The following is a 57,671-nucleotide window of genomic DNA, read 5'->3' on the forward strand; positions in this document are numbered from 1 at the left end:
GCTAAATCTTTCATAGTGATAATACTTATTAACAACACAAATATAGTAAATAAGCGTGTTTTCAAGACATAAGACAAAGTGGTTGTGAATAAAATTAGATAATACTATTTTGATTAATTATGCTTATTGGGTATGTTTGTAGTGAAATCACTACATAATATTTTTATCAACAATGAACATTGCCACATTTAAAAAGGAGTTGGATATTTTAGAAATAGGAAAAGAACTAGGATTGCAGATTAATAACAAAGGACAATGTTTATGTCCGTTCCACAAAGACAAAAAACCAAGCTTGATGTTCTCCAGAGAAAAACAAATAGCCACCTGTTTTAGTGGGAACTGTACCGCAGGCACGATGGATGTGATAGATTTAGTACAAAAGTTTTATAGTTGGGAATTACCCGAAACATTAAAATGGCTAGAGTCGGTAGCATCAACAAGCAAGTCGATAGCATCGACGGGCAATTTAAAACCATCCACCATCCACTATCAAGAACTTTTTAAAAAACTACAACCCAAGTTAAAACAAAGCAGCAATGCAAGAAATTATTTAGAAAGCAGACATTTAGATTATAAAAAGTTGGAAGCTGCTTTTAATAATGGTAAGGATTATGCTTCTTTAAAGCACTGTATTATTTTTCCATTAAAGGATAAAAACGGACAGATTGTGTCATTGTATGGAAGAAGCATTTATAAAGATGCAAAATACCCACATTTTTATACGAAGAACCGACAAGGTTTGTATCCAAAATACCCACCTGCAGCAACTAAAAAATTAATTATTATCGAAAGCATCATCGATGCTACCACCTTAGAACAACATTTTACATTGCCAAAAGATACAGCGATTCTAGCGGCTTATGGCACAAACGGCATCACACCACAACACACGGAAGCCGTGAGCTATTTAAAAAGTTTAGAAGAAATTATCCTGTGGTTAGATGCCGACCATGCGGGTAAAAAAGCTACAGAAAAATATGCGAAAGAACTTGCAGAAAAATACCCTGACGTACAAATTACCAAAGTTCCCACACTCGATGGCGAGGATATTAATTCTTTATTGGACAGCCATACTTCAGAAATATTTACCCAGTTTTTTGAAAATCGAACACAAGCAATACCTGCCAAACAACTTAAAAAAAAATACAGCATCCAAATAGAAACTCATAAAACCAATTACCAAGATGAACATTTACACATCCAAGTATTGGGCAAATTAGACATCAAAAATCTAGGTGCGCTTAGAGTTACATTAGTTGTAAAAAGCAAACACAATATGCATTACATTCCTGTTAGAAACACTTTAGACCTTTATCACGGAGACCGTATAGAAAAGTTTGTAAGAACCTGCGCAGAGAAATTAGAAACCGGTACAAGTTTTATACGAAAAGCATTAAACACGCTTACAGAAAATTTAGAACATCATCGATTGCAACAGATAGAAATCACCAAGCAACAACAACAGGCAATGCCTGTAAATAGACAACTCACTCAGATAGAAAAACAAGCTGCGCTTGTGCTTTTAAAGGACAAAGATTTTATAAAAAAGTTGACTCAAAAATTACAAGATACAGGCATTGTAGGCGAAGAGAAAAAAGCCCTTTTTTTATTTACGATTCTATTAAGTCATCAAATGAACCACACGCTACACGCCATGGTACAAGGCACTTCGGGAAGTGGGAAAAGTCATCTGATAAAAAAAGTGGCCGACTGTATGTTTAATCAAAACAAAATCAAAAGGTTTACTAGAGTTAGTGAGAAAAGTTTTTACAATTATGGGAGTTACGACCTACAGCATTGTGGAATCATCTTAGAAGATTACGACGGTTTAGGAGAAGAAGCCCAGTTGGCTTGGAGAGAATTGCAAAGTAACGGACAACTAAGCAGCAGCGTGAGTTTAAAAAACGAAATCACAGGCGAGATAAAAAGTGGAGAAAAACATGTCTATGGTCCGATTGCTTCTTTAGTGGCTACCACAAAATTTAGATTGTATGAAGATAACCAAAGTAGAGTGTTTACCATTGCCATTGATGAGAGTGAACAGCAAACAGAAAAGGTGCTAGCCTACATGGCACAAAAATCCTCAAAAGGCATCACGGATGCCCAAGAGCAGCAAGCTGTTTTAGAAATCCAAAACTTAGTGAGTTTATTAAAACCCTATTCTGTACAAAATAAGTACCGATTGCACTTGCCAAAAACCACACAACAGCGTAGAAGACTTACCCAAATGCTTCATGATTTTATAGAACAAATAACTTTATTACACCAGTACAATCGGCAGCGAATCGCTGCAGATACACAAGAACCACAAACGCTAATCACAAAACTGGAAGATCTGGAACTGGCAGTAGATCTGATGTTTGAAAGCATTGTATTAAAAACCGATGAACTCGATGGAATCCTACGACAGTTCTATGAAAACCTAAAAAAGTACATCACTCCCAAAGGAGAAAATACCGATTTTACACAACGAGAAATACGCCAAGAATTTAGGATTAGTAAAAGTCAGACCCAACGTTATTTTAATGAATTACTGGAATTAGAATACATCCAAAAAAGCAGTGTTGGTGGTAGAAATACCTTTGTTTATAAGATTGCCTATTGGGATAATTTAGAGAAATTGCGAACAGAAATAAGAGGCTATTTATACAAACAAATCCAAGCGTATAAAGACAAATCCTAAAAAGACAAGCATCCTTGGGTCGGTTATGGGTCAGTTATGGGTCGGTCGTGGGTCGGTCGTGGGTCGGTCAAAACATTGATAATCAACAAATAATCTAGTAGCAACCCAGTTACCCAGAACAAGAATAAATAAGGGAAATAAAAAATTGCCATAAAACCCCACCCTTTAAAAGCTGACATCTCCATCTTTTAACCTTCTAACTTTTTAACTTTCTAACACAACAACCATGAACACCCGTTACAAAAAACAGGCAGTAAAACGCTATGTAAAAATTGAAAAAATCAAATACAGAAAGTATCATATTAAAGATTTTAATTTGCTGATAAAATTGATTTATCCCAAACGAGTGGTACTCAATCCTTATCATAAATTACTAGAAAAAACAGGAAGTTTTAGCAAAGTACATTTAGAGCTGATTAAAGAAACAACGGCTAATTTTACCATTTTAAATGAGATGCACCGAGACCAAGATAAATATGGGAGATTGTATACTGTGAGAGAAGATTTAAACAATGCCATTTATTTTTTACAAAACGAGTTAAAACTCAAAGAACAAGATATTTTACTGGGTGCTTCTACACGTTGGTTTTACCATGAAATTCATTGGCAATTTTACGATAGCGTTTTTACAAGCAGAGAAGTCGCCTTACAACTTAGAAAAGCCAAAAGTACGGTGTATCATCATTTAACGGAATTGGTCGATAGAGAATTGGTAGAAATCGTAGGAAAACGAAACACAGCATATATTTATCAAATCAAAGCAAAATCCGAACACTAAAGAATCGGTTGTAAGGTGTTCGCTACGCCCCTCTGTGCAGCACTTTTTTTTGGCCAAAAAAAAATACATCGGCTTACAGCCGTTTTTGTCCAAAAAAAAGCTGCTGCCTCCCTGCTTCTGCTCCGCTCACTCGCAGCTCCTCTGTATTTTTGTTAGGCTCCTATGGGTCGCCTACAAAAATCCACCGCTGCTTATCGGGCGCAGCCGCTGGTGCCAAAGCCTACTGCGCATTTTTTTTTAATCGATTTATTATTTTTATAATAAGGAGAAAAAAAATGCTTGTGGCGCGTCCACGCTGCTCACTTAATCGTTCGCAGACAATGTGTCCACGTCGGCTTTGGCGCTGCGCTTTCGCTGCGCTGGTTTTGCGTACAACGCAGAACACTCAATCGGCGTTGGCCTCTATAAACAGTACGGTTAAATCAAAAAAAGGGAAATACATAGTGGGCTATTATCCTGAAATGAGTTGACCGTTTTTTTAGCTAAATCCTAAAATAGATTTACAACCCGGAATCAATCCTAAAATGAGTTTACAGTTTTTAAAATCAGTACGGAAAACACTTGAGATATCACAGAGGGAAGAACTTACCATAAACGATGTAGTTCCGATGCTGAACGCACTATCGCTTGTCGGTTTTAAAAAGCTGACGATTTATCTCCCTGCTATAACCCTTTCTATAAATCCTCATCTTTTTAAAACGGAGGTAAACCGTTTTAATAATTGGCGATTTTTTAGAGGTGGAAAAAAGCCAGGGGAAAAATCGACAAGTATTAAAATGAAGCAACCGAAGGGCGCTAGTCTTCACAAAGAGCATAAAAAAAGAAGCTACCTAATTAAAAGATAACTTCTTACTTAGCAAACGATTTTAGTCCTCTAAGACGTCGTAGCTAAAATACGACTTTTTTACTTAAAAATCAAAGCTATTATCATCAATCTTAGTTCCACTGTGCGCTCAGGTAGCTATGAGCCTGGAGTATTTTACATAATTTACATTATAACTTACAAGCGAAGAACCGATCAAATAGTAAACTCCTGAATTTGTATTATAATGCCAATTATGTACAAATATCGAGGGAAAGGAAACGGAAAAAACACAGGGGTTTTGAGGAACGAAAATACTGGGTTTTTGGAGTGCGGATTTAATCATAAAATCATATATTTACAATGGTCATGAAGTGAGGACGTTCTTAAAAAAATCTGTTTTTGTCAGGTATAAGCGATAAAAAATGGGCTTTTATTAAAAAAAACGCATAAACGTCTATCCCTTTGGACTCAAACATAAAGGGTATAATAACGTGGTTTCGAGTAATGGAAATTCTGTGGCGCAGAAATTTGGGTTCAATGGTCAAGAGTATGAAGAAGCTTTAGGGTTTGATATGTACGAAATGGATTTTCGTGGATATGACCCTGCTTTAGGTAGGTTTTTTGCTATTGACCCTCTGACAGAAGTTATTCCTGCAATTAACCCTTATCAGTTTTCATTTAATAATCCAATTTTCTTAGCTGACCCAACTGGTTTAATTCCACAGGGAATGTCTACTGAAGATTTTATTCAAGATTTATGGAACAGAACACCTGATGATGGTTATGCATATAGTTATGATAGTGGTGGTAATTTGACAGGAGTTACAGATCCAGATGAAATTGCAATAGCCGAAACTCAATATAACAATGGTATTACCAAAACCAATAATAAAAAGAAGCGTGCATATTTTGTTCAAATAGATAGGGAGTATAATTATCTTAGAGCAAGAGGAATGAGAGAGGAAGCAAATTTCTTACAAGATTTAATTCAAAATGGAAATTTAACACCTCAAGAGATAGCTGAAGTGGCTCAGCTTAGAAAAACTCTTGTGAGTAAGCTCAAAGCAACTTACATGATGGCTATCTTTTCTCCTGATATAGTATCAGAGGTCTTATTCATGGGAGCTATAGGTTCGGCTTCTAATCAGGTTAGAAACAAAACATTTAATTACATTGCAAGAGGTCAGCAATCTAGAGCAGGTATAACTGTGCTTGGAAAGTTTCCTGAATACTTACAATTAGCAGAAAAGTTAGGGGCTAATAAATTTAGTATTCCTATGAAAATATGGAATAAAATGACTCCAGTACAACAATGGGCTGCTAACACTAAGTTTTTAGATAGAGCTATTCAAAGAGGGGATAAAATTCTATTGGCACAACGAGTTACTAATTTGAAGAATGTAACAGGCTTCCTTAGAAAAGAATTAAATTATCTTATGGAGCGTGGATATAAACTTAACAAACATGGAACATCGTTAATAAAATCAGTAAAATGAAACAAATAAAAGAAGTATTAAATATTATTTCAATCCCATCAAGATTTTATCTTGATGGGAATAACCATTCTTTTCATGATCTTTTGAAAGAATCAGGTTACTTAGAAATTTATAAAGAACTTTCTGAAAACCTACTTTCCGAAGTTTTAAAAAGTAATCCAGAAAATTTTCAAGCCTGGCTTAATTGGTCAGAAGATAAAAGAACATCTGAAGGTTGGTTTTTGAGAACTGATGGAAAAACTTTTGAAGTAGGTCAGATTAATGGTGAAAATTATGAGAATTTGATTAACTTTGAAGACAAGTTTGAAGCTTGTTCATCTTTCATAATTAAGGAGTTAGATTTTATTAAAGATAAATTATAATGCTATGCAATCAAATTTTAGTAAAACTCACAGTAAAATAAAATCAAAGAGAAAATTTAATAACAATATTATCTTTCTCTTTGCTAAGGTCTTTTTAGTTATTCTTCTGATTTATTATTTTTGGTTGCAATAATTATTCAAAAAGATAAAAAACACTCTAAGGAATTAGAGTGTTTTTTAATTTTATTCCAAAGGATAACTTGCCACAAAAACTTCCAGAAATTAGAAATTTAACTAAAGTGTTAAAAACGAAATAAAATGAATAACAAGAATATCGATTGGTTTAAGGATAATTTATCTAAAAAATTTGATAACTATAAGTTGACCTATAAATACTTTGAAGAAGGAGATTTTGGAACTCTAAATCAAGTGGAGTTTAATTCTGAAAAAATTGATGGAGCCATAGACTTTTGGAGTCAAGGATGGATTGGAATTTATGCTTGGGATAACAAAGGAGAGAAAGAATTGATAAATGTTTTATCAGAACCTGATGAGAAAGATAAAGCTGAAAAAGCATTTAATGATCTTCTAAAAGTAATTTAAGAAATTCCCCTGTATTCTATGATAAAAACAAGTAAAAGTTGAGATATTATTTTTACTAATTTATGCAGCAAATTTAAAAGTATCTACATAGGGTGTTTGTCGTTTGACAACGGCAAACACTCTTGCTATTAATTTGTTTCTAATAATGTTAACGGTACTCATTTTACTTTTGCCTTGTTTTATTCTTTTATGATAGTATAATTTCATTTCTGGGTTATGTTGTATAGCAGAAATAGCGCACATATTAATAATTGCTTTCAATTTTTTATTAGCCAAATGAGAGACTTTTGTACGTCCTTTAATACTAGTTCCAGATTGGTAAGGAAAAGGAGCAACACCACAATAAGAGGCAAACTTTCTCCAGTTTTCAAATTTTGAAAAATTGTCAGTAAACACAATCATCATTATAGCAGTTTGCATTCCTATACCTTTAACACTAGTAACAAGTTTATAGGTTTCTTTTAACATTATATTTTGGTCAATAATAGCTTGCATTTGAGTATTAATCTTGTGTATTTGTTTGGTTAGTTCTGCAATCATTTTTTGTTGAACGTCAAAGATTATTTTATACTCTTTTGCTTTATAAATTCTTTTTTGTTCTTTCAAAGTAACTTTAAAACCAGCTCTTTGTTTGTTAAGTTTTGTCCTTAAAGATAAGAGACTTTTTAGTTGTAATATACTTCTTTTAGGTAGCTTACTGGGTTTAAGTTCTTCTTTTAATCGATACCCATATAGAGCAATGCGTTTGGCATCAATTTGGTCATCCTTTCCACGAGCAATACCAATAGATCTTTTAATTTCTAAACCAGAAGCTATGAAAAAAGATAATTTTTGTTCAGTTAAAGACACAGATAATAAATGAGAGTACATTCCTGTATGTTCAAATACAAACATGGTTTCTTCTTTAGAGAAAGACGAATTTTTAAAACTCCACTTTAGCATTAATTTAAATCCAGATTTACTGTTCTCAAACTGTTGAACAATTTGTTTAGAATAGATACAAACATCAATTAATAATTTACTGACATCGATTCCGATAATTTCATTTGTTTTCATAATTTTGTAATTAGATATTAATAATAGTTACTTAAACTAAGACCTTTAATAAGGGCAGAAACTGAAATTCTATATGGTTCTAAGTAACTTTTAAAAAGAACGGAGACTAATACGGGGGATGGCTCTAAAAAGCTAGCTGGCCGCTAAAGTTCACTCCGTTCTTTTGTGTTTTTGGTTATCAACAAAATAAGAGTTATTAACAAAGAAAAAAAGAAGCAAAAAAAGAAATTTCATCATAACTATTATGTTTTTATTTTAAGTAATTATTTCTATTTGCTAATCTAAAGGATGGTGCTAGAATGTCTACGTAATCGCTACCGCTAGTATTTACTAGTGGCGGTAAGAGTAAGCAACAAAAAACAATTTAATTTTCATTTTTAAAATTGTAAAAGCCACAGCGAAAGCTGTGGTTTTTTTGTTTTAAGAGAGTTGTTGTTGCAGATTGGCTTTTAGAATAAAAGCATCTATAAACTCTTTGACAAGTGTTTTTTTCTTATCCGATAATTTTTCAATTTTCTCAAACTGCAATAATAGTTCGGTATCTTGAATATTATTTTTTGCTTTGTCTTGTATCGTTCCATTTAAAAGGAAGTCTGGAGAAACTTCTAAGGCTTTAGCAACACGATTAAGCACATCTGCAGATGGCATTGCTTCTGCTCTTTCATACTTCCCTACATTGGTAAAATGTACTCCTGCAATATCTGCAACTTGCTGCTGTGATAATTTTCTTTGTTTGCGTGTCTCTAATAATCTTGTAGCTAAATCTTTCATAGTGATAATACTTATTAACAACACAAATATAGTAAATAAGCGTGTTTTCAAGACATAAGACAAAGTGGTTGTGAATAAAATTAGATAATACTATTTTGATTAATTATGCTTATTGGGTATGTTTGTAGTGAAATCACTACATAATATTTTTATCAACAATGAACATTGCCACATTTAAAAAGGAGTTGGATATTTTAGAAATAGGAAAAGAACTAGGATTGCAGATTAATAACAAAGGACAATGTTTATGTCCGTTCCACAAAGACAAAAAACCAAGCTTGATGTTCTCCAGAGAAAAACAAATAGCCACCTGTTTTAGTGGGAACTGTACCGCAGGCACGATGGATGTGATAGATTTAGTACAAAAGTTTTATAGTTGGGAATTACCCGAAACATTAAAATGGCTAGAGTCGGTAGCATCAACAAGCAAGTCGATAGCATCGACGGGCAATTTAAAACCATCCACCATCCACTATCAAGAACTTTTTAAAAAACTACAACCCAAGTTAAAACAAAGCAGCAATGCAAGAAATTATTTAGAAAGCAGACATTTAGATTATAAAAAGTTGGAAGCTGCTTTTAATAATGGTAAGGATTATGCTTCTTTAAAGCACTGTATTATTTTTCCATTAAAGGATAAAAACGGACAGATTGTGTCATTGTATGGAAGAAGCATTTATAAAGATGCAAAATACCCACATTTTTATACGAAGAACCGACAAGGTTTGTATCCAAAATACCCACCTGCAGCAACTAAAAAATTAATTATTATCGAAAGCATCATCGATGCTACCACCTTAGAACAACATTTTACATTGCCAAAAGATACAGCGATTCTAGCGGCTTATGGCACAAACGGCATCACACCACAACACACGGAAGCCGTGAGCTATTTAAAAAGTTTAGAAGAAATTATCCTGTGGTTAGATGCCGACCATGCCTTTAGATTAGCAAATAGAAATAATTACTTAAAATAAAAACATAATAGTTATGATGAAATTTCTTTTTTTGCTTCTTTTTTTCTTTGTTAATAACTCTTATTTTGTTGATAACCAAAAACACAAAAGAACGGAGTGAACTTTAGCGGCCAGCTAGCTTTTTAGAGCCATCCCCCGTATTAGTCTCCGTTCTTTTTAAAAGTTACTTAGAACCATATAGAATTTCAGTTTCTGCCCTTATTAAAGGTCTTAGTTTAAGTAACTATTATTAATATCTAATTACAAAATTATGAAAACAAATGAAATTATCGGAATCGATGTCAGTAAATTATTAATTGATGTTTGTATCTATTCTAAACAAATTGTTCAACAGTTTGAGAACAGTAAATCTGGATTTAAATTAATGCTAAAGTGGAGTTTTAAAAATTCGTCTTTCTCTAAAGAAGAAACCATGTTTGTATTTGAACATACAGGAATGTACTCTCATTTATTATCTGTGTCTTTAACTGAACAAAAATTATCTTTTTTCATAGCTTCTGGTTTAGAAATTAAAAGATCTATTGGTATTGCTCGTGGAAAGGATGACCAAATTGATGCCAAACGCATTGCTCTATATTGGTATCGATTAAAAGAAGAACTTAAACCCAGTAAGCTACCTAAAAGAAGTATATTACAACTAAAAAGTCTCTTATCTTTAAGGACAAAACTTAACAAACAAAGAGCTGGTTTTAAAGTTACTTTGAAAGAACAAAAAAGAATTTATAAAGCAAAAGAGTATAAAATAATCTTTGACGTTCAACAAAAAATGATTGCAGAACTAACCAAACAAATACACAAGATTAATACTCAAATGCAAGCTATTATTGACCAAAATATAATGTTAAAAGAAACCTATAAACTTGTTACTAGTGTTAAAGGTATAGGAATGCAAACTGCTATAATGATGATTGTGTTTACTGACAATTTTTCAAAATTTGAAAACTGGAGAAAGTTTGCCTCTTATTGTGGTGTTGCTCCTTTTCCTTACCAATCTGGAACTAGTATTAAAGGACGTACAAAAGTCTCTCATTTGGCTAATAAAAAATTGAAAGCAATTATTAATATGTGCGCTATTTCTGCTATACAACATAACCCAGAAATGAAATTATACTATCATAAAAGAATAAAACAAGGCAAAAGTAAAATGAGTACCGTTAACATTATTAGAAACAAATTAATAGCAAGAGTGTTTGCCGTTGTCAAACGACAAACACCCTATGTAGATACTTTTAAATTTGCTGCATAAATTAGTAAAAATAATATCTCAACTTTTACTTGTTTTTATCATAGAATACGGGTAAAAAAGCTACAGAAAAATATGCGAAAGAACTTGCAGAAAAATACCCTGACGTACAAATTACCAAAGTTCCCACACTCGATGGCGAGGATATTAATTCTTTATTGGACAGCCATACTTCAGAAATATTTACCCAGTTTTTTGAAAATCGAACACAAGCAATACCTGCCAAACAACTTAAAAAAAAATACAGCATCCAAATAGAAACTCATAAAACCAATTACCAAGATGAACATTTACACATCCAAGTATTGGGCAAATTAGACATCAAAAATCTAGGTGCGCTTAGAGTTACATTAGTTGTAAAAAGCAAACACAATATGCATTACATTCCTGTTAGAAACACTTTAGACCTTTATCACGGAGACCGTATAGAAAAGTTTGTAAGAACCTGCGCAGAGAAATTAGAAACCGGTACAAGTTTTATACGAAAAGCATTAAACACGCTTACAGAAAATTTAGAACATCATCGATTGCAACAGATAGAAATCACCAAGCAACAACAACAGGCAATGCCTGTAAATAGACAACTCACTCAGATAGAAAAACAAGCTGCGCTTGTGCTTTTAAAGGACAAAGATTTTATAAAAAAGTTGACTCAAAAATTACAAGATACAGGCATTGTAGGCGAAGAGAAAAAAGCCCTTTTTTTATTTACGATTCTATTAAGTCATCAAATGAACCACACGCTACACGCCATGGTACAAGGCACTTCGGGAAGTGGGAAAAGTCATCTGATAAAAAAAGTGGCCGACTGTATGTTTAATCAAAACAAAATCAAAAGGTTTACTAGAGTTAGTGAGAAAAGTTTTTACAATTATGGGAGTTACGACCTACAGCATTGTGGAATCATCTTAGAAGATTACGACGGTTTAGGAGAAGAAGCCCAGTTGGCTTGGAGAGAATTGCAAAGTAACGGACAACTAAGCAGCAGCGTGAGTTTAAAAAACGAAATCACAGGCGAGATAAAAAGTGGAGAAAAACATGTCTATGGTCCGATTGCTTCTTTAGTGGCTACCACAAAATTTAGATTGTATGAAGATAACCAAAGTAGAGTGTTTACCATTGCCATTGATGAGAGTGAACAGCAAACAGAAAAGGTGCTAGCCTACATGGCACAAAAATCCTCAAAAGGCATCACGGATGCCCAAGAGCAGCAAGCTGTTTTAGAAATCCAAAACTTAGTGAGTTTATTAAAACCCTATTCTGTACAAAATAAGTACCGATTGCACTTGCCAAAAACCACACAACAGCGTAGAAGACTTACCCAAATGCTTCATGATTTTATAGAACAAATAACTTTATTACACCAGTACAATCGGCAGCGAATCGCTGCAGATACACAAGAACCACAAACGCTAATCACAAAACTGGAAGATCTGGAACTGGCAGTAGATCTGATGTTTGAAAGCATTGTATTAAAAACCGATGAACTCGATGGAATCCTACGACAGTTCTATGAAAACCTAAAAAAGTACATCACTCCCAAAGGAGAAAATACCGATTTTACACAACGAGAAATACGCCAAGAATTTAGGATTAGTAAAAGTCAGACCCAACGTTATTTTAATGAATTACTGGAATTAGAATACATCCAAAAAAGCAGTGTTGGTGGTAGAAATACCTTTGTTTATAAGATTGCCTATTGGGATAATTTAGAGAAATTGCGAACAGAAATAAGAGGCTATTTATACAAACAAATCCAAGCGTATAAAGACAAATCCTAAAAAGACAAGCATCCTTGGGTCGGTTATGGGTCAGTTATGGGTCGGTCGTGGGTCGGTCGTGGGTCGGTCAAAACATTGATAATCAACAAATAATCTAGTAGCAACCCAGTTACCCAGAACAAGAATAAATAAGGGAAATAAAAAATTGCCATAAAACCCCACCCTTTAAAAGCTGACATCTCCATCTTTTAACCTTCTAACTTTTTAACTTTCTAACACAACAACCATGAACACCCGTTACAAAAAACAGGCAGTAAAACGCTATGTAAAAATTGAAAAAATCAAATACAGAAAGTATCATATTAAAGATTTTAATTTGCTGATAAAATTGATTTATCCCAAACGAGTGGTACTCAATCCTTATCATAAATTACTAGAAAAAACAGGAAGTTTTAGCAAAGTACATTTAGAGCTGATTAAAGAAACAACGGCTAATTTTACCATTTTAAATGAGATGCACCGAGACCAAGATAAATATGGGAGATTGTATACTGTGAGAGAAGATTTAAACAATGCCATTTATTTTTTACAAAACGAGTTAAAACTCAAAGAACAAGATATTTTACTGGGTGCTTCTACACGTTGGTTTTACCATGAAATTCATTGGCAATTTTACGATAGCGTTTTTACAAGCAGAGAAGTCGCCTTACAACTTAGAAAAGCCAAAAGTACGGTGTATCATCATTTAACGGAATTGGTCGATAGAGAATTGGTAGAAATCGTAGGAAAACGAAACACAGCATATATTTATCAAATCAAAGCAAAATCCGAACACTAAAGAATCGGTTGTAAGGTGTTCGCTACGCCCCTCTGTGCAGCACTTTTTTTTGGCCAAAAAAAAATACATCGGCTTACAGCCGTTTTTGTCCAAAAAAAAGCTGCTGCCTCCCTGCTTCTGCTCCGCTCACTCGCAGCTCCTCTGTATTTTTGTTAGGCTCCTATGGGTCGCCTACAAAAATCCACCGCTGCTTATCGGGCGCAGCCGCTGGTGCCAAAGCCTACTGCGCATTTTTTTTTAATCGATTTATTATTTTTATAATAAGGAGAAAAAAAATGCTTGTGGCGCGTCCACGCTGCTCACTTAATCGTTCGCAGACAATGTGTCCACGTCGGCTTTGGCGCTGCGCTTTCGCTGCGCTGGTTTTGCGTACAACGCAGAACACTCAATCGGCGTTGGCCTCTATAAACAGTACGGTTAAATCAAAAAAAGGGAAATACATAGTGGGCTATTATCCTGAAATGAGTTGACCGTTTTTTTAGCTAAATCCTAAAATAGATTTACAACCCGGAATCAATCCTAAAATGAGTTTACAGTTTTTAAAATCAGTACGGAAAACACTTGAGATATCACAGAGGGAAGAACTTACCATAAACGATGTAGTTCCGATGCTGAACGCACTATCGCTTGTCGGTTTTAAAAAGCTGACGATTTATCTCCCTGCTATAACCCTTTCTATAAATCCTCATCTTTTTAAAACGGAGGTAAACCGTTTTAATAATTGGCGATTTTTTAGAGGTGGAAAAAAGCCAGGGGAAAAATCGACAAGTATTAAAATGAAGCAACCGAAGGGCGCTAGTCTTCACAAAGAGCATAAAAAAAGAAGCTACCTAATTAAAAGATAACTTCTTACTTAGCAAACGATTTTAGTCCTCTAAGACGTCGTAGCTAAAATACGACTTTTTTACTTAAAAATCAAAGCTATTATCATCAATCTTAGTTCCACTGTGCGCTCAGGTAGCTATGAGCCTGGAGTATTTTACATAATTTACATTATAACTTACAAGCGAAGAACCGATCAAATAGTAAACTCCTGAATTTGTATTATAATGCCAATTATGTACAAATATCGAGGGAAAGGAAACGGAAAAAACACAGGGGTTTTGAGGAACGAAAATACTGGGTTTTTGGAGTGCGGATTTAATCATAAAATCATATATTTACAATGGTCATGAAGTGAGGACGTTCTTAAAAAAATCTGTTTTTGTCAGGTATAAGCGATAAAAAATGGGCTTTTATTAAAAAAAACGCATAAAGTTATATCCTTTTGGGTTGAAACACAAGGGTTACAATAACGTAATTAATGGAACGCATCATCCTTATGGGTACAATGGAAAGGAAGAAAATGAAGAACTTGGATTAAATACTTTGGATTATGGTGCTAGAAATTATCAAGCAGATTTAGGTAGATGGTTTGGGATAGATGGAATGGCAGAAAAGTACTTGTCAAATTCTCCATACCATTATGCTAATAATAATCCAATCTTAAATTTTGATGTTGACGGAAATTATTTTGTAAATTTTAGATCTTTGTTTACTGCAATGACCTTTCAACAAAATTCAAGACAACAAATGGAAAAGAATAATAAAAGCATTGAGCAATTGCAGGGATTAATTGACGGTGGAAATCTTTCAGAAAAAGCAGTTGCTAATTTAAATGGTTTGATAGGTGGTCTGGAAGGTGCTAATTCAGAATTACAATCCTCTATAGATGAAGTTTCTACTTTAATGGGGTCTAGTCAAGGTTATAATATTGAAGATGCTGGCGCTTTTGCATCAAGTGGACATACTACATATAATTTTAATACTGGAGTTGTTAATATAAAAGCTCCTTTAGGAAATGGTTTTGGTTTATTAGGACATGAAATACATCATGCATATCAGTTTGATCAAGGTATAACAAGTCTTTCAGATGGAAGTCCTATACAGAAAAGTAAATTAATAGGCGTCGATTTGGCTGATGAATGGAATGCTTATAAAAGACAAAATGCTATTGAACCAGGAACATCTTATGATACGTATAATGAATTGAATAATGATACTAGTTCTCCTTATGCTAACCATCCTAGAACACCAAAAAGTGTTAGTGAACATGCTTTAATACAGAAGATATTAAAGTCTAATGGAACTAAAGCACAAAAAGCTAAATGGTTAAATCAAGAATCTTCTAGAAAGAATCAGGCGTTTAGAATTAATGGAAAAACTTATGATGGGAAAAATTAGAAATTTTAGTTTAATATTTTTAAGTGTACTTGTCTCTTGTTGTAGCGTTAAGAAACATACAGAAGTTCAAAGTGATTTAAAAAATAAGAACATATTAGGAAGGTATGTTAAAGATGATACGCCATATAAAACTCCAAATAGCGAAGAAATTATTTTGCTAGCTAATAATGTTGTAAACTATAATTTAAGTGTCGAATTTTATGGTACTCATTCGTTTGAAGGTATGTGGAAGTTAGAGAAAGATACACTAAACCTATCTTTTGATATTCCTCCAGAAAAAAAACAAGGTAAAATCGATGTTTTTTATGAGAATGATAAACAAAAGACAGTTGATTTGACAATAGTTGATAATGAAAATAATAGTTTGGGAGGTTATTCTATCTTTCTTGATGATAAGGAACAGTTGATAACTTCAAAGACTTTACAGATTAAACCTCAGTTTATTAGAAAAATAAAAATAGATACAGCAGAAGAAGTTTATGAAAAACAGATTAATAAGTTTGTTGATACAGATATGAAAATAGTTTTAACCCCGAATCAATATAGATATGCTCTTTACGATTTTCTAAAAACAAAATGGCTTATTAAGTCAAATCGTTTGATTTATCTCGAAAATGGTATCCCTAATAAGAAATATTCACTCATTAAAATTAAGTGATTGAATTTCATTGTTTAAAAACCCAGGATGGTGCTAGTATGTCACGTACTGGCTACCGCTAGAATTTTTCTAGTGGCGGGTAAGAGTAAGAAATAATTATACAAAACTACAGACATTGTAAAAATGTTTGTGGTTTTCTTTTATACAAACTTTTTAATAATGGCTTTTAGCAGGGTTCTATCCTCTGTGGGTAAGTTCTGTGCTTTTTGTAAAAGCTCATTGAGTTCGGTATCATTTTGCTTGTAAAGTCCGCAAAGAATGTCTAGGCTTACCTCTAATTTTTGAGCCAATGCAATCGCTACATCAAGCTTTGGTACTACTTCTCCTCTTTCATAACGTGCAATATTACCTAGCCCTATCCTTAAATGAGTAGCCAATTGCTTTTGAGTGAGCTGTTTTTGAGTTCTATAATGCTTTAGATTTTGGATAAAATCAGTAAGATTTGAGTTCATAAAAAAGAAATTTAAAAAAAGTTTGTGTGTATTTCTGTATAAAAATAAGGGGTTTTAGTGTGGTATCCAGATATGGATATTGATTTATTATTCATTTATGGATACCTTAGATTTATAAACAATTTAAAAGAGTATCCAAATATGAACATTTTAGATACAGAAAACCCAAATAATTATCAGTACAAGACAAATCATTTAGAAATTCATATTCTAGGCGGATTAAGAACTAATAAATTAGAAAGTTTACGAGTAACGTTATCGGTTCAAAAGCTGAAATCAAATAACGCTTCGACAAGCTCAGCCCATAGCATTCTAAGACATAGTATTGATTTATACAACGATAACCAAGTAGAAAAGTTTGTCAGAAGAATAGCAGAACGTTTAGAGATTGGGACGAGTGTCGTCCGCAAAGTTTTACAAGAACTTACGCACGAGCTAGAGAACTATCGTTTTTTACTACTACAAAAAGAAACAGAATCAAACAAACCATTTATAAAAGAATTAACTGCTAGTGAAGAAAAAGAAGCCATTGCCTTTTTAGAAAGGGAGAATTTGCTAGAGAGAACTAATAAGTACATTGGAACAAGCGGCGTGATTGGAGAAGAAACAAATAGACTTCTGATGTACTTATTATTTACTTCTCGTAAAACAAACAATCCACTTCATTGTATAAGTTTGGGAAGTAGCGGAGTTGGAAAAACACATTTGCAATCTAAAGTTGGAGAACTCATACCACAAGAAGATATACTCGAAGTCACTACACTCTCTGCCAATGCCTTATACTACTTTGCAAAAACAGAACTCTCTCATAGAATTATTTTGATAGAAGATTTAGACGGCGTACAAAAAGTATTATACACCATTCGAGAATTTGCCAGTAAAAAGTGGATAAAAAAAAGAGTAGTCCATAAAGATAAAAACGGAGTAAGTAAAACCATTCCCTTAGAAGTACAAGGACCTGTTTGTATTGCAGGAGCTACCACACAAGAAAGTATTTATGAAGACAATGCCAATCGTAGTTTTTTACTCTATATAGATGAAAGCTCAGAACAAGACAAACGTATCATGGATTATCAACGACTGGTTATTGCAGGAAAAATAGATGAGACAGAACAAATAAAAGCTAGAGAAGTTTTACAAAACGTACAAAGAATATTAAAACCCATCAAAGTAATTAATCCCTATGCAGAACACTTATCTCTTCCATTGTCAGTGTTTAAACCTCGACGTACAAACAGTCACTATTTGCAATTTATAAATGCCATCACATTTTATCATCAGTATCAAAGAGAACAAAAAGTAAATAAGGAAACTGGAGAAGTTTATATCGAGACAGAAATCGAAGATATCAAAGAAGCCAATGAATTAATTATTGATGTTTTACTTAGAAAATCAGATACACTTACAGGAGCAGTTAGAAATCATTTAGAGAAGTTGAAATTGTATCTTAAAGAGAAGAATCAAATCAAGTTTACAAGTTCCGAAATCCGTAGAAACTTACGAGTAAAAGAAACCACATTAAGACGTTATCATAAACAATTACTCTTAGAGAATTACATCAAGAAAGTACAAGGTGAAAAAGGACAGTTATATCATTTTGAAATTGTTGACATGAAAGAATATAGTGAACTCAAAGACCTGGTAACAAAGTCACTAAATAACTGTATCGAACAGATAAACCTCGCCACTACGCCATAGGTTCGCCACAACAGAATGGCGAAGTTAAGTATTACATACACAATTTGTTATATCTACTTCGCAACCAAACTTCAAAAAAGGTCAAGCACATGAAAAAATTAAAGCTATACAATGAGAGTTATAAAATATTTGTTACCAATTATAAAGAGTGGTTAGATATCTTAGGCTATGCAGAAAGTACAGTCTATTACTTGCCAAATCATCTACAAGAATTTTTCTATTACCTAGAACAAAATCATATTAGAAATATTAGTTACATCACAACCCAAACTGTAAAAGATTATTACAATTATTTACAGCAAAGAGTTAATGAAAGAAGAAGCGGAGGATTGAGTAAAAGCTATCTAAACAAACACCAACAAGCCTTAAAGAAGTTTAGAGAATATCTACAAAATCACAATCATAAAGGAATTAATATACATCTAAAATCAGAGAGAAACCCCACAGAAGAAAAGACAAATATATTAACGCAATCAGAAATCAAGGCATTATTCAATGCTACTAAGTATAGCCACCAGTACGACCATTATCGGTTAAGAGATAAAGTAATTCTTGTGATATTTTACAGTTGTGGATTACGTCGAAATGAAGCTGTTCATTTAGATATTAGCGATATTTTTTTTGATAAAGAAAGAATACTAATAAGAAAAGGAAAGAATTATAAAGAACGTTTTGTACCCATCAATCGAAAGAATGCAGAAATACTGGAAGACTATATGTATGAATCCAGAGATTTATTTAACCCAAAGAACACCGAAAGCTTATTTGTCAGTAAGCAAGGCAAAAGAATGGGCGGAATGAGTTTAGCGAACCGGTTACAGAAGATTGTACAAGCAAGTAATAACAAAGAGATTGTAGAAAAAAGAATTACACTTCACACATTAAGACATAGCATTGCAACCCATTTATTACAACAAGAAGTAAAACTAGAAAGCATCAAAACCTTTTTAGGCCACAGTTCTTTAGAATCCACACAGATTTATGTTCATTTATTAAAAATGATAAAAGATGAAACAGTATAAAGAATATTTAGAGAAAGAAAATTACAGTACAACAACCATTAAAAGCTACTCAAATCAGATTGATAAATTTATCACTTGGTGCAAGAAAAATGATACATCTGCAGAAGTTATTGAGTATGAAAACTGCATGAAATATCTAAAACATTTACAAAGAAAATACACCAATAAAAGAACTGTAAATCATGCCTTAGGCATTGTAAAAAATTACTTGAATTATTTAGTAAGTGAATGTTATAGAACAGACAATCCTATAGAAACAACCACAATCAAAGGAGTTAAAAAAGTAGTGAATCACAATTTATTAGAAGCCGACGAATTAGAAGATTTGTATTATTCATATCAAACAGAAAACATCACCGATCCTTACCACAGATTAACAGCAAAAAGAAATAAAATGATTGTTGGATTGATGGTTTATCAAGGATTAAACACAACAGAACTTATACATTTAGAAATCGAAGATTTACAACTTTACAAAGGAAAGATTTATATAAAAAGTGGCGCAAAAAGTAACAGCAGAACTTTAGAATTAAAATCGTGGCAAGTCATCCAATTTTTAGAATATATAAAAGAAGTCCGAGAAGAAATCATTGATAAAAAACACATTGTTAGCGAAAGAGTTTTTATACCAAACAACAAACGATTAGGAAATACAATCTATCACATTTTAAAGAAGTTAAAGAAGACAAACAACAAAGTAAATAGTTCAAATCAAATACGAGCTTCTGTGATTACCCATTGGTTAAAACAATACAATCTAAGACAAGTGCAAGTCATGGCAGGACATCGTTATATATCTTCTACAGAACGGTATCTACAGGATGATTTAGAATCTTTACACGAAGTTGTAAATAACTTTCATCCCATACAATAAAGCTTCGCTCGTCCTTCGTCCTCGCTTGCTAAAAAACCAATTAAGGGCGGTTATAAGGTGTTCGCTACGCCCCTCTGTGCAGCACTTTTTTTTGGCCAAAAAAAAATACATCGGCTTACAGCCGTTTTTGTCCAAAAAAAAGCTGCTGCCTCCCTGCTTCTGCTCCGCTCACTCGCAGCTCCTCTGTATTTTTGCTGACGGCTCCTATGGGTCGCCTACAAAAATCCACCGCTGCTTATCGGGCGCAGCCGCTGGTGCCAAAGCCTACTGCGCATTTTTTTTTAATCGATTTATTATTTTTATAATAAGGAGAAAAAAAATGCTTGTGGCGCGTCCACGCTGCTCACTTAATCGTTCGCAGACAATGTGTCCACGTCGGCTTTGGCGCTGCGCTTTCGCTGCGCTGGTTTTGCGTACAACGCAGAACACTCAATCGGCGTTGGCCTCTATAAACAGTACGGTTAAATCAAAAAAAGGGAAATACATAGTGGGCTATTATCCTGAAATGAGTTGACCGTTTTTTTAGCTAAATCCTAAAATAGATTTACAACCCGGAATCAATCCTAAAATGAGTTTACAGTTTTTAAAATCAGTACGGAAAACACTTGAGATATCACAGAGGGAAGAACTTACCATAAACGATGTAGTTCCGATGCTGAACGCACTATCGCTTGTCGGTTTTAAAAAGCTGACGATTTATCTCCCTGCTATAACCCTTTCTATAAATCCTCATCTTTTTAAAACGGAGGTAAACCGTTTTAATAATTGGCGATTTTTTAGAGGTGGAAAAAAGCCAGGGGAAAAATCGACAAGTATTAAAATGAAGCAACCGAAGGGCGCTAGTCTTCACAAAGAGCATAAAAAAAGAAGCTACCTAATTAAAAGATAACTTCTTACTTAGCAAACGATTTTAGTCCTCTAAGACGTCGTAGCTAAAATACGACTTTTTTACTTAAAAATCAAAGCTATTATCATCAATCTTAGTTCCACTGTGCGCTCAGGTAGCTATGAGCCTGGAGTATTTTACATAATTTACATTATAACTTACAAGCGAAGAACCGATCAAATAGTAAACTCCTGAATTTGTATTATAATGCCAATTATGTACAAATATCGAGGGAAAGGAAACGGAAAAAACACAGGGGTTTTGAGGAACGAAAATACTGGGTTTTTGGAGTGCGGATTTAATCATAAAATCATATATTTACAATGGTCATGAAGTGAGGACGTTCTTAAAAAAATCTGTTTTTGTCAGGTATAAGCGATAAAAAATGGGCTTTTATTAAAAAAAACGCATAAACGTCTATCCCTTTGGTCTGCGTCATAAAGGGTATAATAATGTTGTAAGTTCCAATGGGAATAGTACTGCGCAAAAGTTTGGCTTTGGTGGTAAGGAACATCAAGATGAATTAGGTTTAGAATGGTATGATATATCTGCACGAAACTACGACCCTGCTTTAGGACGTTGGTTCGTAGTTGATGCATTAGCAGATGCTAAAGGATTAATTCATCAAAGCCCTTATAGTTATGCTATGAATAATCCAAATGTATTTACTGATCCTGATGGGAACTGCTCTCCAGGAGTAGATTGCAGTGGAATTGCTAGAGCATTTGAGTCTGGAGTAAATCGAATATCAAAAGCTATAGGTTTAGATAAAATGAGTTTTAAACTTGAAGGTACAGCTAGTGCAAAAATAGGTCTTGCAGCTGGCTTTAAAGTCAAAGAAGCTAGTCTTTTTGAAGTTAGTGCTGAAGCCAATGCTTTTTCTTTTGATTTAGCTAGTGGGTCTGCGGATTTTACTGATCCACTTAATCCAGATTCTTATACAGGTAATCATACTTTTAACGATAGTGAAACAAGTATTACTCAAGGTGTAGGTGTTGGTATTAAAGAAAAAGTTTTCGATAAAGTTGGTTTAGGTGTTGAAATTTCTCACGAGGTTAGTGATATTGGTGACCCTTCTACTTCAAAAAATACTTCAAGTATTACTCTTGGAGTCGAAGTTTATAGTGGAAATGGTAAAAAAACTTCTCCAGATGGAACAGCTTCAGCGAAAACAGAAGATAATAAAACTTGTTATTGTATAGATTTTGGAGTCGCAGCTCAACTTGTATTAGGTATAGAATTAAATTTACAAGTAGGTATTGAAGTAGAAGAATAAATGAACTTTATGAAAAAAATTAATATAATTATTTTTCTTATGCCTCTTTTTGTTTACGCCCAAACTTCTTCAAGGAGTGATGATAAATACACGTATAAAAATATTGGTGGAGAAGAAGGCTTAATTCAGAATAATAAAAAAGTGGGGTTATGGAAAAGTTACAAAAATGATACTCTTTATGATGTTAACTATTATTACAATGATAAAATAAAATTTATTTTTGATAAAAATGATTTTATTTTAAAAGAAAAAAAAGAGTTATTAAACGAAACTTTTAAAGTAAGTATTCCAAAATATTGGAAACAAATTAAAGGTAAGGGTAATTTATTATTTTCTGTAAAAAAAATAAATGAAGATCTTAAGTTTCAACAAACATTTTCTTTTACCAAAATAAAAATAGATAGTGCTTATAACTTTGTAGAGAACATAAAGGTAATGAGCAGTTACTTCAGTAAACAAAAAAAAGAATTTAAATTAATTCAGAAAAGATTTATTGAGCCAAAAATTAAAAACTATAAATCTGCAAAAATAGTTTTCAGTTTTGAAGAAAAAGATGATTTATACGGAACAATATTATTAATTTGTAAGATGGATGATTTTTTAATAGTCCTAACAGGGACTGCTTTATTAGATAATAATGAATTTATAAAAAATAAGTGTGTTTCTGAAGAAGTTTTTTCTACTTTACGTGTTAATGATCAATATATATTTGACAAGCTAAACGTTTTTTATTAATTATGAATAGTTTATTTAATTTAAAAAGAGTGCATTTTTTTTTCATTTTATGTTTATTGAGTGTAAAGTTTCCATTTCCTATTTTTTATGTTACATCTGCCCTGCATATAATTTTATGGTTTTATTTATACTATATTGTTCTAGATAAGAATTTTAAAACCAATAAAATTTTAGGTTACTCAATAAAAAACCACTTATTACTTGGTGTTATTTCATTTGTCTTGTTTATAAGTATTTTTCAATTCTCGAATCCTGTTTCCAGTTTTTTCTTTATTATATTCTTTTTCGAGCTTTTAGTATTAATTACGTCTGTTTATAAATGCCATTTTAGAAATAAAAAAAATAGGTTTTTATATTTTATACTACTATTTAGTAGTTTAATAGCAATTTGGATTTTACCATTAAATAAGATTGGTAATAATGCAGAATAGTTGATAAAGAATTTTTAAAACATAAAATATTGTAAAACAATAAATTGACATATTAGTTATAGTAAAAAAAGATGAGCTGTGAGGTTCCCCCCGTATTCTATGATAAAAACAAGTAAAAGTTGAGATATTATTTTTACTAATTTATGCAGCAAATTTAAAAGTATCTACATAGGGTGTTTGTCGTTTGACAACGGCAAACACTCTTGCTATTAATTTGTTTCTAATAATGTTAACGGTACTCATTTTACTTTTGCCTTGTTTTATTCTTTTATGATAGTATAATTTCATTTCTGGGTTATGTTGTATAGCAGAAATAGCGCACATATTAATAATTGCTTTCAATTTTTTATTAGCCAAATGAGAGACTTTTGTACGTCCTTTAATACTAGTTCCAGATTGGTAAGGAAAAGGAGCAACACCACAATAAGAGGCAAACTTTCTCCAGTTTTCAAATTTTGAAAAATTGTCAGTAAACACAATCATCATTATAGCAGTTTGCATTCCTATACCTTTAACACTAGTAACAAGTTTATAGGTTTCTTTTAACATTATATTTTGGTCAATAATAGCTTGCATTTGAGTATTAATCTTGTGTATTTGTTTGGTTAGTTCTGCAATCATTTTTTGTTGAACGTCAAAGATTATTTTATACTCTTTTGCTTTATAAATTCTTTTTTGTTCTTTCAAAGTAACTTTAAAACCAGCTCTTTGTTTGTTAAGTTTTGTCCTTAAAGATAAGAGACTTTTTAGTTGTAATATACTTCTTTTAGGTAGCTTACTGGGTTTAAGTTCTTCTTTTAATCGATACCCATATAGAGCAATGCGTTTGGCATCAATTTGGTCATCCTTTCCACGAGCAATACCAATAGATCTTTTAATTTCTAAACCAGAAGCTATGAAAAAAGATAATTTTTGTTCAGTTAAAGACACAGATAATAAATGAGAGTACATTCCTGTATGTTCAAATACAAACATGGTTTCTTCTTTAGAGAAAGACGAATTTTTAAAACTCCACTTTAGCATTAATTTAAATCCAGATTTACTGTTCTCAAACTGTTGAACAATTTGTTTAGAATAGATACAAACATCAATTAATAATTTACTGACATCGATTCCGATAATTTCATTTGTTTTCATAATTTTGTAATTAGATATTAATAATAGTTACTTAAACTAAGACCTTTAATAAGGGCAGAAACTGAAATTCTATATGGTTCTAAGTAACTTTTAAAAAGAACGGAGACTAATACGGGGGATGGCTCTAAAAAGCTAGCTGGCCGCTAAAGTTCACTCCGTTCTTTTGTGTTTTTGGTTATCAACAAAATAAGAGTTATTAACAAAGAAAAAAAGAAGCAAAAAAAGAAATTTCATCATAACTATTATGTTTTTATTTTAAGTAATTATTTCTATTTGCTAATCTAAAGGCTCCCGCTAGTTTGTAACTAGTGGCGTCAAAGATGATAACAACAAAAAGCTATGCTGCAAAGCGTAGCTTTTTGTATTTTAGCAATGCTATGAGTAGAAATTATAAATTTTATAATAAGAGTGGTTTATATTTTGTGAGTTTTGCAACAATCAATTGGATAGATGTTTTTACACGACAAGTCTATTTTGATGTATTAGCAGACAGTATAAATTATTGTAGAAAGGAAAAAGGAATGGAGTTGTATTGTTATTGTTTTATGCCAAGTCATGTACATTTTATTTTTCGTTCATCAAATAGCGAACCTTCAGAATTATTAAGAGATTTTAAACGACATACTTCAAAGAAAACTATAGAAGCTATAGAAAACAATCCACAAGAAAGTAGAAAAGAATGGTTATTATGGATGTTTAAAAGAGCAGGAAAGAAACAGGGAAATATCTCTAAATATCAGTTTTGGCAACATCATAATAAACCTGTAGAGTTATGGAGTGAAAAAGTTATCAAACAGAAAATAGATTATATACATAACAATCCTGTAGAGAGTGGTTTTGTAACAAATTCTATTGATTGGAAATACTCAAGTGCTAGGAATTATGCAGATGATACTACTATTTTAGAAATAGATAGTACAGGATTTTTTGAATAGGCTTTCACTCTTTGGGTTTTCTAATAAAAAAAGGTTGTTCAAGATTCCAATTGTAGAAAGTAACCAAATAGTCTAAAACCATTTTATATTCAGGAGTTTGTTCAAAATCAAAAAAGAAACCTTGGTCAGCCTCTGTGGTATTGTCATAATGCGCTGCTAAGAGACGTATATTTTCTTCAAATTTATAAGGGCAATTTTGGTCATTAGGTAATGTTAAGCTTTCATTTGTTTGTTTGCCAAAATGCTTAAAAAAATCGTGCTCATCTTTAATGTGAAACTTCATAGCTAAAAATTAGTATTTATAATAGCACTAATTTACAAAATAGCTTTTAAAAAGATTAGTTGAAGTTCACAAATTTTACAATAAGTTGTTTTAGTAGTTCTTTGTCTTTTAAAGCAAGTTTCTGAGACTTTTGTATTAAAAGAGTTAGTTCAGTATCCTTTTCTTTATCAAGTCCACATAAGGCATCTAAAGAGACTTCTAGTTTTTTAGCAATCGCCAATACTACATCTAGTTTTGGTACCACTTCACCACGTTCATACCGTGCAATATTTCCATGACCTATCCTTAAATGGTTAGCCAATTGTTTTTGAGTAAGCTCTTTTTTAGTTCTATAATGCTTTAGGTTTTGGATAAAATCAGATAAAATTAAGTTCATAAAAGGTGTTTTAAAAAAAGATTCGTGCAATTTTTCTGTAAAAATAAGGGATTAAGAGCAAGTATCCAAATATGGATATTGTTTTATTACTCATTTGTGGATACCTTAGATTTTTCAATGCACTTTAAAAGTATCCATATATGAATATTTTAGACACAAGTAACACCAACAACTACAAGTACACTACAAAACATTTAGAACTCCATATTTTAGGTGGAATTAGAACCAACAAATTAGAAAGTCTACGAGTAACAATAAGCATACAGAAACCCAAACAGCATAACGTTTTAAGGCAAAGTATAGACTTGTATAATGATAATCAAGTAGAGAAATTAGTACGAAAATCAGCAGAAAGATTAGAAATAGGAACAAGTATCGTAAGAAAAGTATTACAAGAACTCACACACGAATTACAGAATTATAGATTTTTATTATTAGACAAACAAGCAGAAGCCTATAAACCCTACACAAAAGAGTTAACAGCTAAAGAAATTGCAGAATCAGAAGAATTTTTAAGACAGGGAAACTTGCTAGAGAGAACCAACAAATACATCAGTGAATCTGGAGTTATTGGCGAAGACGTTAATAGATTGCTGATGTATTTAATTTTTACGTCAAGAAAAACCAACAATCCTTTGCACTGTATTTCTTTGGGAAGTTCTGGAACAGGTAAAACACACCTGCAATCTTCTATAGCAGCTTTAATGCCAGAAGAAGATATTATAGAAGTAACTACTTTATCTGCAAATGCTTTGTACTATTTTGCTAAAACAGAGCTCTCTCATCGAATTATTATGATAGAAGATTTAGACGGCGTACAAAAAGTATTGTATACCATTAGAGAATTTGCTAGTAAGAAATGGATTAAAAAACGCGTGGTTCATAAAGATAAAAACGGAGAGAGTAAAACCATTCCCTTAGAAGTACAAGGCCCTGTTTGTTTTGCAGGCGCTACCACCCAAGAGACTATTTACGAAGACAATGCCAATCGTTCTTTTTTATTATACATAGATGAAAGCCAAAAACAAGACAAACGTATTATGGATTATCAGCGATTAGTCATTGCAGGAAAAGTAGATGAAAGCCTACAGCATACAGCCAAAAGCTTATTGCAGAATATACAGAGAGTTTTAAAACCCATCAAAGTGATTAATCCGTATGCAGAATATTTAGAGCTTCCGCAATCCGTTTTTAAACCAAGAAGAACCAATGCTCATTATTTACGATTTATAAGTGCCATCACATTTTACAAACAATACCAACGCGAACACAAAGTAAATAAAGAAACTGGAGAAGAATACATAGAAACAGAAATAGAAGACATTAAAGAAGCAAATGAATTAATTATAGAAGTATTATTAAGAAAGTCAGATACATTAACAGGAGCTTGTAGAAATCACTTAGAGAATCTAAAACATACTTAAAGGAAGAGAATACAACCACGTTTACAAGTTCTGAAATTAGAAGAAAATTAAGACTCAAAGAAAGTACATTAAGAAACTATACTAAACAACTCTTATTAGAAGGTTATATAAGATACGTAAAAGCAGAAAAAGGGAAAATGTATCATTATGAAATTGTTGATATAGACGAATATACAAACCTTAAAGCGCAGATAAATAAAGCGTTACAAGACTGTATAGATAGAATAAAAGGTAAAGAATAATACTTGTCTGTACGACACGCACCCTCGCAAGTTCGCAACCACTTCGCAAGTAGCATTTTTGCGAAGTTATTTAATTAACAATCAGTTTATTAAATAAGGTTCGCAACAAAGCTTCAAAAAACACATACCGAGTAAAAAATAAAAAACGATAAGAATGAAAAAATTAATACTACAAAACGAACCTTATAAAATCTTTGTGAAGAACTTTAAAGAATGGTTAGACATCTTAGGTTATGCAGAAAGTACAGTGTATAGTTTACCCTTACATCTTCAGGAGTTTTTTTATTATTTAGAGCAAAGTAGTATTAAAAGTATCAATGATATTAGTACAAAGACAGTCAAAGAATATTATAGTTATTTACAAGAAAGGCCCAATCAAACAAGAAATGGAAGTTTAAGTAAAAGTTACTTAAACAAACACCAACAAGCTCTTAAGAAATTTAGAGAATATTTAAAACAACACAACTACAAAGACTTCAATATACATTTAAAAACAGAAGAGAATCCAACAGAAGAACGAATCAATATACTTACACAATTAGAAATTAAAGAACTCTTTAAAGCAACAGAGTATAGTCATAATTATGAGCATTATAGATTAAGAGATAAAGCCATCTTAGTAATCTTTTACAGTTGTGGATTACGCAGGACGGAGGCCGTCAGCCTAGATATAAAAGATATATTCTTTGATAAAGAGCGCATACACGTTAGAAAAGGAAAGAATTACAAGGAACGGGTAATACCCGTCAATAGATACAATTTACAAATCCTAGAAGACTATGTCTTTGAATCACGACCACAATTTACTCGCACTGAGCGAAGTCGAAGTGAAGAAGCACTATTTATTAGTAAACAAGGCAAGAGAATGGGCGGAATGAGTTTATCAAACCGATTGCAGAAAATTATACAAGCAAGTAATAACAAGGAGATTGTAGAAAAAAAAATTACACTACATACATTAAGGCATAGCATTGCAACACACTTATTACAACAACAAGTAAAGTTAGAGTCTATCAAAACCTTTTTAGGCCACAGTAGCTTGGAATCTACACAACTGTACACTCATTTATTAAAAACAATAGAAGATGATAGGGTATAAAGAATATTTAAAGAAAGAGAATTATAGAACAACAACAATAGATAGTTATACAAACGAGGTAAAGAAATTTAATTCTTGGTGCAAGAGAAATCATACAACTCCAGAGCAAATAGATTACAAAACTTGTATGAAATATATTAAACACTTACAAAGAAAGAATACTAATAAAAAGACGGTAAATCATAAACTTGGAATCATAAAGAGCTATCTAAACTATTTAATAGCTGTCGCCTTGCGGCCAGATAACCCGATAGAAACTACCACCATTAAAGGCATCAAAAGAACAGTCAATTACAACATCTTAGAATCTGATGAATTGGAAGATTTATATTATAGTTATCAAAGCGACAATGTCGCAGATAAGTACCACAGACTGTGTGCAAAGAGGAATAAAGTAATCGTTGGTTTACTAGTCTATCAAGGATTAAATACAACAGAACTCATACAATTAGAACTCGAAGATTTACAACTTTATAAAGGCAAAGTTTATATAAAAAGTGGAGCAAGAAGTAACTCAAGAACATTAGAATTAAAACCCTGGCAAGTCATAGAATTTTTAGAATATATAAAAGAAGTTAGAGAAGAAATTATAGATAGAAAACAACTACAAACTGATAGAATCTTTATTCCAAGTAACAAACGCTTGGGAAATACAATCCAGTTTATTTTAAAGAAGTTAAAAAAGATAAATCATAAAGTAAATAGTTCCAATCAAATAAGAGCAAGTGTAATTACAAACTGGTTAAAACAATATAATTTAAGAGAAGTTCAAGTGATGGCAGGGCATCGTTATATATCTTCTACAGAACGTTATGTACAAAACGATTTAGAATCTTTACATGAAATTGTAAATAACTTCCATCCAATACAATAAAATCTTAAATTTGTGTAAAATGAAAGTCATGAACATTGAAACCACAAAGCTAGAATTGATGCAGATGTTATTACAAACTCAAAAGGAGAGTGTTTTAGCAAAAATCAAGAGTATTTTTGAACAAGAATCGAGTACTTTTTATTCCACTAAAATATCTGATTTACAACAAAGGGCAGAAGAATCTTTAAAATCCATAGAAAGTGGAGAAACAAGACCGATCGAGGAATTTAAAAATCAACTGGACAATTGGAAGAACAATCAAGCTATTTAGTAGAGATTACATCAAAGGCAGAACAGTACTACTGGAGCTTATTGGTTCACTTATATGAAAATCACTCTATTGAAAGCGCCAATAAGAAATCTGATGAGATTATAGCGTTAGCAATGTCTTTAAATGTTAATCCTCAAAGAGGAAGTTTAGAAGAAGATTTAGCCCATTTTAACAAAGAATTTAGATCGCTGATTTATCGTATTACCAAACGCAAAACAGTCAAGATTATTTACTTGATTGACGAATTAACAAACAAGGTGTATGTAACTGACTTTTTTGCAACACTGATGAACCCCGATAGAAAGAAGAAAAGAAGTTAATTTAAAGGGTTGTAAGGTGTTCGCTACGCCCCTCTGTGCAGCACTTTTTTTTGGCCAAAAAAAAATACATCGGCTTACAGCCGTTTTTGTCCAAAAAAAAGCTGCTGCCTCCCTGCTTCTGCTCCGCTCACTCGCAGCTCCTCTGTATTTTTGCTGACGGCTCCTATGGGTCGCCTACAAAAATCCACCGCTGCTTATCGGGCGCAGCCGCTGGTGCCAAAGCCTACTGCGCATTTTTTTTTAATCGATTTATTATTTTTATAATAAGGAGAAAAAAAATGCTTGTGGCGCGTCCACGCTGCTCACTTAATCGTTCGCAGACAATGTGTCCACGTCGGCTTTGGCGCTGCGCTTTCGCTGCGCTGGTTTTGCGTACAACGCAGAACACTCAATCGGCGTTGGCCTCTATAAACAGTACGGTTAAATCAAAAAAAGGGAAATACATAGTGGGCTATTATCCTGAAATGAGTTGACCGTTTTTTTAGCTAAATCCTAAAATAGATTTACAACCCGGAATCAATCCTAAAATGAGTTTACAGTTTTTAAAATCAGTACGGAAAACACTTGAGATATCACAGAGGGAAGAACTTACCATAAACGATGTAGTTCCGATGCTGAACGCACTATCGCTTGTCGGTTTTAAAAAGCTGACGATTTATCTCCCTGCTATAACCCTTTCTATAAATCCTCATCTTTTTAAAACGGAGGTAAACCGTTTTAATAATTGGCGATTTTTTAGAGGTGGAAAAAAGCCAGGGGAAAAATCGACAAGTATTAAAATGAAGCAACCGAAGGGCGCTAGTCTTCACAAAGAGCATAAAAAAAGAAGCTACCTAATTAAAAGATAACTTCTTACTTAGCAAACGATTTTAGTCCTCTAAGACGTCGTAGCTAAAATACGACTTTTTTACTTAAAAATCAAAGCTATTATCATCAATCTTAGTTCCACTGTGCGCTCAGGTAGCTATGAGCCTGGAGTATTTTACATAATTTACATTATAACTTACAAGCGAAGAACCGATCAAATAGTAAACTCCTGAATTTGTATTATAATGCCAATTATGTACAAATATCGAGGGAAAGGAAACGGAAAAAACACAGGGGTTTTGAGGAACGAAAATACTGGGTTTTTGGAGTGCGGATTTAATCATAAAATCATATATTTACAATGGTCATGAAGTGAGGACGTTCTTAAAAAAATCTGTTTTTGTCAGGTATAAGCGATAAAAAATGGGCTTTTATTAAAAAAAACGCATAAACGTCTATCCCTTTGGACTTCTCCAAAAAGGATACAACAATGTAGTAAGCTCCAATGGTAACAGTACCGCACAGAAATATGATTACCAAGGAAAAGAAAGGCAAGATGAATTAGGATTAAATTGGCATGACTTTGGAGCTCGTAACTATGATGCAACTATTGGTAGATGGATGAACCCTGACCCATTAAGTGAAGAATTTTCTAGTTGGTCTCCATACAATGCTATGTTGAACAACCCTCTATCAATGATAGACCCAGATGGGAGATTTACAGTTAACATTAATGGAGACAATGCGGATAAAGCAACAGAAGAGCTGAATAAATCTACAAGTTTAAATGTTACAAGAGATGCGGAGACAGGCAAGTTGTCGGCAACAGGTGAAGCAAAAACAGAATCTGATAAAATGTTGTTAGCAGCTATTAATGACGAAAATATAACTGTAAATGTTGATGCTCAATCAGACAATTTCAATAGTGATGGCTCGTTAAGAATTGGTGGTAGCTTTATGGGCAATACAGTTAATAGCGATGGAACTGTTACAGCAAATCAAGAGATTAACCCTGATGTGCTTGGAAAAATGAGTGATGCAAATAGTAAGCCTGGAGCAGATGTACTGCATGAGGTTACAGAAGCTTATCAAGGAGCGAAAATATCTAAAGATGCAGGAGTATCTTCTCCTAAAGCGGGCGTTGCTGGTTCGGTTTATTCAAGTGCTCATAGTAGTGCTACTCCACAATCAGGTACAGTAACAGAAATATTAACTTTAAAATCAGGAATTCAAATGCCTTCTTCTATATATAGAAACCCTGTTACAGGTACAGTTAATTATCCTAAAGGAATGAAGGGTGCTAGATGGGAATCAAATGGTAAAACAATACAAAGATTATGAATAAGATAAATTTATTTACGTGCTGTTTAATTACAATTTTAATTAGTCTTTCTTGTAAATCATCTAAGAGTAGTACTTATATAGAAAAACAATCAGATTTACTAAGTTTAAATAAATCAGTTATACCAAAAGAGGTTATAGGCAGAGTTGAATCTATTAAATTAGTTCAAAATGTTTTTGATATAATGATTGAAGATAGTTTAGGAAGAAAGTATCAAATTTTATCAAAGAAAGTAAATGCTTCTAGTCAAAATAAAGAGATAGTTGTTGGTGAAATTTATAAATTTAAAATTACTCAATTAACTCATTTGAATGTAAATAACCAGCCTAATAAAATGGTTGTGAATGGTAAAGAAATTACTGTAAGTCCAAATCACTATATTCAAGATTGTATAAAATTTAACGGACAAGAGTTTTGTAGTAATTCTTGGGAAGTATATGAGGGCATAAACTTGACAAACTTAATCATCAATAACTAAAATTGTATTGTTTAACTTAGATAAAACCCCCTGTATTCTATGATAAAAACAAGTAAAAGTTGAGATATTATTTTTACTAATTTATGCAGCAAATTTAAAAGTATCTACATAGGGTGTTTGTCGTTTGACAACGGCAAACACTCTTGCTATTAATTTGTTTCTAATAATGTTAACGGTACTCATTTTACTTTTGCCTTGTTTTATTCTTTTATGATAGTATAATTTCATTTCTGGGTTATGTTGTATAGCAGAAATAGCGCACATATTAATAATTGCTTTCAATTTTTTATTAGCCAAATGAGAGACTTTTGTACGTCCTTTAATACTAGTTCCAGATTGGTAAGGAAAAGGAGCAACACCACAATAAGAGGCAAACTTTCTCCAGTTTTCAAATTTTGAAAAATTGTCAGTAAACACAATCATCATTATAGCAGTTTGCATTCCTATACCTTTAACACTAGTAACAAGTTTATAGGTTTCTTTTAACATTATATTTTGGTCAATAATAGCTTGCATTTGAGTATTAATCTTGTGTATTTGTTTGGTTAGTTCTGCAATCATTTTTTGTTGAACGTCAAAGATTATTTTATACTCTTTTGCTTTATAAATTCTTTTTTGTTCTTTCAAAGTAACTTTAAAACCAGCTCTTTGTTTGTTAAGTTTTGTCCTTAAAGATAAGAGACTTTTTAGTTGTAATATACTTCTTTTAGGTAGCTTACTGGGTTTAAGTTCTTCTTTTAATCGATACCCATATAGAGCAATGCGTTTGGCATCAATTTGGTCATCCTTTCCACGAGCAATACCAATAGATCTTTTAATTTCTAAACCAGAAGCTATGAAAAAAGATAATTTTTGTTCAGTTAAAGACACAGATAATAAATGAGAGTACATTCCTGTATGTTCAAATACAAACATGGTTTCTTCTTTAGAGAAAGACGAATTTTTAAAACTCCACTTTAGCATTAATTTAAATCCAGATTTACTGTTCTCAAACTGTTGAACAATTTGTTTAGAATAGATACAAACATCAATTAATAATTTACTGACATCGATTCCGATAATTTCATTTGTTTTCATAATTTTGTAATTAGATATTAATAATAGTTACTTAAACTAAGACCTTTAATAAGGGCAGAAACTGAAATTCTATATGGTTCTAAGTAACTTTTAAAAAGAACGGAGACTAATACGGGGGATGGCTCTAAAAAGCTAGCTGGCCGCTAAAGTTCACTCCGTTCTTTTGTGTTTTTGGTTATCAACAAAATAAGAGTTATTAACAAAGAAAAAAAGAAGCAAAAAAAGAAATTTCATCATAACTATTATGTTTTTATTTTAAGTAATTATTTCTATTTGCTAATCTAAAGGCTCGTCCTAGTATGTCACGCAACCGCTACCGCTAGCATTTGCTAGTGGCGTTTGTGAGTAAAACAACGAAAAAAAGGAGTTTAAGAAATTAAGATATTTTTTTCGTTGTTTTTAGCAAATTACAGTTTACAAAAACGCTTGCAATACCTGTTCTAAAGCGGTTATTTTATTTTGGTTTTAAAACCTGCTCCGTTCACACCCCAAAATTTACCGAAAACAAAAAAGTTATTAACATTCCTTTTTTTCTTCTCTACCCCTTTATACGCCTATCTTTCTTCCGTTTTTTCTTTGTTTTTGTTTTCCGCCCCATTCCGTCCTCATTTCAGGGGTTTTTGTGGGGCTTTTTTGTGTTTTTCGTTTGGGTTTTTAGGTTTTTTTGGTGGTGGTTTTTCTTGGGCTTTTTTTCGTTTCGTTTTTGGTCTTTTAAAACGTTTTTTATCTTAAATTTCATTTTTTTATTGCCGTAAGGCAAAAGGGCTTTTTTTTGACTGAAACAGTCATTTATTTGTTATTTTTTTGAGCCGATTATTCGGCTTCATCACGCCAAAGACAAACTGTTTTTTTGGGCTTTTTTTACCGCTTTGCGGTGGGGCTTTTTGTGGTAATCAACCACAAACATTTTTTTTGTTTTTTCTTCTTCTTTTACACTGCTTTGCAGGGCAATTTTTGAACTTTTTTAGTGAGCCGACACAGGTTTTTTTTGCGATTTTCCGCAATTATTTTGACAAATCTTGCGCCTAATTTAAGATTTTATGACCTAAATTTTTGTTCTTATTTTAAGGCTGAATTATTTTTTGGTTTTAGGCGTTTTACTTCTCATTTCTCTCTAAATATTGACTGTTTTTTGACTTTGAGTTATTAACAATTACGCCATTTTGTCGGTGTTGGTTGGTTGTGGTTCTGCAACCCATTTTATAAGCTGATTTTTGTCAATTTATTAGCAAAATTGATTTTTATGCTCCGAAAATCGGAGTATTTTTTTGGGCTTTTTTTCCGCCAAAGGCGGTGAGGCTTTTTTTTTGGGTTTTCAACCCATTTTTTTAGTTTTTAAACAAACTATTTTTGATATTTTGGCAAACTCAATACAAGTTTTAGGCGGTTCTTATTTGTTCACTTTTTTGTCAATTTAGTATTTGATTTTTAAAAGCAATTTTAAGCCTGTTTTTTGCTCTTTTTTAGCCGTTTTTCGGCTCTCAGATTTAGGGTTTTGTTTCTGTTCTTTTTTGTACTTTTTCTTCTCTTTTTTGCTTTGGTTTTGAGCTGTTTTTGGTTTCGTTTTTCTGTGTTTTTCGCCCCCACAAAAACCCCTGAAATGAGGACGGAATGGGGCTTTTCTTCTTTTGCCCTTTGTGTATATCTCTTGCTTTTTTGCCTTTTTATTTTGCCTTATTTAGCGTTTTATTTTAATCTTTTTAACCCCTTTTTTATGGAAAATTTTAATGCAAAAACCTCACAAAACGCAGTTCCTTTTTTAAATTCAGTAGGACAGTTAGTCAAAACCCCTATTCCAACCCTTAAATTCCCTAAAACAAAGGGATTGACAGTAGGACGACAACCAAACCAAAACCCTCGCACGCACACACGCACACGTGAAGCCAATTTTGATTTTACAAAAATTACTGAAAAATCAATTTTTAAATTACGCAAAGTAGTAGAAAATGATTTTTTACAAACCGTTCCGCTTTTGTTTGATGAACTGCAACAGACAAAAGTAGTTTTTCACAATACGGACTACGTAAACGCTATTTTTAGCACCTATCACAAAAAACACGCTTTGTTGTTTTTAGATTGGGTAAAAACCTTTGCTATGATACGAAGCACCAACAGACCTGAACTGATGAGCGATGTTTTACAAACTGATGATGAAGATTTTTTAACCACTTTTAAACTTTTTAAATTACAACATAAACAGCCCAAACAACAACGCATCAATCAAAAAGAGCAAATATGGAGTTTGATACTTAAATATTTTCCTACCGAACCTTTTGAAACCAAAGAACTTTTTGCGAAAACAGCTATAGACCGTAGTACCGTAAATCAGTTTTTAAACCAATTTAAAGAAGAAAACAAGATAAAACGTTGTCGCAAAATAGGGGCTTGTTATCGCTATCAAATAGTAAAAACCGATGTAAAATGAAAACACTAGACCAAGATACTTTTAACGATTTTGAGAACAAACAAATCATTTGGGAACTCTACGGCGATTTGTTGGATTTTTACGACCAAGATTGTTTTACTTCCGAGCAGGTTGCTTATGATACCGTACATAGCAAAAAACTAATCAATAAGGTACTGCACCGCCTCATACAACACAAAGCCGTTCTTTGTACAGGAACAGACCACTGGGGAATGAAAATCTACCGTTTAAACGAAGAATTTAATCATTAAAACACTCTTTTACTTTGGATTGCTTTTAACAAGCCTAACGGCGTGTTTTTTTGTGCCTTATCCGCCAAAGGCGATTGGGCTTATTTCGACAAGCTCAATACAGGTTTTTTACCGCTTTGCGGTGGGGCTTTTTTCAGATGTTTTTTTAGTTTATTTTTGGTCTTTTTAAAGCGGTTTTTTTGTCTTTTTCCTTTTTTTTCTCTTACGATATTTTTTTTGTAGTTTTGAAACAATTCTTTTTACAAAAAGTTTTTAAAAAATTTGAGCTGTCTAAAACTGAAATATCATCAAAGTACTGAACTAAAATTAGTTTGGAATAAAAAAGCACTGACCTCAAAGAAAAGTGATTTAAAAAGACGTAGTTATTTCCTCGGTGGGCTCAAACATAAAGGGTATAATAATATTGTCAATCCTAGTGGGAATGCGACTGCGCAGAAAAAAGGTTTTGCAAATGAAGAATTAGAAGAAGAACTTGGAAAAAATACAATTGCTTTCCAATGGAGAGATTACGACCCTGCAATTGGAAGATTTAACAAGATTGATAGGTTTGCAGAAAAGTATATGCCAATTTCACCATATAGTTATACTGCAAATAATCCTGTAAGATTTATTGATGTAAAAGGAGATTCAATTTTTATAAAGTATAAGAACCAAAATATTCTATATGATAATGGTAAACTATATACAAAAAATAGTAAAGGTAAATATGGGGAATATAAAGGTAATGGTGTAAAGGTAAATAAGGATGGCTCAATCAAATTAAAAGGTTTTTTAGGTAAAGCAGTTGCTGCATTAGATAAAATAAGAACTGGTGGTTCAGAAGGTGGTTCATTAATTGGAGATTTGCAGAATTCTAAATATCATATAAAAATAAAACAAGGGAAGAATGGAGCAAGAGGTTATAATATCTCTTGGGATCCTTCAAATACTACAGGGGGTGTTAATGGAGCAGGTAGTTCGAATCGACCAAGTTTTATTGGATTAGCTCATGAGTTAGGACATGCACATGACGGTTTGGATGGTAGTATAGATTACAGCACTTGGTTCTCTATTGGGGCAAAAAATATACCAAAAGCAGAACAGTATGCGAGTCATTGGGAAAATAGGATTAGAGGAGAAAACGGTTTATCATTAAGAACACATTATTATAATTCAGGAGGCGTAAAGAAAGGGTCTTTACTTGGTTTAAGAAAAGTGAATTTTAATTACAGTAATAAATTATCGCCACCAACTATTTTATATAATACTCAAATATCTACTTCCAATGATTTTAATGTATTTATGCTTTCAAATAGTTCTACTACAATAATTAAACATAAATAATATGAAAAAGTGTTTGTATTTAGTATTAATAATATTATTTAACCAAGAGTTGCAAGCTCAAACTAAAATTATTTCACTATCAAGTTACTTTAAAGGAAAAGGTGTAATTTTTGAAAAAGAGTACAAATCTCTTATTGATATAAAAGATTATGAAAAATCTTTCACTCCTTCTTTAGAAGAAATAAAAATAGTAGAAAATTTATTTTTAAAAAAAATTGAATCAAAAAGAAAAATAAAGAAAACTCCTAAAAAAGAATTTTATAATTATTACAGACAATATTTGGGCTATATAAATAGTAATCAGGAGAAAGTAATAATGGTAAATATGCTTAATTTTAATAAAAAATCTAAAGCAAAAAGGATGTTTGAAAACTGGGATAAGGATTATGTTCTTGGATTTGGTGAATTCTATGAAGAAAATCAATTTATATACACAATTAATTTATTAAAAAAAACTTTACAAATCTGTTAATAAAGATTGAGTAATAATAGTAATTAACCGACAAATAAATTTATACAGCCACCTTTAACGAGGTGGTTTTTTAGTTTAAAAAGACATTTTCAGAAAAACTTATCAACAATTTACTTTTTCGCCTCTATCTCTTGCCACTCCTGCTCTTTCCGCCATTTTCTTTCCTTTTTCTTTTCCGCCCCATTCCGTCCTCATTTCAGGGGTTTTTGTGGGGGCTTTTTTGTGTTTTTCGTTTGGGTCTTTAGGTTTTTTTGATGGTGGTTTTTCTTTGACTTTTTTTCGTTTTGTTTTTGGACTTTTTTTAGGCATTTTTTTGCGTTAAATTTCATTTTTTTGCCTTAGGCAAAAGGAATTTTTTTTGACTGAAACAATCATTTTTTTGAGCCAATTATTAGGCTTCATCACGCCAAAGGCGAACTGTTTTTTTGGGCTTATTTCGACAAGCTCAATACAGGTTTTTTACCGCTTTGGGGTGGGGTTTTTCTTTTTTTTGATCTGCTCCGCAGGGGTGTTTTATTGGATTTTTGCTTGTGGTTCTGCAACCCATTTTACAGGTTGATTTTTGTTGATTTATTGGCTAAACCGACTTTTATACTCCGAAAAGCGGAGTATTTTTTGGGGCTTTTTTACCGCTTTTCGGTGGGCTTTTCTTTTTTTTGCTCTGTTCCTAAGGGGTGTTTTATTGGGTTTTCACTTGTGGTTCTGCGACCCTTTTTATAATTTTTTTTCGCCAAAGGCGGACGAATGTTTTTTATTACTGTTGTAGGACAGTAAAGGGATTTTTGTTTTTTTTGCTCTGTTCCACAGTGCAATTTTTGGGGCTTTTAAACCGTTTTTATTTGTTCCTTAGAGTTTTTTTTGACTGGAACAGTCATTTGTTTTTTCATTTTTTCGACAGGCTCAACACAAGTTTTTTGAGTCGATTATTCGGATTCATCACGCCAAAGGCGAGCTGTTTTTTTTTGGGTTATTTCGACAAGCTCAATACAGGTTTTTCACCGCTTTGCGGTGGGGCTTTTTCTTTTTTTTGCACTGCTCCGCAGGAGGTGTTTTTTGGATTTTTAAAAGGCTTTTATTTGTTCCTTTTTTTTGTCAATTTTTTTTTGAATTTTTAAAAATAATCTCAAAGCTATTTTTTTCGTTGTTTTATCCATTTTTTGGCTCTTGGGTTGGGTGGTTTGTTTTTTGCTTTGGTTTTGGGCTGTTTTTGGTTTCGTTTTTCTGTGTTTTTTCGCCCCCACAAAAACCCCTGAAATGAGGACGGAATGGGGCGGAAAAGAAAAAGGAAAGAAAATGGCGGAAAGAGCAGGAGTGGCAAGAGATAGAGGCGAAAAAGTAAATTGTTGATAAGTTTTTCTGAAAATGTCTTTTTAAACTAAAAAACCACCTCGTTAAAGGTGGCTGTATAAATTTATTTGTCGGTTAATTACTATTATTACTCAATCTTTATTAACAGATTTGTAAAGTTTTTTTTAATAAATTAATTGTGTATATAAATTGATTTTCTTCATAGAATTCACCAAATCCAAGAACATAATCCTTATCCCAGTTTTCAAACATCCTTTTTGCTTTAGATTTTTTATTAAAATTAAGCATATTTACCATTATTACTTTCTCCTGATTACTATTTATATAGCCCAAATATTGTCTGTAATAATTATAAAATTCTTTTTTAGGAGTTTTCTTTATTTTTCTTTTTGATTCAATTTTTTTTAAAAATAAATTTTCTACTATTTTTATTTCTTCTAAAGAAGGAGTGAAAGATTTTTCATAATCTTTTATATCAATAAGAGATTTGTACTCTTTTTCAAAAATTACACCTTTTCCTTTAAAGTAACTTGATAGTGAAATAATTTTAGTTTGAGCTTGCAACTCTTGGTTAAATAATATTATTAATACTAAATACAAACACTTTTTCATATTATTTATGTTTAATTATTGTAGTAGAACTATTTGAAAGCATAAATACATTAAAATCATTGGAAGTAGATATTTGAGTATTATATAAAATAGTTGGTGGCGATAATTTATTACTGTAATTAAAATTCACTTTTCTTAAACCAAGTAAAGACCCTTTCTTTACGCCTCCTGAATTAGTAATAGCCTCATTAATTAGATTTGAATAATGCTTCTCTAAATTTTCAAATGTTTCTTTTAAGGAAATCAAAAACCTTACTTGTTTATGTTAATTGTTGGTATTGACAAATTTAACCTTTTATGTTAGACTTTATGAAACCTTAAAAAACAAGATATGTTATTTACTTCTACAATTCACTCAATAAAAGAAATTAAGATTAAAAGAAAAGATATTCTAGAGTTTAAGTCATTTATTGATACTCTTTCAGCAAATGGTATAAAGACATCTATATCATACAGATATGTTATAATTCCTATCTCAAGTTTGAAAAACCTCAATCAAATAGATTTAGACTGGATTATTGCAATTACGTATTCGCGATGTAAGGGTTTTTCTTTAAACATCGAAAATGACTAATTATCATGTCTTTCAGATAATTAATCAATAATTTCAATGCACAACATTCCATTAGGGATGTTGTTTTTTTATTTTAAATATTTACTCACCGTACCTCGATAAACTCCCAAGTACTTAGCCGCTTGACTAATATTGCCTTCACATTGCTCTACAACAGCATTGACATGTTTTTTCATAGCACTTTCTAAGCTTAAAACAGGGGATTTTTCACCTTTAATCATTTGTCTAGGAATATCAGCTTTGGTAACTTTCTTTTCACAGAAGGTATAGAAAATCTCAACCATATTCTCGACTTCCTTTAAATTACCATCAAAGTGGTAGTCCAATATAAAATCCCAAGCCTCTTTGTCAATCTCACCAATATAATCTACACCCAACTTAGTATAGGTCGTTTCCATAAAATAATTAACCCAAGCCTTACGCTCTTTTCTTTGCATTTGAAAAAACGAGGGTAATTGTAGTTCCGCTACAGCCAAGCGATAATGTAATTCTCTGTGGAATGCATCCGCATCACGAAGTAGCCATAAATCTTCTGTGCTGGTGGCAATAATACGCACGTCTAAAGGTAAATTTCTATCCGAACCGATACGCTGAAACACCTTTTCATTTAGAACCGTATTAAGCCTCGCTTGCAAATGTTTAGGGAGGGTATCAATAGCATCAAAAACTACTGTTCCACCTTTGGCTTGTTCTAAAACTCCAGTATGTAATTTTGTAGCCCCAGAAAATGCGCCTTTTTCATAACCAAATAGTTTATGCTCCAGCATGGTCTCATTATAGGCACTGCAATCCAATATGCTAAAAGGTTTGTTCTTTCGGTTGGATATGTTATGTATATACTTTGCTAAAAATGTTTTGCCTGTACCAGAATCCCCTTGAATCAAAATGGTGGTTTTATCATTTCCTGCCAATTGAACGGCTTTGGTGTATATAGGTTTTAATTTGGTTGTGATTTTCGGTTTTAAATTCGTGTTGAGATGACCTCCTGCATTATTATCTCTAACGTTCGTAACCCCTGCATAATGGGACACGTCAAATTCTATAGGTTCTTTTGGTGGGGTAAGACCACCTTCAATAAAACGGCGTTCTCGCCGCCTAAAAAAAGAAATAGTATCTCGCTTAAACAAATCACAGCCCAATAAATACCAAGCCGTTTGCATCGATGGTGTACCTGGACTTACAAAGATCTGTACGTTTGTACGGTCGAGTTTAATCTTTATCAATTCGTCAATTTTATTCTTAATTGTTCCAATAGAAAGAATATCGTCAATGTCCATATACATAAGCATCACTTTCTTGTTGTTGAAGGAGTGCTCTAGTGCAACCCGCAAGCGGTTTAGTTTTACATCCATCTCCAAATTCTCACGCTCTCTATACTGGCTCAGTAGATAATGGACATCAAAATCCTGCCCGAAATCACGGTACAGACTAAAGTGCGGACCATTTTCATTGATGATGATTTCTGTTGAATTGTCCTTAGGTCTTATAAAATCATGACCTGTAGCCACCCAAGAAACGAGTGCATTGCTCATAATAGTGTTGGTTTTTTCATCACAAGATAAAAAAATCAGTAGGTTTTAAAAAATAAAGAGCTGTAAATAATGAAAGTGTAGGTTTTTTACTAAACGGATTTAATTGTAGATATCCCTTTTTTAAATCAAAAAAAACAAACAATGAAAAACAAAACAAAAATCACACTTCAAGACTACGTCTCAAAAGATTTCACAGATGACGTTTACGAAAGCCTTGCACCCCTACATGAAATACAATCTGCATTAGATGGTGCAATCACGCTAGTACATGATACCGAATTAAACACCTATGGTGTACTCAATCAGTCCACAGGATTATTACGATATGGACAGTCCTTAGACCATGCCATACGAATATTCAGAACAGAAGTTAAAACAAATACTAAATATTAATTCTTAAAAAAGATAATTATGAAAAATCCAAACCATGCCACAACAGTAGTCTACACCAACAAGGAAGCTGACCGCTTAATTGTAAAAACAATTCCTCAGATTACGCATCAAGTGCGAACCAATGCTATAGATTTAGCAGCCAAAGGATTGCCTAAAATCGGCGACCCACTCTCAATCTACTTACCGCTAATACTGACCTTATTTCAATCTTTGCTGGAGAAAGTACATAAGCTCATCGGTGCTGAAGCCATCGCATCTCAGATTAAAACCACCAAAGAGAACTACAAAAAGGAAGAAGAACATTTAATATCCTTTTTAAAAGAATTAGGAGAAGAGTTAAGACTGCTTAGAAAACGTGCCAAAGAGCTTAGCGAAAATCTAGGGCATATCATTGGTAAATGGCGTGTAGCACTCTTGTTCTTGGTCATATTAAGTTTTGCTGAAACGTTACTGAACTATAAAATTTTCTTACCTATTTCTTCCAACAACGCTATGGCTCTTGTAGGTGCTAGTGGAATAGCATTGGCATTTTTTATTATATCGCACGTATTCAAGGATATCCTTAATTTTTTCCCTGCACGGAGAACCAAAATCTTGGTTGGTCTTGGAATTGTATCTCTAATTACAGCCTTACTCTATTCCTTTGCCATGATGCGTTTGGCATTTATTTCCGAAATCGATGCCAGTGCTTCACAGCATGTTTCAGAATGGAATTTTGTGATACTCAACTTGGTGCTATTTCTAGCTGGGGTGGCACTAACGCTGATTTATAAACCTTCCAAAAAGGTTTTTAACGATTACCATACCCATCTAAAAGTTGCCAAAAAATTAAAAGCCAAGAAAAGGGAATATAAAACGGCAGAATCACGACTTGCCATACTTTCTAAAGAAAAGAATGACCATTTAGACCGATTGGAAGGGATTCAGCTGATGGCAAAGAATTATGAGCGTACCCTAGAAGCAGAATATGGGCAATCTTTTGCCTTATGGTGCAAGGAGAATTTGATTGCCCGTAAACAGAGTGATGGCATACCAAAGTGTTTTTCAGAAAAACCAAGTTCGCTGACTACCTATTTCCAAAACAACACATCACAAACCCTATAAAACCAATAACTATGAAACGCTATTTATTTGTACTCTTTTTACTGACCCTACTAACAAGTTGTGAAGATGAGATTATGCCGAGTCAGCATACTGTTAGTATTTTAATTGATAGAACTGACCCTGAAGGATACGCTCCTTCAGGGGAGTTTATCCTTCGCGCTTTACCCAAGGTACATCTCGCTGATGGATTGGAACTTTCCATTACCAATATTGGAGATACCCATTATAATGAGCGTCAGAGTTTTTTACTTGAAAAAGGAGAGACAGGATGGCTTGCCAATGAGGACAAACGCAGAAAACAATACAAGTTTCTAAAAAAGCAATTTGCTGATAGCCTCACCGCATTTAATGCTCGAGATTATCAGTATATCCGCTCGGATATTTTTAGGAGCCTTGCTAAAGAACTCAATCGGCTTGGCAGAAAAAAAGGAAAACGAGCACTTTGGTTGTTTTCAGATTTAAAAGAACACAGTTTCTTTTCGGTCTACAACCCAAAGGATGTCTATCGGCTTGCAAAAGACCCAGAAAAAGTGGCTAGGGAATTTGAATCCTCTATCCCACTAGTAGAAAATTTATCAGGAGTTACCCTTGTGATTATCTACAAGCCCACTTTAGACGACACAGAATTGTTCTCACAGCTTGTAAGGCTTTACAGAACAATACTAGAACCTAAAGGAGGCATTATTAAGATAGGCATTCAAAATCAGATACGGCTATGAAAACATTTTTTACAATACTCGGCTTTTTTTTAAAAATATTTTTAATAGCTATTTACTGTCTTACTAGGGCAAGTGAACTGATCCTTACCGCCTTTAATGGGGCGTTTAAAAAATTAATTGATACCAACTTAAAATAAAACACGATGAATATATATGACCTATTAGATAGTATAAGTGATGGTTTAGATACCATCTTAGAATGGATTGTAGGAACAAAACACGCCTACAAAGGCAAACTGGGTAATTCCAGAAAGGTTTTGAAATACAAACACCGCAAAGGTAATGGCATCCGCATTGGGGAGAAATTTATCTCCATGAAACAGAGTCTTAATGGTGGACTTTTACTCATTGGTAAAACAGGAATAGGCAAGACTTCTAAAGTTTTCGCACAGCAATTATTTGGTGCATCAAAAATGGTGGATACATCTTTTGTGGTTTTTGACCAAACAAAACAAGCGAGAGACATGGCGATGCCCTATATGGAACAAGAGCTAGATTATGATGAAGATATTGTCAATTTCGCTGATTCCTCAGAGTCCACAGTTGGTTGGAATCCCATCGAAAATCTCCCATTAGATAGAATTAATCGTTTTTCAGAAGAATTGGTGGCTATTGAAGGTGGTCAGAACGTCAAAGAACCGATTTGGAACAATACGTCATCTGCAATTATTGGCATGATGATTTGGCTTTTAAAATATATAGAAGCAGAATTAGGAACTAACCAGTATACTAATTTATATAATGTTCGCTATCTGGTAACGCTCATACAGGCAAACGTTAAAAAAATGAATGTCTTGGTAGCAAAATATGGTGATGATATGCTCTATACCAGTTATCGAGGATTGATTAAAAATGATGCTAAATTTTTAAATTCAGCACTGTCTAATACACTTTCAATTTTAAAGAATTGGCAGGATGAGAATGTGATTAAAACCACTGCACGTACCACACTCGATATGAATGCCTATCGTGATGAGAAACGCATTTTATGGATTCAAAGTAGCGTGATGGCACAGGATTATCTTAAAGGGCTTAATTCCTTATTCCTCAAAGAATGGTTTACCCAAATCATCGAGGCTGGAATCCCTACAAAAGCCGATAATGTCATTGCTTTTTTAGTGGATGAAGCAGGAAGTCTGAAAACCAAAGACAAACAGTTTATTCCTTTTATTAGCTCGCAGATTCGTAAGTATAAAGCATACGGAATATGGGGTTATCAGTCCTTTAGTCAATGCCAAGACCTCTATACCCAGCAAGGTGCAGAAACTCTGAAAGCCAACACGGGAAGTGTTTTATATCTCGGCGGAACAAACTTGGCTACAGCAACAGAGATTAGTAAATCACTTGGGAAATATTCGTATACATCCAATGATCGTACCCATCATAGGGAAGTATTAACCCCACAGGAAGTGATGCATAAAAACACCAAAGACGGTGGTATTTTTATTAGTAGCGGACAAGCTCCAATGCTTTTAAAACGTATTAAAGCGTATTATCAGAATAAAAAATACCGAAAATGGGCAGAAGAGCAAGCGCCACCAATTCAAAGTGGTATTGATGCTATGCCACCACTTTTGCCTGTAGACGTACTTATTGGCAAGGCAAACCCAAATACACCCGGCAATGGCTAAAACAAGCACCTTATTTGACCCAGGGAAAATTTTGGAGTGGGCAGAGGATGGATTGACCTTTTTGTCTTTAAAACTGGAGAGCAAGATTGAACGCTTTACCGAAAGCAGAAAGCCAAAGGAAAAGGCACGTGAGCGGAGCAAACATCGTGAAAAAGAGCGGAAAAAACGCAATAAAGAAATTGCTAAGGAGCAAGAATCCGCAATGGAACTTCATAGGGAATTCCAAAGTCGAAAAGAGGCTGAAAAACAGCAGCAATTTGAAGAGCGTATGGAAGGATTAGAACAAGATAACGAGGGGCTTTCACAGGAAACAGGAATGGAATTATAACCAAAGACACCCGTTTTCACGGGTAATAAATATGAATAAACAGCATTTCCCATATAAAAATGTGCAGCAGTATTTAGATACGATTGGCGTATTACAAAACGGTACTGCTTCTGAAATTTCTCAGGCACGAAAGACCTTTCGCAAACTGTATCTAAAGCAATACCGCAAACGTTATGCTCAAAATCACAGTTCGGTTAATATCGTCTTTAGCAATGCTGAAAAGCATTTGTTAAAACAGCTTGCAATGGAAAATGGAAAGAAACTAGCCAGTTTTATCAAAGCCATTGCACTTAACACCATTAATGGAAAACAGCAATTAGGAAATACATCCACTAATTTTTCTGAAATCAAACGTCTATTCTCGCTTTGTTATGATATGGTTGAGACTTTACAATTTGAAAATGAATATCCTCAGCTTAAAGCCTCGTATGACAAACTGGAACAGTTATTTAATCAAATAGAACCACTTTTGAATGATTATTAAAGCCATCAGTCATACCACCCGAAATTCGCCCAAGAAACTCATTAACTATATTTTTGATGGTCGAAAATCTTTGCTAGACCCAGAGGGCAACCGTTTAGTATTTAAACAACATGTACGCACCTTTGACAAAGACAAATGGATTAAACGTTTTAATCAGTTAGAAACTGAGAGAAAATCCCACTACGCTAACAAATCTGTGGTGTGCCAACATATTGTAGTGTCGTTTTCAGACAAATCCACGCAATATCTCAACAGAAAAATCATTAAAGATTTAGTGCAAAAATTTATTGATTTATATACCGAAGGAAATCAACTTTGCGTTGGTGGTGTACACTTCGATAAAGGCAAGAACTGGCACGCTCACCTTGTAGTATCTCAATTAAAACTGGACGGCTTTAGTGGTTGGAAAACCAAATCACGCTTTGCAGAGATTAAAAAAGAAGTCCAGAATTATCAAATCGAAAACTACCCACAATTAGAAGATAGCATTGTGGAGCATGGACTTAAAAAAAAAGATTAGTCCGCTCCTATTCAGAAAAGGAAACCCAGTTTACAAAACGAATGGCAATGCCATCGGATAAAGACATTTTATTTAAAAAAGTACAAAACCTATTCCAAGAAAGCCAAACGATTGCTGAGTTTGAAAAACGATTGTCAAAAGCTGATATTAAAACGTACCATCGCAATGAAAAACTTTGTGGTGTCTATTGCAAGAACAGACGCTACCGTCTCAAACGAAGTCTTGGCATTGACCCCGAGCATTTACTATTAAAAGATAAAACCCTAGAGCGTATCAATTCCTTAGGCGAAATAATAGATGAAAGGGAACAGGATTTATCAAAAGGTTACGACCTAGAACTCTAACTCGACCCGATAATCGGGATTAGATTATTTAAAAAATTATATAACAGCCAAGCCGACCCATCGAGGTCGGCTTGTCTGTTTTTGGTGGTGGCGTAAAAGGGGTTTGGGGAATCCCCAACCAGATGGGAGTTTGATATGGAAATGTAGCGGTAGCGGAAGTTCCTATCAAACTCCCAATCTGGCTCTTCGATGTCCTAAAAGATTGGCATTTGAAATTTGCCTTTCGACTTAGCTGACATCCGAAGACCAAATGTCCTCAAATCATTTCTAAATGGTAGAGAAATAGATGAGGACATTTTCCGCTTAAGGACATTTTATCTCTAACGCTTGATAAACTTTATAGTTTCTGTCCTATTAAAACTGTCTGTTAATTTTAAAAAATAGATGCCTTCAGACAAATGGCTGACATTAATGGAATTTTGATTTTTATAAGATGCTATTTTTTGCCCTTGAAGTGAATACATCTCAATAGTGTTAATTTCTAATTCTGTTTCTATATTTAAATAGTCTGTTGTTGGATTTGGATATACTGAAATCTGCATATCATTTTCAAATTCTTGTGTTGATAATGGTGCATCATTTAAATCAACAATGCTAAACGTTTTGTTTGTAGCAGTATCATAATTAAAAACAACTTCTAGTGAAGTATCCCCGGTTACACTTCCTATGAGAACTTTGCCATAGAACATGGTATTTCAAGAATGCAGTATTGGCGTATGGAAAAAGGAACAAACTTTACCTTTGAAAGCCTGCTTAGAATATTAGAGGCACACAAGATGAGCTTGAGTACTTTCTTTTCTGATTTTGAATAACCAATTGATTATGCAAATAGATTTAGTTTCCAAATTAACACATGACTATCTAGCAAGTAGATTAGCTCCTAATCAAAAGAAAGAAGACCAAAATATTTTCTTTACGTATGAAAATCAAACTCTAGAGATTTATTCTATTATGGAAGGTTTTGACGGGACTTCTGTTAAATTTCCAAATGCAAAAGCAAAACGAATCAAATCAAAAGGAATTTGGAAAGTGTATTGTATGGGACAATCTATGAAGTGGGAACTCTACAAGCCACACTCAGAAGTAAAAGATATTAACGAATTTTTAAAATTAATTGACAAGGATAAATACACTATGTTTTGGGGCTAATATGCGATTAAGATTTCTTACCGATAGCATTAAGCTCTGCCAAACGATGTTTCATTTTTACATTCTGTAATTGCTCCACACGATCTTTTTCAATCACCGTATCAAGCATAATATTAATCACATTTTTATTGTATTCTGATAAGTCATTAATCATCTCTACTTTCTGAGCCACCGAACGCTCTTTAATATCTGACGATTGAAACAACTCTATCACGCCAACACCAAGTGCATCTGCTATACGAACAATAGATGATAAGTTCGGATTTGTACCACCACGCTCTAAACGTGAATAGGTAGGTACAAGCATTTCTGCACCATCCGCTACATCTTGTTGGGTGAGTCCTTTTTCTTTACGAATCCGTTTGATGTTTTGAAGTAAAAACAAGTGTGTAGCTTCCATAGTTAGGCTATTTTATATAATTAAGTGTCGATTTTTGACTCAAATGTAGGTCAAATTATTTATAACAGCAAAAAACACAAGTTTTATTTTTATATATAAACTTATAAGTTTATATTTGCTTTAATTAATTGTGTAATACGTTTCTAAAATAATTGACTATACATTATGAATCAACTCGACACTTCAAATCCTAATCATTTTAAATTCTCAACCGAAGTCTTAGACTTCCATATTCTAGGTGGTTTATCCGTTTTTGGATTAGACCGTATGCGGATAACTCTCAAAGTGAATACAAGAGAGGATGAATTTCACGCACTGCGTCATAACATTGATTTATACAATTCTAATGCAGTGGAAAAACTGGTTCGCAAGTTAGCGGAATATTTAGAAGTGGGAACGTCTATTATCAGACGTAGTTTACAAGAACTCATTAACCATCTTGAAAAATACCGAATTGAGTTATTAGACAAAGAGGAAGACGAAGAAGCGGAAGCTTATTTACTATCTAAAAAGGAAAGACGCTCAGCTATGGATTTTTTAAAGTCTGAAAAGTTACTTGAGAAAACCAATAAGCAGATTGGTGCTAGTGGTGTGATTGGCGAAGACAATAATAGACTATTGATGTATCTTATCTTTACTTCAAGAAAGATGGACAATCCATTACACTGTATTTCTTTTGGTTCTAGTGGAAGTGGTAAAACACACCTGCAATCAAAAGTAGCCGAACTCATTCCCGAAGAAGAGAGGCTGAGCCTCACGTCTTTATCAAGCAATTCATTCTATTACTTCAAAAGAAACGAGCTAAAAAACAAACTCATTTTAATTGAAGATTTAGATGGTGCAGATGATGTTTTATATCCACTACGAGAATTACAGACCAAAAAGAAGATTACCAAATCAGTCGTACAAAAGGGAATTGGTGGACAAGGCAAAACCAAAAACTTAACGGTTGAAGGACCCGTTTCTGTTGCTGGATGTACCACCCAAGAAAAACTGTATGAGGATAATTCTAATCGTTCGTTTTTACTTTACATTGATGAAAGTGAAGCACAGGATGAACGAATCATGAATTACCAGCGCGCCGTGTCGGCGGGACAAGTTAATTATGAGGATCAAGATTATGCAGTAAATCTCTTACGCAATGTGCAACGCTTACTAAAACCCGTCAGAGTGATAAATACTTTTGCCGAGCACCTTATGCTTCCATCGGCAGTATTTAAACCTCGTAGAACGAATGCACATTATTTGCAATTCATAGAAGCTATTACTTTCTACTACCAGTGGCAGTGCCACAAGCAATATGACGAGCAGACTGGTGAGGAATTTATTGAGACTAGTATAGAATATATCAAACAGGCTAATACACTTATCAAATCCATATTACTTCGTAAATCAGATCCTTTAAATGGTGCAACACGAAATTACCTCGAACGTCTCAAGACGTATTTGGCAGAAAAAAAGGATACTGTATTTACCAATCAAAATATCCGAAAGGAAATGCGAATAGCGGAAACCACATTACGCAGATACCACCACTTGTTAGTACAAGAAGGCTATATCAAAAAGCGTAATGATATTAAAGGCAATTCTTTTTCTTATGAAATCGTAGATGTAGATGAGTACAAGAATTTAGAAAAGCAGATTAATGAAGCGTTGGATAATTGTATAAAACGCATTGAAGGTTTAGATAATATGGATAATAGAAAGGCAAGTTAATGATATCCGCAAGAGTAGAAATACCTTGCCTACGGCGGCTCGCCGTCCGCCACTCGCCACAGGTTCGCCACTGGCAAAATGGCGAACCTAAGTGTTTGATAATTAAAGAGTAAGAGCCAATTCGCCACAAAAAATAAAATATAAGGTAGGTATGAAAAAAGTCGAGAGGCTCGACACCCAAAAAAAATAATTTAAAAGAGATTCCCACTTTCGTGGGAAATAAATATGAAGAAACTACAACTAAAAAGCACCACATTTATTACTCTGATTGACAGTTATAAAAACTGGTTAGACGTGCTTGGTTATGCTCCTTCTACGGTTTACAATCTGCCAAATCATCTTCGTGAGTTTTTTCACTATTTAGAGTGCCACGGGCACAGCGATATTACAAAAATCACTACGCAAGTTGTTAAGGATTATTACCAGTATTTATCACATAGAACAAACCAAAGACGTGGTGGCAGTCTGAGTAAATCATTTTTAAACAAACACCAACAAGCCTTAAAGAAATTCTTAATCTATCTCAAAGAACATAATTCAAATGTAAAATTTGGCGTTCACCTCAAAGGCGAAAAAATTAACTATCACGATAACAAAGTCATTTTAACTCAAGATGAAATCAAAGCATTATTTGAAGCTTGTAATGTATCTCACATGAACGAACATTTTCAGCTTCGAGACAAGATGATATTAGTACTACTCTATAGTTGTGGACTAAGACGTAACGAAGCGGTTCATGTGAATTGTGAAGATATCTTATTTGAAAAACAACGTATCTACGTTAGAAAAGGCAAGAATTACAAAGAACGGTTTGTGCCAATTAATAAATACAACTTGGATATGATTGACGAGTACTTATATGATGCACGTCCAGCTTTTATAAAAAACTACCAAACGGATGCCTTACTACTTTCACAGATGGGAAGACGTATCAACGATATTAGTATTGCCAATCGATTAAAAGCAATTATTGAGGCCACTGAAAATGAAGATATCCAAAACAAGAATATCACCTTGCATACATTACGCCATAGCATTGCAACACATTTGATGCAGAATAAAGTACCTATGAAATCTATTAGTACTTTTTTAGGTCATGCGTCTTTAGAAAGCACACAACTGTATACGCATTTAGCCAAAGAGGTGGATGCTCAACAACCAATTATTACATGATGACATTTAAAGATTATTTACATAAAGAAGATTACGCCAAAACGACAATAGAATCTTACTCTCGCAATCTATTAAAGTTTACCGATTGGTGTAGCTACCAAAATTATGATGCCCAAATCATAGACTATAAATCTTGTATTGAATATGTAGGACATATTCAGAAACAAAGAAAAGGGAAGTCCGTTTCTAAAAGCACCGTCAGAAGTGAAATCGGAGCATTAAAAATCTACTTCAATTATCTAGTTGAAACTGAAATACGTTTTGAAAATCCTATTCAAAATATCCACATAAGAGGTGAGCGAAGAACGGTCAATCACAACCTTTTAGATTTTGACGAACTGGAGGATTTATACTACTCATATCAAACTGAAAATATTGTATTCCCGAATTGTCCGTCGGTTTCAATTCGCAATAAAATTATTACAGGTTTTATGGTGTATCAAGGACTTAATGCTACAGCATTAAAAACACTTCGTTATGAACATTTAGATATGAGTAAAGGCACCATTTACATTCCTTCTACTCGTAAAACCAACAGTAGAACCTTATCGCTACAATCCCAACAAATACTGCCCCTGTGGCGTTATCTTGAAAAGGACAGGGAAGTGTTGCAAGAAAAAATAGATTGCCACACACAGGGCTTATTTCCCGTTAAAGGCGATAGATTTTTCCTAAATGACCGTTTGTTTTTTGAACTTCGTAAACTCAACCACAAAGTTAAAAATGCAAAGCAAATAAGAGCATCAGTCATCACTTATTGGTTAAGCCAACACAATATCCGAGAAGTGCAGTATATGGCAGGGCATCATTATATTTCTTCTACAGAACGTTACCAACAGGATGACTTAGAAAATCTTCATGAACTCATTGAGAGTTTGCATCCGATAGGATAATTTTTCTTAAAAGCACATCTATATTAAAGACTATCTTAATATCTTTACATTAGTTAATCCTTAAAAGAAAAAATATGTGGATACGAAATAGATATACTGGTGTTGGCGGAGGGCTTTACACAGGAGTTAATGGCGGTCTTTATACTGGCGTTGGTGGTGGTGCTTATACGGGAGTTGGAGGCGGTTTATATACTGGTGTTGATGGAGGGCTATATACAGGTGTTGGTGGTGGATTGTATACTGGACCTGGAGGAGGTCTTTATACAGGACCAGACTCAAACCCATATATGAGTAATTGGCCCCCACCTAGGGTTTTAATAGAAGAGCTTAGAAAAAGAGGAATGCTTGACACTGTTGAATACATGCTTAGGCATGGTTTTTTAAATGGTTGTTAGTCAAAATAAAATACTAGAGGTTTTATTTACTTTAATATGAATTACGAAAATAGGATTTGTTGTTTTATAGATATACTCGGGTTTAAACAGCATTTAAATCAAACTATAAACCCGTTTGGTGAAGACAACATTACAAAAATCAAATTAATTAAATCTATTTTAGATCTCTCAAAAAATATCACTTCAGATAAAGGTATTTCAGAGTCAAAAGTTGTAACATATTTTTCAGATTCAATTGTAATTTCATATAAGTATGACGAAGAAAGTCAACTGTTTTTTACATTATTGAATTTACTTTATGTGAGTATGGAACTAGCCAATAAAGGGTTTTTAACTCGTGGAGGTGTTGCAATTGGAAAGCTCATTCATACCAATGAAGTAATTTTCGGACCTGCTTTAGTAGATGCATACAATATTGAATCTAAGATTTCTAAGTACCCTAGAATTATTGTTGACAAAGACGTAATTAAAAAAGGATTGCTTTATCACTCAAAAAATCACACACAAGAAGATGAAAAAGAATATATTATGGATATAGTTACCGAAGATGAAGATGGATATTATTACATTGACTATATTCAAAAATCTTCTTCAGAATTTAACGATGTAGAATACGACTTATACATATATATTAATAACTTAAAACAGCATTTTTTTAGTAATTATAGTAATGAAAATGAGGGTGTGAAACAAAAATTAGATTGGTTAAAAACTAAAATAAATACTCTAATCTCTAATATTAAGATTAATATTACAAATCCTGAATTTGCACCTGATTTAATTGCCTTATATTCAAAAGTTGAATATATAAAGTAACTAACCCTAAAGACTCCCTTTAGTAATTATTGTCTCTATTCTAACTTACAGAGGAGCTACATATTTTCTAACAAATATAAATCTCTTTTTTTAAAATTATCCTACCTTTGATTTTAAGTCGTATGATATTAGAATAGAGGTATATGCCTGAACAACAGAACATAGAATGGAAACAGTCTTGGCGAGATGAATATCTGCAATGGATTAGTGGATTTGCTAATGCCAATGGAGGTGTGCTTTATATTGGAAAAGACGACAATGGAAACGTTGTTGGGCTAAGTAAATATAAAAAGCTCATGGACGAGCTTCCTAATAAGATTAAAGATACCACAGGTATTATTTGTGCTGTTAATCTACACGAAGAAAATGATAAACAATATATTGAAATTGTTGTTGAACCATCAAAGTCTTTGATTTCATATCGTGGGAAGTTTTACCTAAGAAGCGGAAGCACTAATCAGCTTTTAAGTGGTGCAGCCTTAGAGGATTTCTTGTTCAAAAAAAGAAATGTAACGTGGGATGAACTTACCGTTGAGAATTTCTCGATTAAAGATATTGATTTAGAAGTTGTGGAATCTTTTAAGAAAAAGGCTATTGATACAGGAAGATTACCCTCTATTCGTTTTGATACTGATGCAGAGACTATTTTAAAGAAGCTTGATTTGGTAGACCAAAACGGAAATTACACAAGAGCCGCTGTGTTATTGTTCGGCAAGAATCCACAACGTCACTTTATTACGGCTTACCTAAAAATAGGTAAGTTTGGATACTCTCCTACAGACTTAATCACACAGGACACTATTGAAACCAATGCTTTTGAGCTAGCAGATAAAACCTTAGAGATACTAAATTCAAAATACATTTTAAGAAAAGTTAAGTATGAGGGACTAAGTAGAATAGAACCGCCAGAATATCCATACGATGCTATTCGTGAAATTCTATATAACGCCATTATACACAAAAGGTATGATGTTATGCCAATAACTGTGAAAATCTATGATGACAGGATTGCTATTTCCAATTTTGGAGAATTACCAGAACCTCTAACCATCGATGATTTAAAAACTGAGCATCGCTCTGTTCTTAGAAATAAATTAATGGCAAAGGTTTTTTATAGAGCTGGTTATATTGAATCTTGGGGACGAGGAACACTAAAGGTTATTGAGGAGTGTAAAAATCATGGACTCCTTGAACCTCTAATCGAAGAGAAACAAGGTGGTGTAATTATTACTATATTTAAAGATATTTATAACGAAAGCTATTTAAGCAAGTTAGATATTAATGATAGACAAAAACAAGCAATAAAGATTATAAAAGAAAACACTACCATTACCAGAAGTGAATATGAAGAAGAATTTGAAATAGGAAAGACTACAGCACAAAGAGATATTGATGGGTTGTTGGAACTTCAAATGATTAAATCAGAAGGTTCTGGAAAGTTAACCAAATACGTTATTGACGTTCAAGGTTACAAAACGTAATGGGTCGAAAGCGGGTCGAAAGAATCCTTATTTTACAGGGATTTTATTTAAAAATGGGTAGAAAGTGGGTCGAAAGAATAATTAGAAAATATGACTGAAAATTCACATCACAAAACAATAACAGAAACGCTCAAAAGAGAAGCACTAACAATGGCAGTTAATTGTGTTAGGAATACGGTTATAGAAGATTATCACGCAGGTAGAGTACCTCAATCCAAAACAGGGGATTATTCAGATGTAAAAGTAGTTACGCCGTATGGTGAAATCGCATGGAATGAACTATCACGTATTAGTGATAGTGAAATGAAAGTATTTAATAAGGAAGTGGCGGACAAACTCTATACCTATTTAGAGTTTTTACTCAACCCAAAATATGAAGATAAACAACAGGCGTTTTTAAAAGTTTGTAATATATTTTATCCTCATAATTGGGACGAACCAAAATTAGATAAAGGACTAATGGGAATAAAAAAAGAAGAATAGATTAACACTTGGGATGCTTAAAACTACATATCGAATCTGAGCCAATTCTAAGGTTGGCATACTCAAAAAAAGGTCAAAAGCCCTCAAAAAAGGTGGGGTGGTACTATCCCTTTGGACTTGAACATAAAGGGTACAATAATGTTGTAAATGGTACGGAGAATAACTATCATACTTATTTAGGTCAAGAATGGCAAGAAGAACTTGGTTTGAATTGGCACTCTTACAAATGGCGAAATGCCGACCCAGCTTTGGGTAGGTTCTTTGGTGTTGACCCCTTGGCGGAAAAATATCCGAGTATCTCGCCATATGCGTATGTAATGAATAATCCAATTAGGTTCGTTGACCCTGATGGTATGAGAGTTGCCGATCCTGGAGACCTATTTGCTTCGATTGATGATGCGGCAACTGATTTCGGTGTCTATTACAATGGTCGATCAATTGTTGGATATAAGGAATTTGGTTCAACAATCTATGAAGTCAAAAAAGATGATAAAACTTACTATACTTATTCTGAAGCTGGCAAAGGCAGTAACGATGGTGTAAATGTATCACCATCGCCAACAGGTTCTAAAGATGTAGCGGATGTTCATTCCCACGGCGGTTATGAAAAAGGTTATGACAACAATAATTTTTCAGGAACTGATACTTCAGATAATGATCGAACAGGATTGGTTGGATATGTAACAACACCAGATGGATCGGTTAAGAAATATGATCCAAGTACTAAAAGTACAACTACAATAAATGTAAATAAGATACCAAGTGACCCTAATGACCCTGGACGAAAGAATAATATACATCCAACCGAGGATCCTTCAATTAAGTCAGCTACACAAAAGATTAATGAAGCTGGTGGAGTTCTTCCAACGCGGGAGCCACCAACGATTAATAATAATGAAAATTTTAAAATAAAAATGTAGTATGAAAAAAACAGCCATAACCTTATTAGCCT

66 protein-coding genes and 1 pseudogene (2 of these 67 cut by a window edge) are annotated in these 57,671 nt (G+C 33.2%); 54 read left to right on the plus strand and 13 right to left on the minus strand.

Features of this window, described 5'->3' with window-relative positions; translation table 11 throughout:
• Window positions 1–65 carry the 5' portion of a helix-turn-helix domain-containing protein gene (locus tag GKR88_19150; protein ID QMU66183.1) on the minus strand. 337 nt of this gene lie to the left of the window's left edge, so 65 of the gene's 402 nt are visible here — the first part of the coding sequence; its start codon is at window positions 63–65; its stop codon lies beyond the left edge, outside the window.
• Window positions 66–172: 107 nt separating this feature from the next.
• Here GKR88_19150 and GKR88_19155 point away from each other — a divergent pair, with 107 nt between their 5' ends.
• The 7 genes from GKR88_19155 (at window position 173) to GKR88_19185 (ending at window position 6,667) form a co-directional block, all read left to right on the plus strand.
• Complete coding sequence (locus GKR88_19155; protein QMU66184.1) at window positions 173–2,683, plus strand: toprim domain-containing protein; 2,511 nt, start codon at window positions 173–175, stop codon at window positions 2,681–2,683.
• 226 nt (window positions 2,684–2,909) lie between these two features.
• Window positions 2,910–3,461 carry a hypothetical protein gene (locus GKR88_19160; protein ID QMU66185.1) on the plus strand — a complete coding sequence of 184 codons (552 nt, stop codon included), beginning with the start codon at window positions 2,910–2,912 and terminating at the stop codon, window positions 3,459–3,461.
• Between the two features lie 149 nt (window positions 3,462–3,610).
• Window positions 3,611–3,931, plus strand: a complete 321-nt coding sequence (locus GKR88_19165) for a hypothetical protein (GenBank protein QMU66186.1) — start codon at window positions 3,611–3,613, stop codon at window positions 3,929–3,931.
• Between the two features lie 54 nt (window positions 3,932–3,985).
• Window positions 3,986–4,306, plus strand: coding sequence for a hypothetical protein (locus GKR88_19170; protein QMU66187.1), 321 nt, complete (start codon window positions 3,986–3,988; stop codon window positions 4,304–4,306).
• A 406-nt stretch (window positions 4,307–4,712) separates the two neighbouring features.
• Window positions 4,713–5,762 carry a hypothetical protein gene (locus GKR88_19175; GenBank protein ID QMU66188.1) on the plus strand — a complete coding sequence of 350 codons (1,050 nt, stop codon included), beginning with the start codon at window positions 4,713–4,715 and terminating at the stop codon, window positions 5,760–5,762.
• Window positions 5,759–6,124: a hypothetical protein gene (locus GKR88_19180; GenBank protein ID QMU66189.1), complete on the plus strand. Its 366-nt coding sequence runs from the start codon at window positions 5,759–5,761 to the stop codon at window positions 6,122–6,124. The genes GKR88_19175 and GKR88_19180 overlap by 4 nt, the downstream gene beginning before the upstream one ends.
• Window positions 6,125–6,382: 258 nt before the next feature.
• Window positions 6,383–6,667 carry a hypothetical protein gene (locus GKR88_19185; protein ID QMU66190.1) on the plus strand — a complete coding sequence of 95 codons (285 nt, stop codon included), beginning with the start codon at window positions 6,383–6,385 and terminating at the stop codon, window positions 6,665–6,667.
• A 60-nt stretch (window positions 6,668–6,727) separates the two neighbouring features.
• On the opposite strand, the gene GKR88_19190 is transcribed toward GKR88_19185, so the two are convergent.
• Together GKR88_19190 and GKR88_19195 are read right to left on the minus strand one after the other, a co-directional pair.
• Window positions 6,728–7,723 carry a transposase gene (locus GKR88_19190; GenBank protein ID QMU66191.1) on the minus strand — a complete coding sequence of 332 codons (996 nt, stop codon included), beginning with the start codon at window positions 7,721–7,723 and terminating at the stop codon, window positions 6,728–6,730.
• A gap of 420 nt (window positions 7,724–8,143) precedes the next feature.
• Complete coding sequence (locus GKR88_19195) at window positions 8,144–8,545, minus strand: helix-turn-helix domain-containing protein (protein QMU66192.1); 402 nt, start codon at window positions 8,543–8,545, stop codon at window positions 8,144–8,146.
• Window positions 8,546–8,652: 107 nt separating this feature from the next.
• On the opposite strand from GKR88_19195, the gene GKR88_19200 reads away from it, so the two are divergent.
• From GKR88_19200 to GKR88_19235, 8 genes are all read left to right on the plus strand, one after another.
• A complete protein-coding gene (locus GKR88_19200) occupies window positions 8,653–9,471 on the plus strand; it encodes a hypothetical protein (protein ID QMU66193.1) in 819 nt (272 codons plus the stop codon).
• A gap of 250 nt (window positions 9,472–9,721) precedes the next feature.
• Window positions 9,722–10,717, plus strand: coding sequence for a transposase (locus GKR88_19205; protein ID QMU66194.1), 996 nt, complete (start codon window positions 9,722–9,724; stop codon window positions 10,715–10,717).
• 155 nt (window positions 10,718–10,872) lie between these two features.
• Window positions 10,873–12,495 carry a hypothetical protein gene (locus GKR88_19210; protein ID QMU66195.1) on the plus strand — a complete coding sequence of 541 codons (1,623 nt, stop codon included), beginning with the start codon at window positions 10,873–10,875 and terminating at the stop codon, window positions 12,493–12,495.
• A 226-nt stretch (window positions 12,496–12,721) separates the two neighbouring features.
• The gene (locus GKR88_19215) at window positions 12,722–13,273 is read left to right on the plus strand and encodes a hypothetical protein (protein QMU66196.1); all 552 of its coding nucleotides are present in this window, start codon (window positions 12,722–12,724) and stop codon (window positions 13,271–13,273) included.
• 149 nt (window positions 13,274–13,422) lie between these two features.
• On the plus strand, window positions 13,423–13,743 hold the full coding sequence (locus GKR88_19220) for a hypothetical protein (protein QMU66197.1): 321 nt from the start codon (window positions 13,423–13,425) through the stop codon (window positions 13,741–13,743).
• A gap of 54 nt (window positions 13,744–13,797) precedes the next feature.
• Window positions 13,798–14,118, plus strand: coding sequence for a hypothetical protein (locus GKR88_19225; GenBank protein QMU66198.1), 321 nt, complete (start codon window positions 13,798–13,800; stop codon window positions 14,116–14,118).
• Between the two features lie 406 nt (window positions 14,119–14,524).
• On the plus strand, window positions 14,525–15,496 hold the full coding sequence (locus GKR88_19230; protein ID QMU66199.1) for a hypothetical protein: 972 nt from the start codon (window positions 14,525–14,527) through the stop codon (window positions 15,494–15,496).
• Window positions 15,468–16,154: a hypothetical protein gene (locus GKR88_19235; protein QMU66200.1), complete on the plus strand. Its 687-nt coding sequence runs from the start codon at window positions 15,468–15,470 to the stop codon at window positions 16,152–16,154. The genes GKR88_19230 and GKR88_19235 overlap by 29 nt, the downstream gene beginning before the upstream one ends.
• A 140-nt stretch (window positions 16,155–16,294) precedes the next feature.
• Here the strand turns inward: GKR88_19235 and GKR88_19240 are convergent, their stop codons facing one another.
• The gene (locus tag GKR88_19240) at window positions 16,295–16,606 is read right to left on the minus strand and encodes a helix-turn-helix domain-containing protein (GenBank protein ID QMU66201.1); all 312 of its coding nucleotides are present in this window, start codon (window positions 16,604–16,606) and stop codon (window positions 16,295–16,297) included.
• 141 nt (window positions 16,607–16,747) lie between these two features.
• On the opposite strand from GKR88_19240, the gene GKR88_19245 reads away from it, so the two are divergent.
• The 7 genes from GKR88_19245 to GKR88_19275 all read left to right on the plus strand — a co-directional run bounded on the left by GKR88_19245 (window position 16,748) and on the right by GKR88_19275 (window position 23,097).
• Window positions 16,748–18,304, plus strand: a complete 1,557-nt coding sequence (locus GKR88_19245) for a hypothetical protein (GenBank protein ID QMU66789.1) — start codon at window positions 16,748–16,750, stop codon at window positions 18,302–18,304.
• An 89-nt stretch (window positions 18,305–18,393) separates the two neighbouring features.
• On the plus strand, window positions 18,394–19,326 hold the full coding sequence (locus tag GKR88_19250) for a tyrosine-type recombinase/integrase (GenBank protein ID QMU66202.1): 933 nt from the start codon (window positions 18,394–18,396) through the stop codon (window positions 19,324–19,326).
• Window positions 19,313–20,200 (plus strand): tyrosine-type recombinase/integrase, encoded by an 888-nt coding sequence (locus tag GKR88_19255; GenBank protein QMU66203.1) that lies wholly within the window; start codon window positions 19,313–19,315, stop codon window positions 20,198–20,200. The genes GKR88_19250 and GKR88_19255 overlap by 14 nt, the downstream gene beginning before the upstream one ends.
• A gap of 127 nt (window positions 20,201–20,327) precedes the next feature.
• Window positions 20,328–20,714, plus strand: a complete 387-nt coding sequence (locus GKR88_19260; protein ID QMU66204.1) for a hypothetical protein — start codon at window positions 20,328–20,330, stop codon at window positions 20,712–20,714.
• Between the two features lie 54 nt (window positions 20,715–20,768).
• A complete protein-coding gene (locus GKR88_19265; protein ID QMU66205.1) occupies window positions 20,769–21,089 on the plus strand; it encodes a hypothetical protein in 321 nt (106 codons plus the stop codon).
• Between the two features lie 406 nt (window positions 21,090–21,495).
• A complete protein-coding gene (locus GKR88_19270; protein ID QMU66206.1) occupies window positions 21,496–22,362 on the plus strand; it encodes a hypothetical protein in 867 nt (288 codons plus the stop codon).
• Between the two features lie 9 nt (window positions 22,363–22,371).
• Window positions 22,372–23,097 carry a hypothetical protein gene (locus GKR88_19275; protein ID QMU66207.1) on the plus strand — a complete coding sequence of 242 codons (726 nt, stop codon included), beginning with the start codon at window positions 22,372–22,374 and terminating at the stop codon, window positions 23,095–23,097.
• Between the two features lie 572 nt (window positions 23,098–23,669).
• On the opposite strand, the gene GKR88_19280 is transcribed toward GKR88_19275, so the two are convergent.
• A complete protein-coding gene (locus GKR88_19280; GenBank protein QMU66208.1) occupies window positions 23,670–24,665 on the minus strand; it encodes a transposase in 996 nt (331 codons plus the stop codon).
• Between the two features lie 377 nt (window positions 24,666–25,042).
• Between GKR88_19280 and GKR88_19285 the strand changes: the two genes are divergently transcribed.
• Complete coding sequence (locus GKR88_19285; protein ID QMU66790.1) at window positions 25,043–25,600, plus strand: transposase; 558 nt, start codon at window positions 25,043–25,045, stop codon at window positions 25,598–25,600.
• 4 nt (window positions 25,601–25,604) lie between these two features.
• Here GKR88_19285 and GKR88_19290 read toward each other — a convergent pair whose 3' ends face one another.
• Both GKR88_19290 and GKR88_19295 read right to left on the minus strand, forming a co-directional pair.
• A complete protein-coding gene (locus tag GKR88_19290; protein QMU66209.1) occupies window positions 25,605–25,883 on the minus strand; it encodes a hypothetical protein in 279 nt (92 codons plus the stop codon).
• A 55-nt stretch (window positions 25,884–25,938) separates the two neighbouring features.
• Window positions 25,939–26,259, minus strand: a complete 321-nt coding sequence (locus GKR88_19295) for a helix-turn-helix domain-containing protein (GenBank protein QMU66210.1) — start codon at window positions 26,257–26,259, stop codon at window positions 25,939–25,941.
• 140 nt (window positions 26,260–26,399) lie between these two features.
• Between GKR88_19295 and GKR88_19300 the strand changes: the two genes are divergently transcribed.
• From GKR88_19300 to GKR88_19340, 9 genes are all read left to right on the plus strand, one after another.
• Window positions 26,400–27,683 carry a hypothetical protein gene (locus GKR88_19300; protein ID QMU66211.1) on the plus strand — a complete coding sequence of 428 codons (1,284 nt, stop codon included), beginning with the start codon at window positions 26,400–26,402 and terminating at the stop codon, window positions 27,681–27,683.
• A gap of 396 nt (window positions 27,684–28,079) precedes the next feature.
• Window positions 28,080–29,024: a tyrosine-type recombinase/integrase gene (locus GKR88_19305; GenBank protein ID QMU66212.1), complete on the plus strand. Its 945-nt coding sequence runs from the start codon at window positions 28,080–28,082 to the stop codon at window positions 29,022–29,024.
• Window positions 29,011–29,898, plus strand: a complete 888-nt coding sequence (locus tag GKR88_19310) for a tyrosine-type recombinase/integrase (GenBank protein QMU66213.1) — start codon at window positions 29,011–29,013, stop codon at window positions 29,896–29,898. Before GKR88_19305 ends, GKR88_19310 begins: the two co-directional genes overlap by 14 nt.
• A 28-nt stretch (window positions 29,899–29,926) precedes the next feature.
• Window positions 29,927–30,169: a hypothetical protein gene (locus GKR88_19315; protein ID QMU66214.1), complete on the plus strand. Its 243-nt coding sequence runs from the start codon at window positions 29,927–29,929 to the stop codon at window positions 30,167–30,169.
• A complete protein-coding gene (locus tag GKR88_19320; protein QMU66215.1) occupies window positions 30,145–30,489 on the plus strand; it encodes a hypothetical protein in 345 nt (114 codons plus the stop codon). The genes GKR88_19315 and GKR88_19320 overlap by 25 nt, the downstream gene beginning before the upstream one ends.
• Before the next feature lie 86 nt (window positions 30,490–30,575).
• Window positions 30,576–30,962: a hypothetical protein gene (locus tag GKR88_19325; GenBank protein ID QMU66216.1), complete on the plus strand. Its 387-nt coding sequence runs from the start codon at window positions 30,576–30,578 to the stop codon at window positions 30,960–30,962.
• A 54-nt stretch (window positions 30,963–31,016) separates the two neighbouring features.
• Window positions 31,017–31,337: a hypothetical protein gene (locus tag GKR88_19330; GenBank protein ID QMU66217.1), complete on the plus strand. Its 321-nt coding sequence runs from the start codon at window positions 31,017–31,019 to the stop codon at window positions 31,335–31,337.
• A gap of 406 nt (window positions 31,338–31,743) precedes the next feature.
• A complete protein-coding gene (locus tag GKR88_19335; protein QMU66218.1) occupies window positions 31,744–32,637 on the plus strand; it encodes a type IV secretion protein Rhs in 894 nt (297 codons plus the stop codon).
• The gene (locus GKR88_19340) at window positions 32,634–33,116 is read left to right on the plus strand and encodes a hypothetical protein (GenBank protein QMU66219.1); all 483 of its coding nucleotides are present in this window, start codon (window positions 32,634–32,636) and stop codon (window positions 33,114–33,116) included. The genes GKR88_19335 and GKR88_19340 overlap by 4 nt, the downstream gene beginning before the upstream one ends.
• An 81-nt stretch (window positions 33,117–33,197) precedes the next feature.
• Here GKR88_19340 and GKR88_19345 read toward each other — a convergent pair whose 3' ends face one another.
• Window positions 33,198–34,193: a transposase gene (locus GKR88_19345; protein QMU66220.1), complete on the minus strand. Its 996-nt coding sequence runs from the start codon at window positions 34,191–34,193 to the stop codon at window positions 33,198–33,200.
• 1,714 nt (window positions 34,194–35,907) lie between these two features.
• On the opposite strand from GKR88_19345, the gene GKR88_19350 reads away from it, so the two are divergent.
• From GKR88_19350 to GKR88_19365, 4 genes and pseudogenes are all read left to right on the plus strand, one after another.
• Window positions 35,908–36,618 (plus strand): hypothetical protein, encoded by a 711-nt coding sequence (locus tag GKR88_19350; protein QMU66221.1) that lies wholly within the window; start codon window positions 35,908–35,910, stop codon window positions 36,616–36,618.
• Entirely contained in the window at window positions 36,615–36,869 is a 255-nt protein-coding gene (locus tag GKR88_19355) for a hypothetical protein (GenBank protein QMU66222.1), read from the plus strand. Before GKR88_19350 ends, GKR88_19355 begins: the two co-directional genes overlap by 4 nt.
• A 261-nt stretch (window positions 36,870–37,130) precedes the next feature.
• Window positions 37,131–37,511, plus strand: a pseudogene (locus GKR88_19360) (hypothetical protein).
• A 694-nt stretch (window positions 37,512–38,205) separates the two neighbouring features.
• Window positions 38,206–38,664 carry a hypothetical protein gene (locus GKR88_19365; GenBank protein QMU66223.1) on the plus strand — a complete coding sequence of 153 codons (459 nt, stop codon included), beginning with the start codon at window positions 38,206–38,208 and terminating at the stop codon, window positions 38,662–38,664.
• 102 nt (window positions 38,665–38,766) lie between these two features.
• Here GKR88_19365 and GKR88_19370 read toward each other — a convergent pair whose 3' ends face one another.
• The 3 genes from GKR88_19370 to GKR88_19380 all read right to left on the minus strand — a co-directional run bounded on the left by GKR88_19370 (window position 38,767) and on the right by GKR88_19380 (window position 42,690).
• A complete protein-coding gene (locus GKR88_19370; GenBank protein ID QMU66224.1) occupies window positions 38,767–38,973 on the minus strand; it encodes a hypothetical protein in 207 nt (68 codons plus the stop codon).
• Window positions 38,974–40,113: 1,140 nt separating this feature from the next.
• Window positions 40,114–40,572, minus strand: a complete 459-nt coding sequence (locus GKR88_19375) for a hypothetical protein (protein QMU66225.1) — start codon at window positions 40,570–40,572, stop codon at window positions 40,114–40,116.
• A 654-nt stretch (window positions 40,573–41,226) separates the two neighbouring features.
• Window positions 41,227–42,690, minus strand: coding sequence for an AAA domain-containing protein (locus GKR88_19380; GenBank protein QMU66226.1), 1,464 nt, complete (start codon window positions 42,688–42,690; stop codon window positions 41,227–41,229).
• A gap of 141 nt (window positions 42,691–42,831) precedes the next feature.
• On the opposite strand from GKR88_19380, the gene GKR88_19385 reads away from it, so the two are divergent.
• The 8 genes from GKR88_19385 (at window position 42,832) to GKR88_19420 (ending at window position 48,213) form a co-directional block, all read left to right on the plus strand.
• The gene (locus tag GKR88_19385; protein ID QMU66227.1) at window positions 42,832–43,083 is read left to right on the plus strand and encodes a hypothetical protein; all 252 of its coding nucleotides are present in this window, start codon (window positions 42,832–42,834) and stop codon (window positions 43,081–43,083) included.
• Between the two features lie 18 nt (window positions 43,084–43,101).
• Window positions 43,102–44,187, plus strand: coding sequence for a hypothetical protein (locus tag GKR88_19390; GenBank protein ID QMU66228.1), 1,086 nt, complete (start codon window positions 43,102–43,104; stop codon window positions 44,185–44,187).
• A gap of 11 nt (window positions 44,188–44,198) precedes the next feature.
• Window positions 44,199–44,906: a hypothetical protein gene (locus tag GKR88_19395; GenBank protein ID QMU66229.1), complete on the plus strand. Its 708-nt coding sequence runs from the start codon at window positions 44,199–44,201 to the stop codon at window positions 44,904–44,906.
• Between the two features lie 143 nt (window positions 44,907–45,049).
• The gene (locus tag GKR88_19400) at window positions 45,050–46,537 is read left to right on the plus strand and encodes a type IV secretion system DNA-binding domain-containing protein (protein QMU66230.1); all 1,488 of its coding nucleotides are present in this window, start codon (window positions 45,050–45,052) and stop codon (window positions 46,535–46,537) included.
• Window positions 46,530–46,865: a hypothetical protein gene (locus GKR88_19405; protein QMU66231.1), complete on the plus strand. Its 336-nt coding sequence runs from the start codon at window positions 46,530–46,532 to the stop codon at window positions 46,863–46,865. The genes GKR88_19400 and GKR88_19405 overlap by 8 nt, the downstream gene beginning before the upstream one ends.
• 31 nt (window positions 46,866–46,896) lie before the next feature.
• Complete coding sequence (locus GKR88_19410) at window positions 46,897–47,349, plus strand: hypothetical protein (GenBank protein ID QMU66232.1); 453 nt, start codon at window positions 46,897–46,899, stop codon at window positions 47,347–47,349.
• Window positions 47,339–47,869 (plus strand): hypothetical protein, encoded by a 531-nt coding sequence (locus GKR88_19415; GenBank protein ID QMU66233.1) that lies wholly within the window; start codon window positions 47,339–47,341, stop codon window positions 47,867–47,869. Before GKR88_19410 ends, GKR88_19415 begins: the two co-directional genes overlap by 11 nt.
• A 47-nt stretch (window positions 47,870–47,916) precedes the next feature.
• Window positions 47,917–48,213, plus strand: coding sequence for a hypothetical protein (locus tag GKR88_19420; protein QMU66234.1), 297 nt, complete (start codon window positions 47,917–47,919; stop codon window positions 48,211–48,213).
• A 320-nt stretch (window positions 48,214–48,533) separates the two neighbouring features.
• Here GKR88_19420 and GKR88_19425 read toward each other — a convergent pair whose 3' ends face one another.
• Complete coding sequence (locus tag GKR88_19425; GenBank protein ID QMU66235.1) at window positions 48,534–48,902, minus strand: T9SS type A sorting domain-containing protein; 369 nt, start codon at window positions 48,900–48,902, stop codon at window positions 48,534–48,536.
• 133 nt (window positions 48,903–49,035) lie between these two features.
• On the opposite strand from GKR88_19425, the gene GKR88_19430 reads away from it, so the two are divergent.
• Complete coding sequence (locus GKR88_19430; protein QMU66236.1) at window positions 49,036–49,362, plus strand: DUF3024 domain-containing protein; 327 nt, start codon at window positions 49,036–49,038, stop codon at window positions 49,360–49,362.
• A 7-nt stretch (window positions 49,363–49,369) separates the two neighbouring features.
• Here GKR88_19430 and GKR88_19435 read toward each other — a convergent pair whose 3' ends face one another.
• Window positions 49,370–49,762: a helix-turn-helix domain-containing protein gene (locus GKR88_19435; GenBank protein QMU66237.1), complete on the minus strand. Its 393-nt coding sequence runs from the start codon at window positions 49,760–49,762 to the stop codon at window positions 49,370–49,372.
• Window positions 49,763–49,927: 165 nt separating this feature from the next.
• Here GKR88_19435 and GKR88_19440 point away from each other — a divergent pair, with 165 nt between their 5' ends.
• From GKR88_19440 to GKR88_19480, 9 genes are all read left to right on the plus strand, one after another.
• The gene (locus GKR88_19440) at window positions 49,928–51,478 is read left to right on the plus strand and encodes a hypothetical protein (protein QMU66238.1); all 1,551 of its coding nucleotides are present in this window, start codon (window positions 49,928–49,930) and stop codon (window positions 51,476–51,478) included.
• 225 nt (window positions 51,479–51,703) lie between these two features.
• Window positions 51,704–52,651 carry a tyrosine-type recombinase/integrase gene (locus tag GKR88_19445; protein QMU66239.1) on the plus strand — a complete coding sequence of 316 codons (948 nt, stop codon included), beginning with the start codon at window positions 51,704–51,706 and terminating at the stop codon, window positions 52,649–52,651.
• Complete coding sequence (locus tag GKR88_19450) at window positions 52,648–53,544, plus strand: tyrosine-type recombinase/integrase (protein ID QMU66240.1); 897 nt, start codon at window positions 52,648–52,650, stop codon at window positions 53,542–53,544. Before GKR88_19445 ends, GKR88_19450 begins: the two co-directional genes overlap by 4 nt.
• A 74-nt stretch (window positions 53,545–53,618) precedes the next feature.
• Entirely contained in the window at window positions 53,619–53,939 is a 321-nt protein-coding gene (locus GKR88_19455) for a hypothetical protein (protein ID QMU66241.1), read from the plus strand.
• Window positions 53,940–53,975: 36 nt separating this feature from the next.
• Complete coding sequence (locus tag GKR88_19460) at window positions 53,976–54,755, plus strand: hypothetical protein (protein QMU66242.1); 780 nt, start codon at window positions 53,976–53,978, stop codon at window positions 54,753–54,755.
• A 143-nt stretch (window positions 54,756–54,898) separates the two neighbouring features.
• A complete protein-coding gene (locus GKR88_19465; protein ID QMU66243.1) occupies window positions 54,899–56,236 on the plus strand; it encodes a transcriptional regulator in 1,338 nt (445 codons plus the stop codon).
• Between the two features lie 90 nt (window positions 56,237–56,326).
• The gene (locus GKR88_19470; GenBank protein ID QMU66244.1) at window positions 56,327–56,719 is read left to right on the plus strand and encodes a hypothetical protein; all 393 of its coding nucleotides are present in this window, start codon (window positions 56,327–56,329) and stop codon (window positions 56,717–56,719) included.
• Between the two features lie 8 nt (window positions 56,720–56,727).
• Window positions 56,728–57,639: a DUF4329 domain-containing protein gene (locus GKR88_19475; protein ID QMU66245.1), complete on the plus strand. Its 912-nt coding sequence runs from the start codon at window positions 56,728–56,730 to the stop codon at window positions 57,637–57,639.
• A 1-nt stretch (window position 57,640) separates the two neighbouring features.
• Window positions 57,641–57,671: the 5' portion of a hypothetical protein gene (locus GKR88_19480; GenBank protein ID QMU66246.1), read on the plus strand. 287 nt of this gene lie beyond the right edge of the window; 31 of the gene's 318 nt are visible here — the first part of the coding sequence; it begins with the start codon at window positions 57,641–57,643; its stop codon lies beyond the right edge, outside the window.

The organism is Flavobacteriaceae bacterium (assembly GCA_014075215.1).
GTDB lineage: Bacteria > Bacteroidota > Bacteroidia > Flavobacteriales > Flavobacteriaceae > Polaribacter.

Excerpts from the sequence above, each read along its gene's own strand:
- GKR88_19265 (QMU66205.1), top strand. The coding sequence starts at position 20,769 with ATGAGTTTACAGTTTTTAAAATCAGTACGGAAAACACTTGAGATATCA.
- GKR88_19440 (QMU66238.1), top strand. The coding sequence starts at position 49,928 with ATGAATCAACTCGACACTTCAAATCCTAATCATTTTAAATTCTCAACC.
- GKR88_19445 (QMU66239.1), top strand. The coding sequence starts at position 51,704 with ATGAAGAAACTACAACTAAAAAGCACCACATTTATTACTCTGATTGAC.
- GKR88_19315 (QMU66214.1), top strand. The coding sequence starts at position 29,927 with ATGAACATTGAAACCACAAAGCTAGAATTGATGCAGATGTTATTACAA.
- GKR88_19405 (QMU66231.1), top strand. The coding sequence starts at position 46,530 with ATGGCTAAAACAAGCACCTTATTTGACCCAGGGAAAATTTTGGAGTGG.
- GKR88_19410 (QMU66232.1), top strand. The coding sequence starts at position 46,897 with ATGAATAAACAGCATTTCCCATATAAAAATGTGCAGCAGTATTTAGAT.
- GKR88_19390 (QMU66228.1), top strand. The coding sequence starts at position 43,102 with ATGAAAAATCCAAACCATGCCACAACAGTAGTCTACACCAACAAGGAA.
- GKR88_19275 (QMU66207.1), top strand. The coding sequence starts at position 22,372 with ATGAAAAAAATTAATATAATTATTTTTCTTATGCCTCTTTTTGTTTAC.
- GKR88_19450 (QMU66240.1), top strand. The coding sequence starts at position 52,648 with ATGATGACATTTAAAGATTATTTACATAAAGAAGATTACGCCAAAACG.
- GKR88_19190 (QMU66191.1), bottom strand. The coding sequence starts at position 7,723 with ATGAAAACAAATGAAATTATCGGAATCGATGTCAGTAAATTATTAATT.
- GKR88_19215 (QMU66196.1), top strand. The coding sequence starts at position 12,722 with ATGAACACCCGTTACAAAAAACAGGCAGTAAAACGCTATGTAAAAATT.
- GKR88_19205 (QMU66194.1), top strand. The coding sequence starts at position 9,722 with ATGAAAACAAATGAAATTATCGGAATCGATGTCAGTAAATTATTAATT.
- GKR88_19385 (QMU66227.1), top strand. The coding sequence starts at position 42,832 with ATGAAAAACAAAACAAAAATCACACTTCAAGACTACGTCTCAAAAGAT.
- GKR88_19415 (QMU66233.1), top strand. The coding sequence starts at position 47,339 with ATGATTATTAAAGCCATCAGTCATACCACCCGAAATTCGCCCAAGAAA.
- GKR88_19460 (QMU66242.1), top strand. The coding sequence starts at position 53,976 with ATGAATTACGAAAATAGGATTTGTTGTTTTATAGATATACTCGGGTTT.
- GKR88_19300 (QMU66211.1), top strand. The coding sequence starts at position 26,400 with ATGAATATTTTAGACACAAGTAACACCAACAACTACAAGTACACTACA.
- GKR88_19250 (QMU66202.1), top strand. The coding sequence starts at position 18,394 with ATGAAAAAATTAAAGCTATACAATGAGAGTTATAAAATATTTGTTACC.
- GKR88_19155 (QMU66184.1), top strand. The coding sequence starts at position 173 with ATGAACATTGCCACATTTAAAAAGGAGTTGGATATTTTAGAAATAGGA.
- GKR88_19200 (QMU66193.1), top strand. The coding sequence starts at position 8,653 with ATGAACATTGCCACATTTAAAAAGGAGTTGGATATTTTAGAAATAGGA.
- GKR88_19255 (QMU66203.1), top strand. The coding sequence starts at position 19,313 with ATGAAACAGTATAAAGAATATTTAGAGAAAGAAAATTACAGTACAACA.
- GKR88_19345 (QMU66220.1), bottom strand. The coding sequence starts at position 34,193 with ATGAAAACAAATGAAATTATCGGAATCGATGTCAGTAAATTATTAATT.
- GKR88_19470 (QMU66244.1), top strand. The coding sequence starts at position 56,327 with ATGACTGAAAATTCACATCACAAAACAATAACAGAAACGCTCAAAAGA.
- GKR88_19465 (QMU66243.1), top strand. The coding sequence starts at position 54,899 with ATGCCTGAACAACAGAACATAGAATGGAAACAGTCTTGGCGAGATGAA.
- GKR88_19455 (QMU66241.1), top strand. The coding sequence starts at position 53,619 with ATGTGGATACGAAATAGATATACTGGTGTTGGCGGAGGGCTTTACACA.
- GKR88_19305 (QMU66212.1), top strand. The coding sequence starts at position 28,080 with ATGAAAAAATTAATACTACAAAACGAACCTTATAAAATCTTTGTGAAG.
- GKR88_19310 (QMU66213.1), top strand. The coding sequence starts at position 29,011 with ATGATAGGGTATAAAGAATATTTAAAGAAAGAGAATTATAGAACAACA.
- GKR88_19330 (QMU66217.1), top strand. The coding sequence starts at position 31,017 with ATGAGTTTACAGTTTTTAAAATCAGTACGGAAAACACTTGAGATATCA.
- GKR88_19235 (QMU66200.1), top strand. The coding sequence starts at position 15,468 with ATGGAAAAACTTATGATGGGAAAAATTAGAAATTTTAGTTTAATATTT.
- GKR88_19395 (QMU66229.1), top strand. The coding sequence starts at position 44,199 with ATGAAACGCTATTTATTTGTACTCTTTTTACTGACCCTACTAACAAGT.
- GKR88_19295 (QMU66210.1), bottom strand. The coding sequence starts at position 26,259 with ATGAACTTAATTTTATCTGATTTTATCCAAAACCTAAAGCATTATAGA.
- GKR88_19400 (QMU66230.1), top strand. The coding sequence starts at position 45,050 with ATGAATATATATGACCTATTAGATAGTATAAGTGATGGTTTAGATACC.
- GKR88_19280 (QMU66208.1), bottom strand. The coding sequence starts at position 24,665 with ATGAAAACAAATGAAATTATCGGAATCGATGTCAGTAAATTATTAATT.
- GKR88_19435 (QMU66237.1), bottom strand. The coding sequence starts at position 49,762 with ATGGAAGCTACACACTTGTTTTTACTTCAAAACATCAAACGGATTCGT.
- GKR88_19425 (QMU66235.1), bottom strand. The coding sequence starts at position 48,902 with ATGTTCTATGGCAAAGTTCTCATAGGAAGTGTAACCGGGGATACTTCA.
- GKR88_19170 (QMU66187.1), top strand. The coding sequence starts at position 3,986 with ATGAGTTTACAGTTTTTAAAATCAGTACGGAAAACACTTGAGATATCA.
- GKR88_19350 (QMU66221.1), top strand. The coding sequence starts at position 35,908 with ATGGAAAATTTTAATGCAAAAACCTCACAAAACGCAGTTCCTTTTTTA.
- GKR88_19245 (QMU66789.1), top strand. The coding sequence starts at position 16,748 with ATGAACATTTTAGATACAGAAAACCCAAATAATTATCAGTACAAGACA.
- GKR88_19290 (QMU66209.1), bottom strand. The coding sequence starts at position 25,883 with ATGAAGTTTCACATTAAAGATGAGCACGATTTTTTTAAGCATTTTGGC.
- GKR88_19225 (QMU66198.1), top strand. The coding sequence starts at position 13,798 with ATGAGTTTACAGTTTTTAAAATCAGTACGGAAAACACTTGAGATATCA.
- GKR88_19430 (QMU66236.1), top strand. The coding sequence starts at position 49,036 with ATGCAAATAGATTTAGTTTCCAAATTAACACATGACTATCTAGCAAGT.
- GKR88_19160 (QMU66185.1), top strand. The coding sequence starts at position 2,910 with ATGAACACCCGTTACAAAAAACAGGCAGTAAAACGCTATGTAAAAATT.
- GKR88_19285 (QMU66790.1), top strand. The coding sequence starts at position 25,043 with ATGAGTAGAAATTATAAATTTTATAATAAGAGTGGTTTATATTTTGTG.
- GKR88_19420 (QMU66234.1), top strand. The coding sequence starts at position 47,917 with ATGCCATCGGATAAAGACATTTTATTTAAAAAAGTACAAAACCTATTC.
- GKR88_19370 (QMU66224.1), bottom strand. The coding sequence starts at position 38,973 with ATGCCTAAAAAAAGTCCAAAAACAAAACGAAAAAAAGTCAAAGAAAAA.
- GKR88_19340 (QMU66219.1), top strand. The coding sequence starts at position 32,634 with ATGAATAAGATAAATTTATTTACGTGCTGTTTAATTACAATTTTAATT.
- GKR88_19240 (QMU66201.1), bottom strand. The coding sequence starts at position 16,606 with ATGAACTCAAATCTTACTGATTTTATCCAAAATCTAAAGCATTATAGA.
- GKR88_19185 (QMU66190.1), top strand. The coding sequence starts at position 6,383 with ATGAATAACAAGAATATCGATTGGTTTAAGGATAATTTATCTAAAAAA.
- GKR88_19180 (QMU66189.1), top strand. The coding sequence starts at position 5,759 with ATGAAACAAATAAAAGAAGTATTAAATATTATTTCAATCCCATCAAGA.
- GKR88_19380 (QMU66226.1), bottom strand. The coding sequence starts at position 42,690 with ATGAGCAATGCACTCGTTTCTTGGGTGGCTACAGGTCATGATTTTATA.
- GKR88_19355 (QMU66222.1), top strand. The coding sequence starts at position 36,615 with ATGAAAACACTAGACCAAGATACTTTTAACGATTTTGAGAACAAACAA.